At 49.4% G+C, this 57,671-nt stretch carries 50 protein-coding genes (1 of these 50 running past the window's edge); 7 read left to right on the forward strand and 43 right to left on the reverse strand.

Annotated elements, in window-relative coordinates:
* Positions 1 to 343: 343 nt before the first annotated feature.
* The 14 genes from VNQ80_RS04370 to VNQ80_RS04435 form a co-directional block, all read right to left on the reverse strand.
* Positions 344 to 1,261 carry a WD40 repeat domain-containing protein gene (locus VNQ80_RS04370; protein ID WP_325636236.1) on the reverse strand — a complete coding sequence of 306 codons (918 nt, stop codon included), beginning with the start codon at positions 1,259 to 1,261 and terminating at the stop codon, positions 344 to 346.
* A 13-nt stretch (positions 1,262 to 1,274) separates the two neighbouring features.
* Positions 1,275 to 1,925: a bifunctional phosphoribosyl-AMP cyclohydrolase/phosphoribosyl-ATP diphosphatase HisIE gene (gene hisIE, locus VNQ80_RS04375; RefSeq protein ID WP_325636237.1), complete on the reverse strand. Its 651-nt coding sequence runs from the start codon at positions 1,923 to 1,925 to the stop codon at positions 1,275 to 1,277.
* Complete coding sequence (gene hisF, locus VNQ80_RS04380) at positions 1,926 to 2,678, reverse strand: imidazole glycerol phosphate synthase subunit HisF (RefSeq protein ID WP_325636317.1); 753 nt, start codon at positions 2,676 to 2,678, stop codon at positions 1,926 to 1,928.
* Positions 2,679 to 2,683: 5 nt separating this feature from the next.
* Positions 2,684 to 3,433: a 1-(5-phosphoribosyl)-5-[(5-phosphoribosylamino)methylideneamino] imidazole-4-carboxamide isomerase gene (locus VNQ80_RS04385; RefSeq protein WP_325636238.1), complete on the reverse strand. Its 750-nt coding sequence runs from the start codon at positions 3,431 to 3,433 to the stop codon at positions 2,684 to 2,686.
* 24 nt (positions 3,434 to 3,457) lie between these two features.
* On the reverse strand, positions 3,458 to 4,048 hold the full coding sequence (hisH, locus tag VNQ80_RS04390) for an imidazole glycerol phosphate synthase subunit HisH (protein ID WP_325636239.1): 591 nt from the start codon (positions 4,046 to 4,048) through the stop codon (positions 3,458 to 3,460).
* Positions 4,045 to 5,184 carry a bifunctional histidinol-phosphatase/imidazoleglycerol-phosphate dehydratase HisB gene (gene hisB / locus VNQ80_RS04395; protein ID WP_325636240.1) on the reverse strand — a complete coding sequence of 380 codons (1,140 nt, stop codon included), beginning with the start codon at positions 5,182 to 5,184 and terminating at the stop codon, positions 4,045 to 4,047. The genes hisH and hisB overlap by 4 nt, the downstream gene beginning before the upstream one ends.
* 95 nt (positions 5,185 to 5,279) lie before the next feature.
* Complete coding sequence (hisC, locus tag VNQ80_RS04400; protein ID WP_325636241.1) at positions 5,280 to 6,344, reverse strand: histidinol-phosphate transaminase; 1,065 nt, start codon at positions 6,342 to 6,344, stop codon at positions 5,280 to 5,282.
* 8 nt (positions 6,345 to 6,352) lie between these two features.
* The gene (locus VNQ80_RS04405) at positions 6,353 to 7,264 is read right to left on the reverse strand and encodes a ribonuclease Z (RefSeq protein WP_325636242.1); all 912 of its coding nucleotides are present in this window, start codon (positions 7,262 to 7,264) and stop codon (positions 6,353 to 6,355) included.
* Positions 7,261 to 7,644, reverse strand: coding sequence for an STAS domain-containing protein (locus tag VNQ80_RS04410; RefSeq protein ID WP_325636243.1), 384 nt, complete (start codon positions 7,642 to 7,644; stop codon positions 7,261 to 7,263). Before VNQ80_RS04410 ends, VNQ80_RS04405 begins: the two co-directional genes overlap by 4 nt.
* A gap of 20 nt (positions 7,645 to 7,664) precedes the next feature.
* On the reverse strand, positions 7,665 to 8,615 hold the full coding sequence (locus VNQ80_RS04415) for a phosphoribosylaminoimidazolesuccinocarboxamide synthase (RefSeq protein WP_325636318.1): 951 nt from the start codon (positions 8,613 to 8,615) through the stop codon (positions 7,665 to 7,667).
* A gap of 73 nt (positions 8,616 to 8,688) precedes the next feature.
* Positions 8,689 to 9,654, reverse strand: coding sequence for a PhoH family protein (locus VNQ80_RS04420; RefSeq protein ID WP_325636244.1), 966 nt, complete (start codon positions 9,652 to 9,654; stop codon positions 8,689 to 8,691).
* Between the two features lie 152 nt (positions 9,655 to 9,806).
* Positions 9,807 to 11,633 carry an ABC transporter ATP-binding protein gene (locus VNQ80_RS04425; protein ID WP_325636245.1) on the reverse strand — a complete coding sequence of 609 codons (1,827 nt, stop codon included), beginning with the start codon at positions 11,631 to 11,633 and terminating at the stop codon, positions 9,807 to 9,809.
* Positions 11,634 to 11,688: 55 nt separating this feature from the next.
* Positions 11,689 to 12,231 carry a hypothetical protein gene (locus VNQ80_RS04430; RefSeq protein WP_325636246.1) on the reverse strand — a complete coding sequence of 181 codons (543 nt, stop codon included), beginning with the start codon at positions 12,229 to 12,231 and terminating at the stop codon, positions 11,689 to 11,691.
* 40 nt (positions 12,232 to 12,271) lie between these two features.
* Complete coding sequence (locus VNQ80_RS04435; protein ID WP_325636247.1) at positions 12,272 to 13,051, reverse strand: SAM-dependent chlorinase/fluorinase; 780 nt, start codon at positions 13,049 to 13,051, stop codon at positions 12,272 to 12,274.
* A gap of 216 nt (positions 13,052 to 13,267) precedes the next feature.
* Here VNQ80_RS04435 and VNQ80_RS04440 point away from each other — a divergent pair, with 216 nt between their 5' ends.
* Both VNQ80_RS04440 and VNQ80_RS04445 read left to right on the forward strand, forming a co-directional pair.
* Positions 13,268 to 14,200, forward strand: coding sequence for an NAD(P)-dependent oxidoreductase (locus tag VNQ80_RS04440; RefSeq protein ID WP_325636248.1), 933 nt, complete (start codon positions 13,268 to 13,270; stop codon positions 14,198 to 14,200).
* Positions 14,201 to 14,241: 41 nt separating this feature from the next.
* Positions 14,242 to 14,766, forward strand: coding sequence for an acyl-CoA thioesterase (locus tag VNQ80_RS04445; protein ID WP_325636249.1), 525 nt, complete (start codon positions 14,242 to 14,244; stop codon positions 14,764 to 14,766).
* Positions 14,767 to 14,893: 127 nt separating this feature from the next.
* On the opposite strand, the gene VNQ80_RS04450 is transcribed toward VNQ80_RS04445, so the two are convergent.
* The 16 genes from VNQ80_RS04450 to VNQ80_RS04525 all read right to left on the reverse strand — a co-directional run bounded on the left by VNQ80_RS04450 (position 14,894) and on the right by VNQ80_RS04525 (position 32,428).
* Positions 14,894 to 15,106, reverse strand: a complete 213-nt coding sequence (locus VNQ80_RS04450) for a hypothetical protein (protein ID WP_325636250.1) — start codon at positions 15,104 to 15,106, stop codon at positions 14,894 to 14,896.
* Positions 15,107 to 15,189: 83 nt separating this feature from the next.
* Positions 15,190 to 16,191: a DUF1080 domain-containing protein gene (locus tag VNQ80_RS04455; protein WP_325636251.1), complete on the reverse strand. Its 1,002-nt coding sequence runs from the start codon at positions 16,189 to 16,191 to the stop codon at positions 15,190 to 15,192.
* A 25-nt stretch (positions 16,192 to 16,216) separates the two neighbouring features.
* A complete protein-coding gene (locus VNQ80_RS04460; protein WP_325636252.1) occupies positions 16,217 to 16,636 on the reverse strand; it encodes an EVE domain-containing protein in 420 nt (139 codons plus the stop codon).
* A gap of 70 nt (positions 16,637 to 16,706) precedes the next feature.
* Positions 16,707 to 17,057, reverse strand: a complete 351-nt coding sequence (gldC, locus tag VNQ80_RS04465; protein ID WP_325636253.1) for a gliding motility protein GldC — start codon at positions 17,055 to 17,057, stop codon at positions 16,707 to 16,709.
* A 49-nt stretch (positions 17,058 to 17,106) separates the two neighbouring features.
* On the reverse strand, positions 17,107 to 17,355 hold the full coding sequence (locus tag VNQ80_RS04470; RefSeq protein ID WP_325636254.1) for a hypothetical protein: 249 nt from the start codon (positions 17,353 to 17,355) through the stop codon (positions 17,107 to 17,109).
* On the reverse strand, positions 17,352 to 18,683 hold the full coding sequence (locus tag VNQ80_RS04475) for a DEAD/DEAH box helicase (protein WP_325636255.1): 1,332 nt from the start codon (positions 18,681 to 18,683) through the stop codon (positions 17,352 to 17,354). Before VNQ80_RS04475 ends, VNQ80_RS04470 begins: the two co-directional genes overlap by 4 nt.
* 46 nt (positions 18,684 to 18,729) lie before the next feature.
* Positions 18,730 to 19,614 (reverse strand): glycerophosphodiester phosphodiesterase family protein, encoded by an 885-nt coding sequence (locus VNQ80_RS04480; RefSeq protein WP_325636256.1) that lies wholly within the window; start codon positions 19,612 to 19,614, stop codon positions 18,730 to 18,732.
* 4 nt (positions 19,615 to 19,618) lie between these two features.
* A complete protein-coding gene (locus tag VNQ80_RS04485; protein ID WP_325636257.1) occupies positions 19,619 to 20,215 on the reverse strand; it encodes a histidine phosphatase family protein in 597 nt (198 codons plus the stop codon).
* 1 nt (position 20,216) lies between these two features.
* Positions 20,217 to 21,650, reverse strand: coding sequence for an FGGY-family carbohydrate kinase (locus tag VNQ80_RS04490; RefSeq protein ID WP_325636258.1), 1,434 nt, complete (start codon positions 21,648 to 21,650; stop codon positions 20,217 to 20,219).
* A 2-nt stretch (positions 21,651 to 21,652) separates the two neighbouring features.
* A complete protein-coding gene (locus VNQ80_RS04495; protein WP_325636259.1) occupies positions 21,653 to 23,104 on the reverse strand; it encodes an FGGY-family carbohydrate kinase in 1,452 nt (483 codons plus the stop codon).
* Positions 23,097 to 24,026, reverse strand: coding sequence for a glycerophosphodiester phosphodiesterase family protein (locus VNQ80_RS04500; protein ID WP_325636260.1), 930 nt, complete (start codon positions 24,024 to 24,026; stop codon positions 23,097 to 23,099). The genes VNQ80_RS04495 and VNQ80_RS04500 overlap by 8 nt, the downstream gene beginning before the upstream one ends.
* A gap of 230 nt (positions 24,027 to 24,256) precedes the next feature.
* On the reverse strand, positions 24,257 to 25,270 hold the full coding sequence (locus tag VNQ80_RS04505; protein ID WP_325636261.1) for a 2-hydroxyacid dehydrogenase: 1,014 nt from the start codon (positions 25,268 to 25,270) through the stop codon (positions 24,257 to 24,259).
* A gap of 41 nt (positions 25,271 to 25,311) precedes the next feature.
* Complete coding sequence (locus VNQ80_RS04510) at positions 25,312 to 26,580, reverse strand: MFS transporter (protein ID WP_325636262.1); 1,269 nt, start codon at positions 26,578 to 26,580, stop codon at positions 25,312 to 25,314.
* 260 nt (positions 26,581 to 26,840) lie between these two features.
* Complete coding sequence (locus tag VNQ80_RS04515; RefSeq protein WP_325636263.1) at positions 26,841 to 28,628, reverse strand: RagB/SusD family nutrient uptake outer membrane protein; 1,788 nt, start codon at positions 28,626 to 28,628, stop codon at positions 26,841 to 26,843.
* Between the two features lie 20 nt (positions 28,629 to 28,648).
* Positions 28,649 to 32,038, reverse strand: a complete 3,390-nt coding sequence (locus VNQ80_RS04520; protein ID WP_325636264.1) for a TonB-dependent receptor — start codon at positions 32,036 to 32,038, stop codon at positions 28,649 to 28,651.
* A gap of 264 nt (positions 32,039 to 32,302) precedes the next feature.
* Entirely contained in the window at positions 32,303 to 32,428 is a 126-nt protein-coding gene (locus tag VNQ80_RS04525) for a hypothetical protein (protein WP_325636265.1), read from the reverse strand.
* A 224-nt stretch (positions 32,429 to 32,652) separates the two neighbouring features.
* On the opposite strand from VNQ80_RS04525, the gene VNQ80_RS04530 reads away from it, so the two are divergent.
* Positions 32,653 to 33,420: a DeoR/GlpR family DNA-binding transcription regulator gene (locus VNQ80_RS04530; protein WP_325636266.1), complete on the forward strand. Its 768-nt coding sequence runs from the start codon at positions 32,653 to 32,655 to the stop codon at positions 33,418 to 33,420.
* A gap of 27 nt (positions 33,421 to 33,447) precedes the next feature.
* Here VNQ80_RS04530 and VNQ80_RS04535 read toward each other — a convergent pair whose 3' ends face one another.
* On the reverse strand, positions 33,448 to 33,798 hold the full coding sequence (locus VNQ80_RS04535; protein WP_325636267.1) for a hypothetical protein: 351 nt from the start codon (positions 33,796 to 33,798) through the stop codon (positions 33,448 to 33,450).
* 96 nt (positions 33,799 to 33,894) lie between these two features.
* On the opposite strand from VNQ80_RS04535, the gene VNQ80_RS04540 reads away from it, so the two are divergent.
* Both VNQ80_RS04540 and VNQ80_RS04545 read left to right on the forward strand, forming a co-directional pair.
* A complete protein-coding gene (locus tag VNQ80_RS04540; RefSeq protein ID WP_325636268.1) occupies positions 33,895 to 35,058 on the forward strand; it encodes a glycosyltransferase family 4 protein in 1,164 nt (387 codons plus the stop codon).
* The gene (locus tag VNQ80_RS04545; RefSeq protein ID WP_325636269.1) at positions 35,058 to 36,476 is read left to right on the forward strand and encodes an arylsulfatase; all 1,419 of its coding nucleotides are present in this window, start codon (positions 35,058 to 35,060) and stop codon (positions 36,474 to 36,476) included. Before VNQ80_RS04540 ends, VNQ80_RS04545 begins: the two co-directional genes overlap by 1 nt.
* A gap of 92 nt (positions 36,477 to 36,568) precedes the next feature.
* Here VNQ80_RS04545 and VNQ80_RS04550 read toward each other — a convergent pair whose 3' ends face one another.
* The 12 genes from VNQ80_RS04550 to VNQ80_RS04605 form a co-directional block, all read right to left on the reverse strand.
* Positions 36,569 to 36,952: a VOC family protein gene (locus tag VNQ80_RS04550; RefSeq protein ID WP_325636270.1), complete on the reverse strand. Its 384-nt coding sequence runs from the start codon at positions 36,950 to 36,952 to the stop codon at positions 36,569 to 36,571.
* 12 nt (positions 36,953 to 36,964) lie between these two features.
* The gene (locus VNQ80_RS04555; RefSeq protein ID WP_325636271.1) at positions 36,965 to 37,270 is read right to left on the reverse strand and encodes a hypothetical protein; all 306 of its coding nucleotides are present in this window, start codon (positions 37,268 to 37,270) and stop codon (positions 36,965 to 36,967) included.
* Between the two features lie 219 nt (positions 37,271 to 37,489).
* Positions 37,490 to 38,671, reverse strand: coding sequence for a glycoside hydrolase family 99-like domain-containing protein (locus VNQ80_RS04560; RefSeq protein ID WP_325636272.1), 1,182 nt, complete (start codon positions 38,669 to 38,671; stop codon positions 37,490 to 37,492).
* Between the two features lie 45 nt (positions 38,672 to 38,716).
* Positions 38,717 to 40,192, reverse strand: coding sequence for a glycosyl hydrolase family 28 protein (locus VNQ80_RS04565; protein ID WP_325636273.1), 1,476 nt, complete (start codon positions 40,190 to 40,192; stop codon positions 38,717 to 38,719).
* A gap of 11 nt (positions 40,193 to 40,203) precedes the next feature.
* The gene (locus VNQ80_RS04570) at positions 40,204 to 42,009 is read right to left on the reverse strand and encodes a LamG domain-containing protein (RefSeq protein WP_325636274.1); all 1,806 of its coding nucleotides are present in this window, start codon (positions 42,007 to 42,009) and stop codon (positions 40,204 to 40,206) included.
* A gap of 11 nt (positions 42,010 to 42,020) precedes the next feature.
* Complete coding sequence (locus VNQ80_RS04575) at positions 42,021 to 43,817, reverse strand: RagB/SusD family nutrient uptake outer membrane protein (protein ID WP_325636275.1); 1,797 nt, start codon at positions 43,815 to 43,817, stop codon at positions 42,021 to 42,023.
* Between the two features lie 19 nt (positions 43,818 to 43,836).
* Complete coding sequence (locus VNQ80_RS04580) at positions 43,837 to 47,157, reverse strand: SusC/RagA family TonB-linked outer membrane protein (RefSeq protein ID WP_325636276.1); 3,321 nt, start codon at positions 47,155 to 47,157, stop codon at positions 43,837 to 43,839.
* A gap of 284 nt (positions 47,158 to 47,441) precedes the next feature.
* Positions 47,442 to 48,560: a FecR family protein gene (locus VNQ80_RS04585; protein WP_325636277.1), complete on the reverse strand. Its 1,119-nt coding sequence runs from the start codon at positions 48,558 to 48,560 to the stop codon at positions 47,442 to 47,444.
* 80 nt (positions 48,561 to 48,640) lie between these two features.
* Positions 48,641 to 49,213 carry an RNA polymerase sigma factor gene (locus VNQ80_RS04590; protein WP_325636278.1) on the reverse strand — a complete coding sequence of 191 codons (573 nt, stop codon included), beginning with the start codon at positions 49,211 to 49,213 and terminating at the stop codon, positions 48,641 to 48,643.
* Between the two features lie 63 nt (positions 49,214 to 49,276).
* Entirely contained in the window at positions 49,277 to 50,683 is a 1,407-nt protein-coding gene (locus VNQ80_RS04595) for a sulfatase (RefSeq protein ID WP_325636279.1), read from the reverse strand.
* 117 nt (positions 50,684 to 50,800) lie between these two features.
* Positions 50,801 to 51,778 (reverse strand): sugar phosphate isomerase/epimerase, encoded by a 978-nt coding sequence (locus VNQ80_RS04600; protein WP_325636280.1) that lies wholly within the window; start codon positions 51,776 to 51,778, stop codon positions 50,801 to 50,803.
* Between the two features lie 17 nt (positions 51,779 to 51,795).
* Entirely contained in the window at positions 51,796 to 53,097 is a 1,302-nt protein-coding gene (locus VNQ80_RS04605) for a Gfo/Idh/MocA family oxidoreductase (protein ID WP_325636281.1), read from the reverse strand.
* Between the two features lie 270 nt (positions 53,098 to 53,367).
* Between VNQ80_RS04605 and VNQ80_RS04610 the strand changes: the two genes are divergently transcribed.
* The gene (locus VNQ80_RS04610) at positions 53,368 to 54,573 is read left to right on the forward strand and encodes a PQQ-binding-like beta-propeller repeat protein (RefSeq protein WP_325636282.1); all 1,206 of its coding nucleotides are present in this window, start codon (positions 53,368 to 53,370) and stop codon (positions 54,571 to 54,573) included.
* A gap of 416 nt (positions 54,574 to 54,989) precedes the next feature.
* Positions 54,990 to 57,671: the 5' end (the start) of an alpha-2-macroglobulin family protein gene (locus VNQ80_RS04615; protein WP_325636283.1), read on the forward strand. 3,363 nt of this gene lie beyond the right edge of the window; only the first 2,682 of its 6,045 coding nucleotides appear in the window; its start codon is at positions 54,990 to 54,992; its stop codon lies off the right edge, out of view.

Consider the following 57,671-nt stretch of genomic DNA (forward strand, 5'->3'; position numbering starts at 1 on the left):
TGAAGTCAACCCCTTCCAGTGGCTCAAACACACCCTGGAAAACATCATGGCAATCAACCATAAAAACTTAAAGGACCTCTATCCGCAGAACTATAAAAAAATGGTTCAGGAATCAAATATGTAGTTCATAGGGCGGATACGGCGCATCTCCTCCCTTCTACTTCGTAAAAACCTATCACCAACTTCTCTTTTTTCAGGGAGATTATAGGGACTTCCTAGGGATTTCCTAGGGACTTTATAGGGGGAAACCCCAAGAAAGCACCTATTACCTATGTATAAACTTAGTGTTACTGCGAGAGTTGGTCATGCGTTGGGGATAACTTGGAAAGAGGCTGGGATTAACTTACAACGTGACATCCCACACCATGGCACGCTTATCGTCGCTCACGGAAACCAATTGATTCTTAAAGGGATTCCATACGATATCATTGATGGATAGGAAATGGCTATCGAAGCCTTTTTCGAAACTGATTGCGCGCAAAAGCCTGAAGTCTCCCGCTGCCCAGATTTTGATGCTCTTATCGCGGCTGGCAGTGGCAAAAACAGGCAACGTGGGGTGGTAGGCAATGGCATACACCGTAAACAGGTGTGGCGTAAAGTCTTTCACCAACCCAAAACCACCCACGTCGAGCACGTGGAGTTGCGCGTCGCGTCCGCCAGTGAGCAAGTATCGGCCATCTGGCGAGAAAGAAAGGGATGTAACCGGCCGGGTATGTGCCGTCAGTTCTTCCACAAATGTGTGGTCTACCGCATTATAAAGCTTGACATGCCCCTCTTTCGTGCCGAATACCACCCACCGTTCATCGTTGCTGATGGCAATGGTGCGTACCGTTTGGTCGGATACCTTAAAGTGGTACAAAAGGTCAAATGTGCCCGTATTCCAAATCGATACGGTGCCGTCTTCGGAAGAGACTACTAGCTCAGGCTTACTGCTGAACGATTTGATGGCAAAAACCGGGCGCTGATGGTGCTCAAGGCGGGTAACCAGCCGCTGGGTTTGCGTGTCTACGACGTGTACCTTCCCATCTCTGGTGCCGATGGCGAGTAACGTTGAATTCGCAATAAGATGCAGGGCATATACCGAAAATTGGACGGGGTATAAGATCCGCTCGAAGGCCATGGTCTCCACGTTCCATTGCACAACGCCCTTGTCATTCCCGGCGGTGAATACGGTTACTGGATCGGAACCGTTCTCAACGGCAAATATCGGGTTCTGATGCCCCGATAAGGTACCCGCTTTTTCGATTTGAAGACTGTACATATTTTCATCACTCCTATCGATGCCTGCTCTCCAAATTCTTTGCAATCACCTCAAGTGGTATATTTTTCTCCCGTAACAGCACGAGTAAATGGAACACCAGATCAGAAGCTTCATTCACGAAATCGACTTCCTCCTCGGCGAGGGCTGCAATAACCGTTTCCACGGCCTCCTCACCTACTTTCTGGGCAATTTTGTTCACCCCGCGCTCGCGCAACCTGTTTACATATGAATCGGCCGTAGGAAATTCGTAACGGTTATCGATGATTCGTAGGAGCTCGAAGATGAAATTATGGTTGTATGGGGTATTGAAACAACTCCTGCTCCCCGTATGGCAGGTTGGGCCTTTGGGTTGGGCCTTAATCAAAATCGTGTCTTTATCGCAATCGATATGAGTGCTCACCACCTCCAAGAAATTGCCGCTCTCCTCGCCTTTAGTCCACAGCCTGTTTTTACTTCTGGAAAAGAAGGTAACACGCCCGTCTTGCTGTGTTTTCTGCCACGCTTCTTCATTCATGTAGCCCAACATCAGTACTTCCAGGGTTTGTACATCCTGTATGATAGCGGGAATCAAGCCATCACTCTTTTCGAAGTCTATTTGTTCGTTCATTTGTTTTTCTGCTCTTTGCGTTTCTGCCGTTTGCTCTTCGCCTTTCTGCCAGGGCAACTACCGAACGGCAATCCCGTGCTGCCTCAATTCATCTTTCAGCGCTGGAATCAATATTTCACCGTAATGGAATACCGACGCTGCTAGCGCGGCATCCACGTTTGCTTGCTGGAACACGTCGACAAAATGTTGTTTGTTACCTGCCCCACCAGAAGCAATGAGCGGAATGGACAGTTCATCGTTGATTACTTTTAAAAAACTACAGTCGAACCCATTCTTCGTACCATCGTGGTCCATCGATGTCAACAAAATCTCTCCGGCCCCACGGCGCTCCGCCTCCTTTATCCATGCTTCCGTTTCGATGTCTGTCTTCAGCCTACCGCCATTGAGGTGTACATAGTTTTTCCCATCTACGTTTCGGGTATCCACCGCTACCACGACGAACTGCTTGCCGAACGCCGCCGCTAGTTGGTCGATCAATGCCGGATTCCGAACAGCTGCAGAGTTGATTGATATCTTATCGGCCCCCGCGTGCAGCAACACGTCGGCATCGGCCAGTTCATTGATCCCGCCACCGATAGTAAAGGGAATATTGATTTGCCGTGCTACGGCTTTTACCAATTCTACCGTCGTTTTGCGCCGCTCATGGGTGGCCGTAATATCCAAGAACACCAGTTCGTCTGCTCGCTGGCGCGAATATTGCCAGGCCAACTCGACGGGGTCGCCGGCATCGCGTAAATCAACAAAATTAACCCCTTTAACCGTACGGCCATCTTTGACGTCCAAGCAGGGTATAATACGTTTTGCTAACATGCTACCTAAAAGCGAATAAGCGATTTCAGGTTCCATGCTTTTATTTCCTCGATGGTAATGTGGTTTTCATAAATGGCCTTACCGATCACGCAGGCTTCCACATGGATGGCATCGAGGTCTTTCACGTCGTCCATCGAACTGATGCCCCCCGAGGCGATGAGCTTGATGATGGGCGAGTGGTCCATCAACTTTCTGTAAAGCTCCACTCCTGCACCGCCCAACTTACCGTCTTTATTGATGTCTGTGCATAGGAAACGGAAAAAACCAAGTGACAGGCACCGGTCGATATAATCCAGCAGCTTCACCGGCGAACTTTCCATCCAACCGGAGTATTTGATCACTTCATCCAACACATCAATCGCGATGACCACGTGGTCGGCATATTTATACTTACCACGGTTAAGGTTGCTCAGTTCATCCAGAAACGCCGGGTTAGTGATAGCTTGCGTGCCTACCACCACCCGGTGGATACCCGCGTCAACGAGTTCCTGTACTTTCTCGATACTCCGGACACCACCACCGTATTGTACCTTCATATCCGTCTTACGGACGATATCAAACAGGTACGTTTGATTGGTGAAGTCGCCTTTTGCACCGTTGAGATCAATAATGTGCACGAATTCGGTGCCATTTGATTGGTACCGCTCAATCATTTCTTCGAGACTCACTTCATAGATGGTCGCGTCGTCATAATTGCCCTCGCGCAAGCGGACCACTTTCTTGTCTAAAACATCTATTGCCGGAATGATATACATAATTCTCTTTTGGGGGTTGATTTACTATAATCTTGAAAAATTCAATAACAACCGCTCGCCTGCTTCACCTGACTTCTCAGGGTGGAATTGCACGCCGAAGAAATTCCGATTCTGCAGTGCGGCAGAAAACGTTAGCCCATATTGGGTATAAGCGGCGGTAAAAGTAGCATTATATTCAATAAAATAAGCGTGTACAAAATAAAAATACGCATCTTTTCCCACATTGTCGAATAATGGGCAATCGTTTTCCGGGAACACCCGATTCCAACCCATGTGGGGCACTTTCCCTGGAATGCGGCTTTCGAAATGTAACGTTTTCAACGGCACCACATTCAACAGCGAACTATCGCCTTCTTCAGAGTATTGCGTGAGTAACTGCATGCCCACGCATATACCCAATACGGGTTTGGTAAGCTGACCAACATATTTCGCTAACCCAGAAGCCTCCAGTTTGCGCATAGCAGCACCGGCATGCCCTACGCCGGGAATGATAATCCGGTCGTAGTTATCCAGTTCATCGGCCTGATTGACCATCCCATAGGGGATATCCAACCGGTCTAACGCCGCCTTCAACGAAAAGATGTTACCCGCGCCATAATTGATGATCCCTGTCATAAAACCCCCTTCGTGCTCGGCAATTCCATGTGTTCTGCATCCCGCCGCACCGCTTTTTTTATCGATTTGGCAAATGCTTTGAAAATCGCCTCTATTTTATGGTGTTCGTTTTCACCTTCGGCCTTGATATTCAGGTTACATTTCGCCGCATCCGAAAAGGACTTAAAGAAATGGAAGAACATTTCCGTAGGCATATCCCCTATTTTCTCACGTTTGAACTCGGCATCCCACACCATCCAGCTCCGCCCGCCGAAATCGATGGCTACCTGCGCCAAGCAATCATCCATTGGCAGGGTAAACGCATACCGCTCGATGCCGCGTTTATCACCCAGGGTTTTAGCCATAAGCTCACCCAATGCAATCCCTGTATCTTCGATGGTGTGATGCTCATCGATGTGCAGATCGCCTTTTGCCGTTATGGTCAAATCAATATTGCCGTGCCGGGCGAGCTGGTCGAGCATGTGATCAAAAAAAGGCAACCCCGTAGCAATGGCTGACTTACCCTTGCCATCGAGGTTCAACTTGATGAAAATATCGGTTTCGTTGGTCTTCCGGTGGTGTTCGCCCGTACGTTCGCCCAACTTCAAAAACTCGTAGATTGCTTGCCAGTCGGAGGTTTCCAGCGCCACCACAGACTCATCAATTTGATGTGCCTCAGCGGCACCCAGTGTATCGTCGTTCCGTAGCCAGATGGCCTGTGCGCCAAGGTTCTGTGCCAGTTTGACATCATTTATACGATCGCCGATGACAAATGAATGGGCGAGGTCGTAATTCGCCGTATCAAAATAGGAAGTCAGCAGTGCGGTCCCCGGTTTGCGCGTGGGCGCATTTTCATGCGGAAATGTACGGTCGATGTGTTCGGCGGCAAAAGTTACTCCCTCGCCTGCAAAGGTATCGACAATAAAGCGATGCACGGGCCAGAAGTTCTCCTCAGGGTGTGAATCGGTACCCAAACCGTCTTGGTTTGATACCAGAATCAATTCGAAATCGAGCTCCCGCGCAATACGTGGCAAATATTGCAACGCCCCCGGATAGAATTTCAACTTGGCAAAGGAGTCTATTTGCTCGTCTTCCGGTTCGATGATCAGTGTACCATCCCGGTCTATGAATAATGCTCGTTTAATTGTGTTTGACATTTCTATTTCTTATCGCCAAAATCTTATCGTACGGATGTTCTGCGGTAATAGCCCGCTAAATTCATAAAAATTTACGAGCTCTCGGCAATACCGTCTCAATTTGCAGGTCGGAAGCGCCCCAACGCCGCTAATAGCAACGTGTTTTCCGCTGGTGTACCCACCGTAAGCCGTAAGCAACCCGCACATAGTTCCACCTTAGATCGATCGCGCACAATGATACTTTCGCCGACCAAGTATTCGTACAATGCTCGCGGATCGCTGGTTTTAACCAGTATAAAATTGGCATCGGAAGGATATACGTGCGTTACAAACTCAAACGACCGTAAATTTTTCGAAAGCTTTTCGCGCTCAGCGACGGTGGTTTTTATCCAATCGTTTACCTGATCAACACGGTCCAATGCGGCCAATGCCAGTTCTTGTGTAACTTGGTTAATGTTGTACGGTGGCTTAATCTTATTGAATACTTCGATGATTTCCTCGCTGGCAAAGGCCATGCCCAGCCGCAGTGCGGCCAGCCCCCACGCCTTCGAAAGAGTTTGCAACACCACCAGGTTGCTGTATTCCGTCAATTCCTGGATGAATGTCTTCTGCCGGGAATAATTGATATATGCTTCATCGATGACCACCAGCCCGTTGAAGTTGGCCAAAACTGTTTCAACATCTTCCCGGTGCAACGAATTGCCCGTGGGGTTATTTGGCGAACAAAGAAAGATGATCCGGGTGTTCGCGTCAATCGCCTCAGCAATGCCCTCTAGATTGAGTTGAAAATCAGTAGTAAGATTTACCCGCTTGGTCGCTACATCGTTGATGTTGGCCGACACTTCGTACATACCGTACGTGGGCGGCGTAAGGACGACGTTGTCGATACCCGGACGGCAAAACGCGCGGAAAAGAATATCAATCGCCTCATCGCTCCCGTTGCCCAGAAACATATTGCGGGCCGGCACTCCCTTAATGGTGCTCAGCTTCAATTTCAGTTGATGCTGCAGGGGGTCCGGATAGCGGTTTAAATGGCGATCGAGCGGCGACCCGAACGCGTTTTCGTTTGCGTCCAGCAATACGGATGCTTCGCCTTTAAATTCATCGCGCGCCGAGGAGTATGGCGTCAGTTGCCGTATATTTTCACGTAGTAATCTAGTCAGATCAAATGTCGTTGTCATCTATGAAATTAAATAGGATACCAATTCCCTTCCAATGCTAACAGGGCGGCCGGAAATACCGATCTGCTCTCCTGTAGCAATGGCTTCAAATCTTTATATCTTGCCGAATAATGCCCGATAAGTAGCTTCCTCGCGCCCACTTCGACAGCAATCTCTGCTGCCTGTAATGCGGTGGTGTGATATGTGGCCACCGCCCGATCGAGCATCTCGTGTAGAAATGTCGCTTCATGGTATAGCATGTCGACCTGCTGGATGTACGGGAGGTAACTCGACGTCCTTACGGTATCTGAACAATAGGCGTACCTCCGCGGCGGGTTTGGTGCAATGGTCAAATCTTGCCAACGGTGTATTGTCCCGTCGGGAGCGCTATAATCCTGTCCCCTCTTTATTGATGGCAGTTGGGTGGCGGGTATTCCAATAGCCGCAACTTTATCCCGATCAATTGCCGGGAGGCGCCTTTTTTCATCGAAGCGGAAACCCGTACAGGCTATGCGGTGGCTCAACGGAAACGAACTCACCCGCACGTTCTCATTTTCAAACACTACACTTTCTGTTTTATCCTGTGTAGTGTGTACATACAGCGGATACCGCAGTTCGGTCTGCGAATACAAAAAATGCAGGTCGATGATTTCTTCCAAACCCGGTGGCCCATACACATGCAATTCATCCTTACGCCCAACGAGATGCATGGAAGAAATAAGTCCGATTAAGCCTAGGTAATGGTCACCATGCAAATGGCTGATGAAGATATGTTTAATACGATTGCCCTTAACGCCGTATTTGATCAATTGCACTTGAGTGCCCTCTCCACAATCCACCAAATAAAGTTGTTCGTTAACATTGATGAGCTGTGCAGTAGGATGGCGACCATAGATGGGCGTTGCGGAGCTACTTCCTAATATCAATACATCAAACCTCATCCCTCTTCGGCGGCACCCCGTAGGTCCCGTTCCAGCTCCTTCGAAAATATCATATCTTCGGCTTCGGCCGTATTTGGCGCGACGGTAAAGACACCATCCAGCTTACAAACGGAAATCAAGTTCTTAATCCGCTGGTTTGCACACGCCAATATAAATACACCGCCTGCCGTTTTACACATACGATGTGCCAAAAGTCCTGTACGTAATCCCGATGAGTCAGCATCTTTAACATGCGACAAATCAAGCACAATATTGCTCTGCCCACCAGAATTCCGTAACACAAACTCAGCCTTTATTTTGGGTGCCGAGTCACCATCCAACATCTCCACATGAGGCTGGACAATGACGTATTTTTCGTGTTTGTCAATAGTGAATTTCATTATTTCTTACTATCATCCTTTTAATCAACCAGTTCCTTAAGCGCTGTTTCTGTATTATTCGCTATCCGACCCAACAACTCCCCGCGCTCAGGATAGGTAAACTGCTCACCAGTGATGTGTTCGAAGAGCTCGATATACCTTTCAGAAATCGAAGATACGATTTCATCTGTCATTTCCGGCACCTGCTGGTTTTCTTTTCCTTGAAAACCATTTTCGATTAGCCATTTCCGCACAAATTCTTTCGAAAGCTGTCGTTGTGGCTTGCCTTCCCGTTGCAGTTGTTCAAAACCATCTGCATAAAAATAACGCGATGAGTCCGGAGTATGTATTTCGTCGATTAAGTGTATCGCTCCATCCCGTTTACCGAATTCGTATTTTGTGTCTGCTAAAATCAGACCTCGTGCAGCTGCCAGCGCTGTACCGCGCGCATAAAGTGCCTTGGTATAAGCTTCCATCTGGAGGTAATCGGCGGTAGAGACAATACCTTGTGCAAGGATATCGGCTCGGGAAATATCTTCGTCGTGCCCTTGGGCCGCTTTGGTGGTCGGCGTGATGATTGGTTGAGGTAATTGGTCATTTTCACGGAGCCCATCGGGTAGCCGTTCGCCACAAATCTCACGTTTGCCTGCCTGATATTCACGCCAGGCATGGCCAACCAGATAACCACGAATAACCATCTCCACCTTGAACGGCTGGCATTGGTAACCGATGGTTACACAGGGGTCGGGCACACTGATTACCCAATTGGGTACAATGTCTTCGGTTGCTTTCAAGAACTTAGCCGCAATTTGGTTGAGCACCTGACCTTTATAAGGGATAGCCCGGGGTAATACCACATCAAAAGCCGATATCCGATCGGTGGCGACCATGACCAGGTATTTCTTCCCAATCGTATACACATCGCGGACCTTGCCCCTATAAAAGGCCTGCTGCCCTTCAAAATGGAAATTTGTTTCTTTTACGGTATTTATCATGAGTTGGAAGTTTGATGATTTGAGAATTAGTCGTCACATCGGCAAATCATCGAATCGGTACATCAGCAAATCAAATGTCGCCATAAGCAGCCAGTATCCGCTTGACCAATTTATGTCGTACCACGTCGCCACCGCTGAGATGAATAATATCGATCCCCTCAATGTCCTCCAGAAGCCGTAATGCCGTGGGCAGGCCGGATTGCTGTTTTTTGGGAAGATCAATCTGCGTAACATCACCGGTAACAATGAACTTCGCTGTGGGTCCCATCCGCGTAAGGAACATTTTCATCTGCATGTCGGTCGTATTCTGGGCTTCATCCAATATGACAAAACAATTGTCCAATGTACGGCCCCGCATAAACGCCAGTGGCGCTACCTCAATGGTTCGGTTTTCGAGAAACACTTTTAGCTTTTCGGCGGGAATCATATCGTCCAGCGCGTCGTAGAGTGGCCGAAGATACGGATCTACTTTTTCTTTCAGGTCGCCGGGCAGGAATCCGAGGTTCTCGCCAGCTTCTACAGCCGGTCTGGTGAGGATGATACGCCGCACCTCCTTATTGCGCAAAGCCCGTACAGCCAGTGCCACCGCTGTATAAGTTTTTCCGGTGCCAGCCGGTCCTATCGCGAACAAGATATCGTTTTGGAGAATACTCTCCACCATCCGCCGTTGGTTTGCCGTCCGGGCCTTTACAACGATGCCGTTGGGACCAAAGACAATGGGTTCACTGCCAGCACCCGAAGCTACTTTTTCACCATTTTTCCTATTCACGGCCCCAATCTCTCGGGGAGATCCTAAGATTGACTCCACATCGTTTGAGGTCAAGTTGTTATACCGCTCAATATGGGAAACGACCTTATCGAACTGGGTTTTAAACGATGCGATTTCCTGCTCATCACCCAATACCTTCACTTCATTGCCCCGCGCTACAATCTTTAACTTGGGAAACTGCTTTTTGAACACTTCAAAGTGTTCGTTCTGTGCACCCCACAACATGGCGGGATTTACATACTCTAACGTGATATTTAACTCGTTCAAATTTGTTTGTCAGCTATTTACCTTTATACGCCACTTCAATCCGCTGTTGCCGACATTCGCAGGTCATACAGCATTCAAACATAGATAAATTCCTTTTTATATGCAATATCTACCGCAATACAAAACCTTTAGGAGCAATCTTTCACAAGATGCTATTTGGCGGCAAGCTGCAGCTGGTATAAATGGTGGTACAGGCCTTCTCCTTTTCCCATAAGCGAATCGTGCGTACCTGAAGCAACCACTTTTCCTGCTTCGACAACCACAATTTGGTCAGCTTCACGAATAGTGGACAATCGATGGGCGATGATAATGGAGGTACGGCCCTTCATTAATTCCTCTAGCGCTTGCTGTACCTGACGTTCCGATTCGGAGTCGAGTGACGATGTGGCCTCATCGAGGATAAGAATTGCCGGATCTTTAAGCAAGGCACGCGCTATAGCAACGCGCTGGCGTTGACCACCTGACAATTTCACCCCACGCTCGCCCACCATGGTATCGTATCCTTTGGGGAAATCCATGATAAAATCGTGGGCATTGGCGCGCTGTGCGGCCGTGATAATCTCTTCTGCTTCGGCATCAAGCCTTCCATACGCGATATTCTCGCGGATAGTGCCACCAAACAACAGCACATCTTGTGGTACGATAGCCACCTGGCTACGGATATCCGTAAGGGGATAGTCATCTGCTGCCCGGCCATCGAACAAAATCCGCCCGCTATCGGGTTTATAGAATTGCAGCACCAAGGCTGCAATCGTGGATTTACCCGTCCCACTTGGACCTACAATGGCGAGTTTTTCTCCCGCCTGCACATCAAACGACACACTTTTCAGCACGGTGATTTCGCGGCGTGACGGATAAGCAAACGTAACGTTTTCAAACGCAATGGTACCCTCAATGGGGTTCTCGATGGTCTTTTCAGCTTGTAGCAACCCTGCATCCTCCTGTTGCTCGTCGAGGATTTCGATGACGCGCTCACTAGCACCGATCGCCTTTTGTATGTTGGCGTACAATTCGGGGAAGCTGCCCATTGATCCTGCGACAAATATGGAATAGAGAATGTAGGTAGTGAGGTCGCCCACGGAGATATCACCGGCCGACACCAAGGCCGATCCGTACCAGATTACCGCTACAACGGCACCGAAAAGACAGAAAATAATAAACGACGCAAATATACCGCGATAAGTAGCGCCCTTTACGGCTATTTTAACAACGGCTTGAAGCGACTTCGAATAGCGCGACGCTTCATAAGCTTCGTTGACAAAAGCTTTGACATTGTTGATGCCTTGCAGTGTTTCCTGCACCACCGTGTTCGACTCGGCCAGCTTATCTTGCGCCTGGCGCGATAATTTGCGGATGAACCGGCCGAATACGACGGCGACAACTACCAAAATGGGCAGTATGCTTAGGTTGAGCAGTGTTAGCTTCCCCGACACTACGAATAACAACGATACGCCACCGGTGAGTAGGATAATCTGCCGAATGATTTCGGCAAATGTCGTCGTCATCGTGTCTTGTATTTGCGATAAATCAGCGGATAGCCGGCTATTAAGCTCACCGACCCTCCGATTGGAGAAGAAGTCTAGGGGCAGGGTAATCAGGTTATGATAGGAATCTCTTCGGATATCCGCCAAGGATTTTTCCGCAACCTCTACAAAAAGACGAATCCGGAAAAAAGATACCAACGACTGGACAAATAGGATGACAAAAGAGATGGCCCCAATCGTGCGGATATCAGCAGGTAACCAATAGTAGCTCTGCTTATCCTGCGCAGCATCAATCATCGCCCCTAAAAGTGCGGGAAAGGTTAGTGCCGTGAGGCTGGAAAGAAAAAGGAAAACCATACCGACGATGAATTTACCCCGATAAGGCTTTAAATATGTCAACAGCTTACCTGCCTTTTTAAGCGTTGTTTTTGTTAGCTTCGGTTTGGGCAGGTCCTCCGATGGCGTATTCCCACTATTGAGCCGTTGTCTTGCCATGTACTATAATTAAAAATTATAGGGGCAAAAGTATAGACAATAATATGGACGGGTATCATGTTTTCGTCAATTTTTGGCGACGGATAACCAAGAATACACCAGCACCCATACCGACTAACGCAAAAAGAACCAGCAAGCCCTCATTGCGTTGATTAGATCTTTCGAGCTTATCGATATCAGCGGTTAAGCGTTCCTGTTCGCGCTGTAACTTGCTGATCGTTTTGATGTATCCATTAATGCGTCCATCAAATTCATCCGCCTGTTGGGCTACCTGCTCCTTTTCAAAATCTTTATAGTCTAGCAGCATCTTGGTCTCGCGGAAAATGTTATTATCTGTCAGTACAATCTGCTTCAAGATGTCAATAGACGCCTGCATATCTTTCTTGGTTTTTAGTCCGAAAATCCCTGTACGCTTCTTAAGGCTTTCGTCAAATTGGCCGAAGCGCGCGCTACGCTGTTGCAGCAATTCATTCACTTTTTGGCGCTGGGCTTCGTAACCGGCCGTGTCTGGGGCAGGTGGCTGGGCAGAAACGGCGGCTAGGCCAGGTAGCACCGTACCAAGCAGCCACGTCATGATGACAAGATAAGACAATCGCATGGGAAGTTATAGTCAAAAAACGGACCAAGATTATGGTAGATTACTTCCCAAATTCAAGACGGATAATGTCGCCTTTATTGAGCCCCAGCAGGCCGCTCGCATTCCCTTTATTAATGGCGATCTCCAAATGGTCGCTGATTCCAAACAGACAAAGCTTTTCACCTTCAGGCACATCGTTATAATGCCAACTCATGTGGTCAATGGTTTCATTGCGCCTGAAATATAGGGTGAAGTTGCGGCTGCGCTGTACCTTATTGAACAGCTCTTTGCTGATGTTGCTGATGACATTGCCAAAGGAATCGATAAAAACCACACTGCCCCTCAGGCTATCTTTTTCAACGACAGGCTGTACCAACGTCCGGTCAACCACGTTGTCTACGGGATCGCCGATGTCGGCAAGCTTTCCCCCTTTTGCGAGGATACACGCTGCCTTGGCAAAAATATCGGTGAGCGGAAAATGCAGGTACTTCAAGTCCTGGATAATGTTTAACTCTACGGCTTCCTCAGGTGGACCGTCCAATATCAGTGAGAAAATACCATTATCGGCACCAACGAAATAATGGCCCTTGTATAACAGGGCAAGGTAACGAGTGTCTTGGTTAAATACCGAATCAATTCCGATTAGGTGAACGGTCTCCGTGGGAAAATACGGATAGGCATTTTTCAGCACAAAAGCAGCGTACTGGATGTCGAAAGGCGGAATATCATGCGATATATCGATGAGTTGCACTGCCGGAAACTGGCTGATAACGCTCCCTTTGAGTGCAGCTTGGTAAAAATCCTTATGTCCTAAATCTGTTGTTAAGGTAATGATACCCATACCCGCGTTTCTTGAATCGTTGCAAACTTAGATAAAGTTGCTATTATATCCAATTTATGCAACCGCCGTCATTTGATGCATCGTATCACAGGGGATTTGCAATTGGCCGCTGTAGACAAATCTTATCGCTGCGGTTGGACTCACAAACCAAAAGTATCCTTATCTTTGGCCAGGTTGGCTAGAAGGCAAACCATACTTCATTCAAACGTTTATTTGATGACTTCCACCCAATTAGCAAAAAAAATCTTAGTAACAGGAAGCAACGGCCTGCTTGGTCAAAAACTAACAGATTTGGCACTTGCCGATGATGGTATAGCACTGGTGGCTACCTCCCGTGGTGAGAACCGCCATCCGATCAAAGACGGTTATACCTATATCGACCTTGATATCCTCGAGAGCGACCGGTTACGGGCCGTTATTGCCGAGCATCGCCCGCAGACCATCATCAATACGGCAGCCATGACCAATGTCGATGCTTGCGAGCACGACCCGGATGGGTGCCAGAAGCTGAATATCGATGCGGTAGCAACGCTGATCGCTCTGTGCGAGGAATTCGGCATCCACCTGATCCATCTGTCCACCGATTTCATCTTTGACGGAAAGGATGGCCCTTATGCCGAACACGCCGAGCCCAACCCACTGAGCCGCTACGGCCAAAGCAAGCTCGATGCCGAATACCTTATCCAAGGGTCGCGCTGTAAATGGGCTATCTTACGCACCATATTGGTATATGGTGTGGTTGCCGACATGAGCCGTAGCAACATTGTACTCTGGGCAAAGGGAGCGTTGGAAAAAGGACAACCACTCAAGGTGGTCAACGACCAATGGCGTATGCCCACACTGGCAGAGGACTTGGCGCAGGCTTGTGTCCTCGCCGCAATAGCAGAGGCCGAAGGCGTTTTCCACATTTCAGGTAAAGATATGTTCGCCATCCACGAACTGGTAGCTGCGGTGGCCGACTTCTGGAGGCTCGACAAGTCGCTTATCCAGCAGGTGAGCTCGGCTACCCTGAGCCAGTCGGCACCCCGCCCAGCACGCACGGGTTTCGTACTGGATAAAGCGCACCACGTATTGGGGTATACTCCCCACAGCTTTACCGACGGCCTGGCCATCGTTGACCAGCAACTGGCGCAATTAGCACGCGAATGACACAAACAAAAAAATAATCGCACAGACAAAATTATCTTCGAATGAATGAAAAATTTGCCCGCGAGTCGCATACCATCATGAACGAATTGGTGCTACCCAATGACACCAACACACTCAACAACCTCATGGGTGGACGCTTGCTCCATTGGATGGATATTGCGGCAGCCATTTCCGCCCAAAAGCATTGCAACCGTATTGTCGTTACCGCCTCGGTAGATAACGTATCGTTCAGACATCCCATCAAATTGGGCGACGTGATCAGTATCGAAGCCCAGGTGACCCGAGCTTTTAATACGTCTGTTGAAGTCCGCCTGGTCGTATGGGCTCAGAACATCCCTTCGGGTACGCGGGTAAAATCGAATGAAGCGTTCTACACATTTGTCGCCATCGATCAGCACAACGAAAAAGTGACGGTACCGCGACTGGTCCCAGAGACCGACGAGGAACAAAAGCTTTACAATGAAGCCCTCCAACGGAGGGAACTCCGGTTAGTATTGGGTGGTAAGCTCAAACCGAAAGATGCCAAAGAACTCCAAAACCTGTTTAAAGAGGTCGTGAAAGCCTAAAGCAATGTGCGTTTGCTGTGTACCCTTCGGTAAAGTGCCGTCTTTTGGCGTTTTTACCGAGGTATACAGGGATAGGGCACGGATGAGGGATAAAGGAAGGTGGGCTGGAGCACGGGGTTGGCTTTAGTTACCGCCGCCGCGGGATAATTAGTAGTACAATCCCAGCTACCAGAATCACACCACCAACATAGGGTGGCCAATTGACCTGCTCTTTTTTGTCGGCCGTGATTTCCAACGAGCCGATGTCCACCACTTTTTCTTTTTTCGTAAATGAAAAACCGGTCCACACCAGCATGATCACCCCTACGATGACCAAAATGATTCCAATTGTCTTTGCCATACGATTTATATTTAATCATCCAACAAAGCCAACTGGAAAATGTTTGAACGGGGTCCTATTTTCTTGACAGACGACTTCGTGGGCTACTTTGCCGGTATTACGGTAATCTTTCGGAATTCTACCCCAGTATGGTCTCCTTGCAAATAAATCGGGCCCGGCTCACCTTCGTGGCTGTCAAGGGCACCTCCGGTAATGCCGGGGATTTCCTGATTGCTGATAATGGTTTTTCCGTTGGCGACAACCGTAATCATACGTCCGCGAAGGGTAATTTCGTATTTATTCCATTCATTCGGGCCCAAGGTTGCCATTTCACTAGGCGATAAGAAACCGTATATCCCGCCAAAATACAAGGAACCAGGGTGCCTGTCCTTCGGGGAGTCCTCAATCTGGACCTCATACCGTCCCCGCAAATAAATACCGGAATTAGCCCCCTCTTTATAACGGAATTCGGCAATAAGTTTGAAATCTTCAAACCGCTGCTCGCTAATCAGATTGGCACCGGTTTCTTTGTTGATCAGTATACCGTCTTCAACCACCCATTGGCTGTTTTCTCCCGAAGTCTTCCACCCGGTTAAATCTTGGCCGTTGAAGAGATCGATGGGTTCACCCCATTGCGGTTCGCCCGTCCTGACCAAGTATGGGGCCTTGACTCCCGTAAAATCGAATGTATTCCCCTTGTTGGTGGTAATGGTACCTTTAATACCGTCACCAGCCAATTGCCCCTCAACGGTAAAAAAGCCACTTCCGCCTTCCCACTGTGGCGGGATCTGGAATGAAAATACGCCCTCTTGCAGTGTGATGTGTGAAACCGGGCGGCTACTGCCCGCATCGGCTACGAAGGCACCTACCAATACATCAAAACCAGACAACTTGACTTCCAACCACGAGGGTACTTCTTTGCCGTCCTTATTGACGGTAAGGTCCCAACGCCCAATCAATCCTTCAGCTTCTTCGGGCACAACCTGCGTAGCCGCGTTGTGTATCTCTTCTTCCTGTTTCTGCATGGTGGTTTCATTATTGCATGAAATTATCCCCGCCGTCAACAAACACATTAACGGGCCATATACTGCATATTTCTTCATCATCGATAAGGTTAAAAATTCCAAGGGACTAATCTACAAAATTTCCGGTACCCAACGCGACGATGCGGTCAAATTCCTCGCGCTTGAGCGGCATGACCGACAACCGGCCTTGGCGCACCAGCGCAACATCTGCTAGCTGTGGGTCTGCTTTGATTGTTTCGAGTGTAACCGGCTTTTTCAACGTTTCCACCGGTGCCAAATCCACCACCACCCAGCGTTCGTCCGTTGTAGTGGGATCTTGGTATGCTTCCGTTACCACTTTCGCTATTCCTACCACTTCTTTACCCTCATTACTGTGATAGAACAGCACCAAGTCTCCCTTTTTCATGGCCTGTAAATTATTGCGGGCTTGGTAATTACGAACGCCATCCCAAAATGTCTGCTTATCGGCGAGGAATTGTTGCCAGCTGTATTTGAATGGCTCCGACTTTACTAAAAAGTAGTTCATTCGATTTGTGATTTACGATTTGTGATTTACGATTTTAGATTTATTTACTTACCGGCAAGCAATTTTGTGATTACGACTGTTTTTGGGGGACTTCCATTTTTTCGGCGAAATGATCGCAGTAATCCCTCAGGTCGCCAATCACGGCTTTGGCTATTGGATCGTCTCCCGAAGCACGGATAAAGGTATCACCGAGAGTTTGAAGCGTTTCGTAAAAGAAACGCTTCATTTCATCCAGCGGCATGTCTTTCGTCCATAGGTCGATACGCATCGAATTTTTATAATGGTGATCCCACAGGGCCAGGAACAACGCTTTTGCAGGCAGGGCTTCCTTACTCTCGCCATCCGACGATTCCCACATGATGTCATCCGGCACGTTATTCTCATCCAGCGTTACTGTTAGTTTTATTTCTGCTTTCTTCATATTTACCAAAATTGAACATTGACGGTATCCGTATCATACGCATAGTCACCTACCATAACTTCAACACCCACATGACGAGCCCTACAAACACCACAAAAAGACCTTCGGCAATCCATACCCGCTTCAGGTTCCGGAGCATGAGACGGAAAACTTGGTCTGCCGCAACCAATACCAGCAAAAGTAACAAAAACCACCCAATTGTTCCCATCCCGACCGCGTTGTCCATCACTTGCCATAACAATCCGGCCAAGACCAGTGCGGACACAATATTCAATGGAGTGACCCGCAATCGCTTCATCGCCGCCGTTTACTTTGCGTGAGGTTACCTTTACCACCGCCCTTTCTTTCTCGCTGGCGTTTGTCATTACGCTGATTGCTCGCCTTCTTCTCGTGGAAAGCCCCTTGGAACTCCGGATCCTCTTTTCGTTTCTGGGCATCGATCTCACGCGCGATTGCCTGCCGTTCCTCAAACCCTGTCTTTTCAATAAACACGCCTTCAGGAATAGTAGATACCGGTATTTGCTGACGGATCAATTGCTCGATTTTATGGATATAATATTCCTCCGCCGGATTACAGAAGGTAATAGCATCACCTGTTTGGTTTGCGCGGCCGGTACGGCCGATGCGGTGCACATAATCTTCGATTACAATAGGTACATCAAAATTAATAACGTGGCTCACGTTACTGACATCCAGCCCGCGAGCCGCGACGTCCGTTGCCACCAAAATCCGTACACTCCCCTCTTTAAAGGCATTGATGGAATTTATTCGCGTGTTCTGCCCTTTGTTCGCATGGATTACGCGCACGTTATCCGCGCCGTACTTGCGCTCCAAAAAGTGAAACACATTATCGGCAACCGCTTTTGTTTTACAGAAAACGATCAGGCGGTGCACAGCTTCGTCGTCTTTAAGAAGGTGCTGGAGCAGGTTGATCTTCGTCTTCAGGTTGGGCACATCATAGCGCGTTTGGCTCACCGTCTGTGCAGGTGTGGCCTGCTCGGTAACCTCTACGACGGTAGGAAATGCCAAGAAATCTCCCGCTATTTTATGCACTAAGTCGCTCATGGTTGCCGAAAAAAGCAAATTTTGTCGTTTTCGTGGCACCACTTCCAATATTCGGTGCAGTTTTCCGATGAATCCCATATCCATCATCTTATCTGCTTCATCCATGACGAGCACCTTGAGGGATTTGGTGACGAGGTGGCCGGCGAGATACAGGTCTAGGAACCGCCCCGGTGTAGCCACCACGACATCGGCACCATTTTCCAACTCATTGATCTGGGTTTTCGGGCCGAGTCCACCATAGAGCACTACGGTCCGTAGATCTGTATATTTAGCAAAAAGCTGGATGTGCGCCTCGATTTGCATGGCCAACTCGCGGGTTGGCGAGAGGATAAGCACTCTGGGATCATCCCCTTGTGCATACTTCAACTTCATCAACAGTGGCAGCACGAAAGCCGCGGTCTTGCCGGTACCAGTTTGGGCTACCCCCATCACGTCTTGGCCTGCCAAAATCGGCGGGATTGCCTTTTGTTGAATTGGGGTAGGGTCAGTATAACCCGCCTCCTCAATGGCATTCAGGATCTGCCTGTTGAATTTGAAATCGGCAAAGGTTTTCCGCTCCATTTGGCAAAGATACGAAAAGCGGCTACAATCGCTGCTAAGCCCGCCATCAATTCTCCAACGCCTTTCCCACCTCAATCGGCAAGTCAGATTCCAAGATGGATGCGCCATCAGCAAAAATAGCGCGGTAAGCTTCGGCGCGCTCTTCGTGGGTTGGCAGCTTATCGTAGGTCGGCGCAGCAGAGATCATGCACATCACACCCTGGGCATTGAGAAGCTCGTACATCTCCCGGTTTTCGGGCTTGATATCCGGACCGATATAGGCAATCATCCGGTTGAATGGAATGCCTGCCGTGCGGTAGGCTTCAAATACTTCGGGTGTCTTGATGTGTGCGGAGAGCATCTGATCACCATTCTGGTCCAAGTAGAACCGGGCTTGTTCGGGCGAGTGTACAGTAACCATCACAAACGAATAGGCGTTATGTTTCCGGATGATTTCGGCCGAAAGTTCTATCGGCAAGTCTTTCTGGTCTAGATTCAGGACCGTCTTTCCCCGTGCCCATTCAATTACTTCATCCAACGTGGGTATTCCGTAGGAGGTTACATTCCCGTCGCGATCTTTCAACCGCAGTTGTTGTACTTCGGCCCATGTATAATCGGCCAGCTTGCCTGTTCCGTTGGTCGTCCGGTCGAGGGTTGCATCGTGCATTAGCACGACCACACTGTCTTTGGTTAACCGTGGGTCAATTTCAAAAAAGGCAGGGGTGTGCTGCAAGACAGCCTCCATTCCCTCAATGCTGTTTTCTGCCAGTCCCTGCTCTACGGTACCACGGTGGCCGCTGACAATAGCGGCACCCTCGTGATAAGCAAAAAATCGATGGAGCTCAGCAGGTGTTTTAAAATCCAAATAATGGGAGTTGGCGGGGTTATCCGCGCAAGCACCTGTTGCTAATACAAATAAAGCGGTAACCGATACTGCATAACAAAATTTCATATCATCAATCATTTAATTTTAGCAAAGCGAAGGGTTCATCACCTCCGAAGCGGATTAAGGTTATAGCGGAATTTTCTTGTACGAGGCGCCGGTAATTACGCAACGGCATGCCGAGTTTATAAGCAAGGTACAGACGGTTCACGCCATTGTGGGCAACCACCACGATGGTCTGACCGTCATGGCGGCGCTGCATTTCGGCAAAGAAATCATCAACCCGCTCTACCACCTGCAAGGCCGTATCGCCAGTGCCGCCAGCGGCGGCCGTAGCTGGGTCATTGTTCCAAGCTTCCCAAAGCGTAGGGTCATCAGCGACGAATTCAGCCCTTGTTTTCCCTTCCCATGCACCGAAGTCCAGCTCAATTAGCCGTGTCTCCCGAACAACTGGTAGCCGGTTACCGCATGCAATTTCGGCAGTTCGGTATGCGCGTGCTAAGGGTGAGGCATATACCGCATCGATTTTTATCCCCTGCAGCGCACTGGCCACCCGATGTGCTTGTGCAAGTCCGTTCTCGGTCAGTTCAGCATCGGTACGTCCGCAGTAGCGATTGCCATCTGCATTGTAAGTTGTTTCTCCATGACGGAGTAAGTACACATGCAACATATCAACAATATCCCTTCTTTTTCATTTCGGCCACAAAGCGGCCATAATCTATCTCATACCTATTTACCAGTGTCTGTTCGGGAAAAACCTCCTGTTCGATAGCCGTCATGGCTTGTGTGGCTTCAACCAGCGAGTTGAATCGGGTTTTCGATGCCGCAACGACAGCTGCGCCCACGGCGCCGTTCGCGTCGCGACACTTGTATATGGGACACGCCAATACGTTGGCCCGAATACGGAGCCACGTGTCGCTATTGCTTCCTCCACCCGCCGTATAAACCGCGGCTACACGCTCGCCCGAAAGCTGCTCGATGAGTTCATATGCCATTCGCTCGATAAAAGCCACGCCTTCCATACATGCCGCAAAGCGCTGCGTGGGTGAAATACCTGTGGGTACAAACCCATTGGCCTTGGGCGCAATAAAAGGAAACCGTTCACCGGTCTGTTTAAGCGGCCAAGCCAGCAAGCCCGTCGGAATGAGGCTTGCCGCAGCTTCATTCAACTGTTGTAAGTCCGTGTCGAAGTCGGTTGTCACCCAATCCGCCCCTGTATTGCTCGCTCCCCCGGGCATCCAATACCCATCGGGATGGCGATGGCTATATAACCGCCCCTCCGGATCATTAACCGTTTGCTCGGTTACCCCTTTTATCACCAGGGTGGTTCCAATAGTCGTATTCCATTCACCCGGCCTTACGGCACCTGATGCCACTTGTGATGCACAACCATCGGTCATGCCCACGACGACTTGTGCTTGGGGCATTCCCCACCGCACAGCCAAGGCTTCACACAAACCGCTAACGGGCGTACCGGACGGAACCACCTGCTGTAACCAATTGCGTGGCAACGGTAGCTCGTCCGTGAGGTAACCTGGCCATTGGAGCTGGGTTAAATCATATCCTGACTTCAACGCGTTGGTATAATCCGTTACATCAAATCGACCGCAAAACATACCGGTGATGTAGTCCGAAGCATGTACCCACTTGTGGATTTGGATCACCTTTTCAGGATATGTTTCAACAAACCACACCATCTTCGATAGGCCGCTAGACGCGTTGAATCCGGTGTAACCAGCTGATACGTAGCGTTCGGCTAATGTTTTGACCCGACGCCCCACTTCTGCTGAGCGCGGATCGCTGTACATAATAGCCGGATGTAATGGCCGATTCTCGCGGTCCAGAGGAATAACGGTACCCGAGGTTGAATCCACGCCGATGGCGGCCACGTAACACGTGCCGGCCTTCGCCTGCAACGTCGCATGTAATTCGTCCATCACTTCAAGTGTACTATGCCACCAGTCGTCTGGCCACTGCTCCATCCGCGAATCGGGAGTGAGGGTAAACTTGCGCGACGCCTCTCCCAGTACTTCCCCGGTGTCAGTCACCAGTGACGCACGCACACCTTGCGTTCCAACATCGATACCGACAAAACACTGTTGCATCCCTATTTAATTTGGCTGAACGTGTGCCGCGTGCGCTTCCACTCAGCGTACAATTCCAAAAACCGGTCACGGTTTCGCGGGGTTACCTCATCCAGCACCTCCGTTACGACCCCTTGCTGGCCAGTAGCTTCCGCACAGATGAATGCACCGCCTAACACCGATGACTGCCTATAGGTATTGCAAATCCGTACGTTCTTATTCGTGAGGTTGGCGATGAACTGGCGAAGTTTATTGCTCTGCACACCGCCGCCGCATGCCCAAATGTAATCCCGGTTGTGTGCGGAGACATTATCAAGCACCTTGTAATTCTCATAGATGCTACATGCGATATCCCACAGAATGGCAAACACGAACCCGCCGCGGGTTAGCTGGTGCGATACGGGGGCATTGAAAATAAAACCACCCTTGGTGAGCGGGGTGTCTTCGTTTGCCACTAACGAGCCTAGCGAGGCTACGCATTGTGAATACGACGTTTCATCGAGTTCCTGCTCAATGACTTCATAATCTTCATTGGGATAAAAGATTTCCTTGAGGCGTTGGTAGTTCAGTCCCGTGACGCCGGCATTCGCTTCCAGCATGAAACGATCTGCATCTGTATGCCGCCCGGTCCATGTCCGTTGCCGTTCATCAGTGATATAAGTATCAACGATTTTGATAATCGGTGTCGTCGTGCCGGAAACAATGACCACATCATCCTGCTTCGGTTTGGTGCCATACACCGCCAATTGGGTATCTGCACCGCCAACTACTACCATGGCATCCGCATCGATATTCAATTCGTGCGCCACACCGGCCCGGATATTGCCCAGTACCTCAGCCGATGATTTTAGTGGGGGCAGCATAGCAGTCGGAAGGTCAAAGACGCCACAGAGTTCTTCGGACCAGGCTTTGGCACGCACGTCATACAACAGCGTCTCCGAGGCTTGGGAATGTTCATAGGCCAAAACACCCGAAAACTGGAACTGCACCCAATCACTAATGCTGGTAAACGCTTTGGCACGGCTCCATAGTGCTGGTTTGCGCTCGCGCAAACCGACCAACTTCAGTGCGGAGAACAATGCTGTGGGATATCGACCTGTCAGCGTGTACATCCGGTTCTTATCGTTGATCAGGTATTCCCATTCCCGGCCGCGGTTGTCGTGGTTGGACATGCCTATTAATGGCGTACCCGCCTCATCCAACACGACAACGCCTTCGCGCTGACTGGTCGCGGTTATTGCTATAATCTGAACCGGACCTGCTTCGGCAAGGGCATGTACCGTTAACGCTTTAATCTGCTCCCACAACTGGTTCGGACGGAATGCGATAGCATCTGGATAATCGTCGTCTTTTTGGTAGTGTACATTCTCGCGCCGGAGGGCCAATAGCTCCCCTGTTGTTGAGACAATGGCCGCCCGCACGTTGCCCGTGCCTATGTCGACAATTAAATAGGCCTGTTGTGTCATGTCATTCATATTCCGTTATTAATGGCGTTTGTTCTTTAGTGGCTGCTAGGGATGCCATCGGGAAATCTGAAATCACCCGGTGTACGCCAAGCGCTGAGATTCTTTTGATCTCGTTATAGTCGTTGCAGTTACCGATGATGAGTTCGGTCCTGATCTCCTTGCACGCCGCCACCAATGCGGCATCGATGTAAGCCGCGTTGATGGAGTAAAAATCTGGCGTAAAGCCAAGCCAAGCCAAATTGCTTTCCAGCGATGTTCCGGCCTTCGCAAGGAAGGCCAATTTCACGTCTGGAAATCGCCGGCGGAGTATTTGCAATGTCCGTGGATCAAAAGACTGTACGATTATCCGGTTGCGGATACCTTTTGCATCCACTACCTGCATCATCATGCGCACAAATTCTGCAGGCCCAGGATGGTTAATCCCGTCCGTTTTCGGATTCAGCTTGGTTTCTATAAAGTAGCGCGGCGCTTCCAGGCCATGCGCTGTGGCATACCGCTCGACCGAGTCGACCAACTCGCTCAACAACGGAATATATGCGGGGTACCGTTCTTGTTCGGGGAAATCAGGATTCGGTCTCTTGCCCACGTCATACGATCGGATATCAGCGTAATCCATTTGGTAGAGCACATGCTTCTCCTCCTTCACCATCGAACTCCCATCTGCTTTCTCGGTGATTTTTGGATTCATCACCGCATCATGACTCACAATTACATTTTTATCCCTGCTAATGGCCAGATCAAGCTCCAAGACAGCTCCGTAATGCAGCGCTTTCTCCATTGCTTGGATTGTATTTTCCGGATGCAGACCCCGGAACCCCCGGTGTGCGTAGACTTCCATCGATGGCTGGCCGATTACCATTTGGCCGCATGCTAGGCACAACACCATCGCAAACATCAAGCTCCGTAACAAAGTAATAGTTGTTAATTTCATCTAATTATTTTCATCTATCTAAATTTGTTTATTCATCGCTTTTTTTGTTTCTAAAGGCATTCATGCTGCCATCGGCGGTTTTAATGGTGATGAAGCTATCATGATTTTTCATTTGTGTTTGACTTCAACGGCATTCAAGATGGCTGAAGCCGTTTAGTCATTCCGCTGTGTGATTTTGAAAATCATGATGGTTTCCTTTTATTTTATTGGCTGATGAGAGCTCGGTTTCACTAAGATCCTTCCTTCAAAGTAACCGTTAAGTCATCTCGATTAACGAATTGTTTAATATCTTTTTTATCTCGCTTAAAATAATCCTTCAACACGCTATTCATGATAGCTACGTGATGGTCCTCCACCTCATGCGTAGCGCCGGCGATGTGGGGTGTTGCCAGCACATTCGAATGCTTGATTAGTCGGTAGTCTTTTTCATCAGGCGGCTCGTGGTTAAACACGTCCAATATCGCTCCGCGGATCTTACCGTTTTCCACCACATCCAGTAAGGCATCCCGATCGACAACAACCGCTCGCGCCGTATTGACAAATATCGCATCCGGTTTCATCAACGACAAGAGGTCGGCACCAATCATGCCTTTCGTCTCGTTCGTTACCGGCAAATGTATCGCTACGATATCGCTTGAGCGGAAAAGTTCTTCCAGCGATTGTTTCTTATACAATGGGTTGTCTGCCGTATAGAACGGGTCGAAATACGTGATTTCGCAGGGGAATATTTTCAATATCTGCGCAATAGTTTGGGCCACCGCGCCGAAACCGACCATGCCTACTTGCTTACCTGACAGCTCGTTACCCTTGAATTGCAGGTATGCCGTATGTGCACCGTTGCCCCATTTACCAGCTTCCAACCATTCGATACTCTGCTTTGTTCTCCGCAAAAAGGAAATGATATTGGCGATAAACAACTCGGCCACAGCTTGGGCATTCCGTGCCGGCGTGTTGAAAACAGGTATGCCTTTTTGGGTAGCCACATCTACTGCCACATTGGAAGGCGTACCGCGGCATACACCGATGAATTTTAAGTCTGAATGGGCGTGAATCACCGCCGCTGTCACCTCATCATGCTCTGTAATCAATGCATCGGCTTGTGATTCATGTAATAAATCGATGAGCTCATCGGGCCGATACCCCCTTCCATGTGCTTTCCAAGGCTTGTAAACAACCTCTCCAAATAGTTGCGCCAATTCTTCCCTGCCTTTCTCGTGATAAGGCGCCGTAACCAATATCCTCATAAAAAATGTAATGTTAATTATAAATTCTTCCTTTGTTAGCGTCAGGTACGCCCAATGATCCTTTGCGTCTCTTCTGTATTCTCCGACTTGGGTAATGTGATAAACTTCGTGAGCAATGCGCTCAGGAAATACAAACCCGCCAACACCCAAATCACCCCTTCATCGCCAATAATTCCGATCAATACGCCCACGATGGCGGGGCCTACAAAAACCGGAAGGCCAGCGCCAAGGTTTAGGATCGCCATGGCCGCACCTTTATCTTTCTTAACCAGCGAGGGTACCAATGCCGATAGCGGCACATAGCCCGCCAGCAGTCCGCCCCAAAGCACACCGCAAAACAGGACGGCCCAATAATCGCCACCGAACCAAACGGGCGAGTAGAAAAACAGTAGGGTGGTGATGCCGCATCCCACCCCGCCGAACCACATGATGGTGTTCCGCCAGCCCATCCGGTCGCCAACAAACCCAAAGATGAGATTAAATGCAATGTTGCTGGTAAAAATAGTTCCCCATATCTGTAGCCATTCGACCGTACTAAAGCCATGCGTAGCCATGTAGATCGGCAGGAATACCGGAAAGGCAAATTGCGCGGTGGTATTGATTACCCTTACAATCCCACCGATAGCCACTTTTGGTTCTTCTTTGACGATGGTCAGGCCCTTTATCAACTCCTTGGTTTTCGAACCTGCATCCCCAGATGGAATGAACTTATCTTTATTCATCACAAGCGCAAAGAAAGCCCCCACCAATACCCAGAAAATGGAACTCCATAGGGTATTTTGATAACCGAGCGTATTAATGGCCCAACTCGAATAATAAGCCCCGAACACATTCAGTCCGCCGGTGAACACGAACCAGAACCACCCCACAGCCCTGCCCAATTTGCTTTGAGGCGTACGGTAGGTGATCCAAACTAAAAACGAATAAGCAAACAGCGGGTAGGCAAACCCGCGAATAGCATAAGTAATTAACATCACGGGATAATCTAGGTTCTGCATACCAAGGCCCACGAACCCTACCGTCCCAATAATGTATAGCAACAGACCAAGGAGCATGGCTTTCCGCGGACCATACCCCTCGGCGAGTACACCGGAAAACCACGATGAAATGGCGATGGTAACTCCATATACGGTGAACAATAAGGCAGACTGCTGCATGGAAAGCCCATGCTCAATTAAGTAAGGGCTTAACCAACCTTGCTCCACGCCATCACCCATCATGAAGATGATGATACCGAGGTAACCCCAAGCGAGGGGTTTGGGGAGGCCTGATCGGGAAAAAAAATCGGGTTTCGCTTGCTGTGTATTCATAAACATCTTAATTGGTTATTGTCATTAGTAAAGCAAATATAATATTATTAAATATTAATAATGTTAATATTTAATTTTATTTAACAAAATAAGTATTAAATCCCCAAATGGTACACAAGCGGTCCGACACACTTCACTTCTTCACCATCTCTGGCCAATAGGCAATGCCTAGCTTGCCTTCTTCATGCGAGCGTTCGCGTTAAAAAATCGTTAGCGCCCGGTCCTTTCTAGGCCGGGCGCTAACGATCACTTTAGTTAAATTAAAAATTGAGTCCATCAACCCAGTCTGGATTTTGGTCGAGATTCGGATTAAGGGAACGCTCGTTGATGGGGATCGGATAGAGATAATCTCTTTTTTCGTTGAATCCTGCCAAAGCGATATTACTATGGAAAAACACATTGCCTTTGGTACCTTCGGTGAGGATGATGCCGCCATTGTTGACCGGCGTACCAATCTCATACATTTCGACGCCCACCTGGTCGGCAGGTTTGTTGCCTTGGGTGTAGAGAATGAGGTCGGTTGTTCCGTCGCCTGTCAGGTCGTACTCGCCAGCGCCGGGGAAGTAAATACCCACTAGCGGCTGGTCGATGCAGTACCCGGCTTTCCACCGTACCAGGTCGTCAAACCGGAAACCTTCCTGAACGAGTTCGATGGCCCGTTCGCGGCGCACTTCGAGGAGGGCACCGATGTTGGCGGCGGTTATGTTGGTGTATCCGGCTTCGGTCGACAGGAGGTATGGGTCGGGGTTGGCGTTGGCTGCGGCCACATCCAGGTTGGGCATGCCCACCCGGTCGCGCAGCAGTTTAATCGAAATGTCGATGTCGGCCTGCGTCAGTGTCCCCAACTCGGCCTTGGCTTCGGCGTAGTTGAGCAGCACTTCGGCGTAACGGAAAATCGGCAGGTCGTTGTACGAGTAGCCCACCCGCACGTCATACCCTTTGGTGACGTCTTGCAGGAACTTGATGGGGTGGTAGCCGTTGACTGATATCGCGAATTTATTGGGGAAAGGCCTGTTGTCCGATAACGTGAATTTAGGGTTGCGGATGCTTTGCGTCAAGCGCGGGTCGCGGTCCTGCACCTCGTCGATGAAGGTCATGGTTTCCCAGCCGGGCTGATCGGTGAAGCGGGAGCCATCTTCCATCAGGTAGGTGTTTACAAACTTCTTGGTGTACGAAGGGCGTCCTTGGGCCGCCGACATGGTAAACGACGACGCGTCGTGGTTCACCCGCGGGCTGTTGCTATAGTCGTACGCCAAGATGAACTCGCCGGCATCGGCATCGTCTTGGCTAAAGAGGGTGAAATAGGCGTTTTCAACGCCGCCGGCGGTGTAAAGCCGGTATTGGTTCCCCTCGATCACAGCCTTCGCCGCTTCGGCGGCCAGTTCGAGGTATTTATTAGCGTCTTCGCCGCCGTGGTATTTGCGGAAGGTACCTTCATAGAGGCAGAAACGTGATTTGAGGGCCAGGGCGGTCCACTTGTTGACCCGGAAAACACTCACTTCTTCGGGCAGGTTAGCGATGGCATAGTCGATATCCGCAATCATGTTGGTCATCACCAGCTCCCGTGGGTCACGTGGTTTATACAATGCCTCGTCCGACGTTCCCAACTCGGTGTCGTACCAGGGCACATCGCCAAACCGCTTGACTTTCTCGAAGTAAAACATCGCGCGGAAGAAGCGTGCCACCCCCGAGTATTTGAGTACGGCAGCCTCATCTTCGCATTGGTCAACGCGGGCGAGCAGCGTATTGATTCGCCGCAGGTGGACCCAATCCCATCCGCCGCCCGAGTTCGGAACGGTACGGCGGTTGCCGCCGATGAGAATTTCGGAGAGGGTCATCTGCACGAGGTGATCGTTCTGCTCGCGGTCGACGTTGGCCACGTTCAACATGCTGTACAGTGGGTTGGTGAAAAACTCGAGGTCTTGCGCGGTTCTAAAGTAGCCGCTCTCCGGAATCTGGCTGAGTGGCTGTCTGTCGAGGTAGTCCTCGCAGCCCGAGAAGACGGCGATAAGAGTGGCGAGCGACAGTATGTTAACTATTTTGTTCATTTTTAGCGTGTTTTCTATTGTTAAAAAGTGATATCCAAACCGAACATGAACGTCTTCGCCCAAGGGTAATATCCCTGATCGGTTTGCCCTTGGTCAGACAGCTGTTTGTTTCGGTACACATAAGCCGTTTCGGGGTCGACATACTCCGTGTTCTTTTTGAGTGGCGACCAATACGCGAGATTTTCGCCCGAGAAGTAGAGCCTAACCTGATCAATACCAACCTTCTTGGAGAACGTAACCGGCAGCGTATAACCTGCCGTTAGGTTCTTGAAACGCAAATACGCGATATTCTGGAGGTAGCGGTCGTTGGTTTTGGCCAGGTAGCCGCCGGTTGCCAGATAAGCTCTCGCGCGAGGGAAGTAGGCATCGGGATTATCTTCAGACCACACCTTATCGATAAAGTTGTAGGGCATGAACGACCCGTAGGAGGCGGAGTAGTGGCCCCAGAAGTCGCGCGTATTACCATGGAAGTAAACATGGTGCGTACCGACACCCTGAAAAAATGCCGACACGTCGAAACCCATCCAACGAGCACTCATGTTGAAGCCGTAAGAGAGCGAAGGGAGTGAGTTGCCCAGTTTTACAAGGTCGCCCGAATCGTCGACCGTATTGGCGCCGATGCCCCAGATGCCGTCGCCGTTCGTGTCGAGGAACTTAAGGTCCCCCGCCATCCAGCCACCCGTGAGCCGCGACGATTGCAGGCTCAAGTTTACCTCCTCGGCATATTGTTTGGCCTCTTCGTCGGTTTTGAAGAAGCCATCCGTCCGGTAGCCCCAGATTTCGCCCCATTCTTCGCCCACATAATGGGCCTTGGCGAATGACCGTTCGGGGTTGTCGTATTTGGTGACCACCGTTTTGTAATCGCTGAGGTTAACACCGAGGCCATACGTGAAAGGCTTGCCTGCCAAACTAAACTGATCCCGCCAGTTGAAGGCGATTTCATAACCTTTGGTCCGCAGATCGGCAGCGTTCATCTCGGGCGGGTTTGCGCCGTAAACGGCCGGTAGGGCGACACCTGCCGTGAGCATATCCCTGGTGTCGCGGATATAGACGTCGGCCGTCATGTTCAACCGGTTGTGGAGCATGCCGAGGTCGAGCCCCACGTCCCATTGCTCGGCCGTTTCCCAAGAAAGGTCGTCGGCCAAGGGATCACCTAGCGACGCTTGTTTAGAAGGCGTGGAGCCGCCGAAGAGGTTGTTCAAGTTGCTGATCGTGACCAGTCGGATGTAGGCATAATAACTTGACACGTTCTGGTTGCCCAGGCTGCCGAAAGAGCCCCGAAGCTTGAGGTTGTCGATCAGTCGGCCTGCACCGCCGTTTTTGAAGAACGGTTCTTCTGAGATTCTCCAGCCTGCGGATGCCGACGGGAAGAACCCCCAACGGCTCTCCGACGCAAAACGTGAGGTGCCGTCATATCGACCGCTGAATTCAATGAGGTAACGCCCCTTGTAGTCGTAGTTGGCACGGCCGAAGATACCCATCAGTGCATATTCGCTCTGGCCGCCGCCAACACTGGTGATGACGGCGCCGTTGTCATCGGTGCCCACCAAGTTGAGGTCATTGATATCCCTCACAACCAGGTTTTCGCCCACTGCCCGAAGGCCTTTGGTGTGGCGCGTTTCGTAGTTGAAACCGGCCACGCCCGAAACGTTATGGTCGCTGCCAAAGGTGTCGTCGTAGTTGGCAAACGCGTTGAACGCCTTGTATTTGTTGGTGCTCGCAGTTTCTGTCAGCCGGTTGATACCCGCACCAGTGGTATATGACTCCATTGGGCCATCGGGGAAGACACGGTAGTCCAGGCTGTTACCGCGGGCCGTGGTGCGGTCTTGGTAGAACCGGTAGGTGAAGTCGCCCGTAACGGTCAATGTTTTGTGTGGCTTCAACACCAAACGCGTGGTGGTTGCGAAGTCGTTGTCGGAATTGATTGTAGGGTGTTCGCCATTGATCAGCATGATTTGCCGACCGTTCCCTACCTTGTAGGTGTTAATCAAGCCATCGGTATCGTAGATGCCCGACCCGTCGGGGTTGAAGAACGGAAAGTTGGCGAGGGCGTGGTTGGCGGCATTGTGGATAACATCGTCGATACCGTTCTGGTTATTGTATTTGGAGTCGAACAGTGAGATGTTGCTCGACAGGGTAGCCCACTTATTGATGTTGAAATCAACTTTCGAACGCATGTTGTAGCGGTTGAGCACGTCAGGGTGATGCCGTTGCATACCCTGTTCGCGGAGATAGGCCCCCGACACAAAGTATTTAACATCGTCCGTGCCTCCGCTCAGCGAGACGCTGTGCTGCTGGTTGGGGCGTTTTTCGCGAAACAGCCCGTCCCACCAGTCTTGGTTGGCGTAGTAGATCCACCGTCTTTTGCCATCGCGCACATCTTCAACGACCCACGGCCGATCGGGATGTTCGGTTTTGTCGTTTACGCGGGCCAGCAGCTCTTCCATATCCTTTTCGGTGTACTGGATGTATTTATTGCCTGAGTCTGCCTGCCAGAATTTGTTGACCATGAATACCGACCAGTAGCCGCGGTTTTCATAGTCGGTCGAGGCAGTAGGCGCTTCCCAGCCCATGCGCGAACTGTAACGGACGACGGCCTTGCCGTCGGAGGCCCCCCCGCTCTTGGTGGTCACCAAGATGACACCGAATGCCGCGCGTGCGCCATAGATGGCTGCGGCCGACGCATCCTTGATGATAGAGATCGACTCGACATCTCTTGGGTTAACACGGTTCAGGTCGCCCTCGGCACCATCAATCAGCACCAACGGTTCGGTTTCATTGATCGACGTAATACCCCGGATATTGATGTCGGGCGTCGATCCGGGCTTGCCCGCACTGGTGGTGACATTAAGACCCGGTGCAGCTCCCTGTAACATGCCGGTAACGGTAGGGGTGACGCGGTCTTCGAGTTCCGCGCCGGTTACGACCGAGACCGCACCAGTTAGGTTGACGCGCTTTTGGGTGCCATAACCCACCACTATCGCTTCATCAAGTGCAACGACGTCTTCCTGTAGGTAAATAGTCAGATTGGTTTGAGAAGCCGAGACAGGCTCCGTTTTGGTAATGTAGCCCATGAGCCGGACGTTCAATGCGTTGGTTCCCTGCGGGATGGAGAGGGTGAACCGCCCATCGTCATCGGTGGTCGCACCTTTAGATAAACCCTCTGCGATAACGCTGGCCCCAGCAATCGGCTGCTCTTGGATGTCGAGTACCCGTCCGGTCACGACCCGTTCTTGGGCAGACGGTGGGGCGATCATTTCGCCAACCGGTTTTGGTAAGTCGTGGCTATTGCGGGCGTGGGCATTCCCGCTATTCAATAGGAAGACCAGCGTAGCCACGACTATCAGGAATCGCTTGCCCAAACATGCCTTACATACATATGTAAGGTTTAAATGTAGTTTGTTCTTCATTAGCTTAAAATGATTTGATTGCTTTTACAGTTTTATTCATTACGTACTTGATTTTTGCGGGCAAAATTAGCCTATTGGTAGGTCCTATACCTTCCGTTAAGGTTACGCTTATGTTATGTTTTGATCAAGGCAGCGCCTTATCCTTAGCATATCTTTCTATCCAAATACAAGTCCGCGTTCTTTCCTAATGGACTTTATCTTCACTTTCTTGTATAGGTGCCTGAATCGAGTATGTTAAATGAGCTAGTTTATAAGAATAGTTAATTAGCCGGCAATGACGCCGTGTTGCTTCTGACCAATACTGCTGAATACAGCGCCCATCCAAAACTCATTCCTGTTGTAACTCAGCCGAGTAATGGAGATAAGATTTTTTCTAAGATGAACTTTCATAGCTACCATTCCTAAGGGTTTATAATATTACAAATGTAACAAAATAAAATATTTAAAAACAAAATAAAATTAAAAATAATATAAAAATAAAGTTTAATTAATATATTAAGAGCTACCTAAAACCGGTAAAAAAGATAAATAGGTGTATTTTATTTCCATATATTCATAAAATCACCTAACATTGTATGAGAAGAGACTCAGCTTTAAATTAAATATAAATTAACATGAAGAACATTACGAAGCGGCACCAGTTCATTTTGGAACGACTCAAGAAAAAGGGGCAAATCACCATCCCCGAGCTGATCGAACAAACAAAAGTATCTGGCGTCACGATCCGTAAAGACCTCAAATTTTTGGAAGACAAAGGGCTGATTTTCATTACCCGCGGGGGCGCCTCACTCACCAACCCGTACACGATCGACCGCCCTATTTTAGAAAAGGCAACCATCAATGCCGAGCAGAAGAAAAAAATTGCCCGGGCAGCCGTTGAACTTATCGGGCAAAACGATGCCATCATCATCGGTTCTGGCACAACCGCCTTCGAATTAGCGCACCAACTGCACCCGACTAAGCCGCTCACGGTGATTACACCGGCCATTAAGGTGACGATGGAACTCTGCAACCGCCCCAATATTGAGGTACTGCAATTGGGCGGCATCATCCGCACCAACTCATCTTCCGTAGCGGGGTCTTACGCAGAGTATATGCTCGACCGGGTATCTTGCGGAGTACTATTCATCGGCGTGGACGGAATAGACCTCGATTTTGGGTTTTCCATTAGCAACCTTACCGAAGCCAACATCAACCAGAAAATGATTAATGCTTCCCAGGTAGTGGTAGTATTGGCAGACAGCTCTAAATTCGGCAAGCGCGGCATTGGCAAAATATGCGAGTTGGAGCAAGTTCAGTACATCATCACAGATACCGGAGTGCCTGAAACTGTTATGGCGGAACTAGAAGAGCGGGGGTTGAAAGTGATTGTTGCTAAGTAAACTCATTAATGGTCGGATGAAGCGGAATCAATCCTTCCTACGTACCAGCAACACATGGTCATCATCCAAAAGCAAGTATCCATATTCATAGCAAAATCGGTACTGCGCACCTTCGGCTGTTTCGTTCATATCGGTGATGTAATTGAAATTGAACCCCTCGGTCAATAATGTTTGCCATTTCACTTTCCCGCCGCCTTCGGGGCTAAGCGTCTCCAATATCTTTCGGTTCCGTTTAAGGATGTTATTTACCTTACGAAGGTAGCCGCTTTCTCCGCTGTTACGCCGGTTGTTGTAGTTGGCGCGGCAAGCGTCGTCACAAAATTTCTTGTCGGCACGCCCCACTAGTGGCTCACCGCAGTCCTTGCATTTTCTTTCCATAGGTACCGGTTCTGTTTGATAACTAGCTGATGGTGCCCTAAAGATAGGATTTTTTTTGTAAATACATTTCGTAGCTTTGCCATTCACACCGCATCCATGCGCATACTTGTGATCCATAATTTCTATCAACATCCCGGCGGCGAGGATGTGGTTTTCGAGCAGGAGAAAGCGTTGCTCGGCACGACCGAAGCGGTTTTTTCGCTAACGTTTCAAAACGAAAAAGGTTGGCGAGGTGCTTGGCAGACCCTATGGTCCCCATGGAATATATGGGCCGCAAAACGTGTGAAACAAGCTATAAAACGCCACCAGCCGGATGTTGTACACATCCATAACCTGCATTACGCCATTGGCCCCATCGCCATACGCACAGCTAAGCGCATGGAAGTGCCGGTAATCATCACACTGCACAATTATCGGTTGCTATGCCCTTCTGCAACGTTATTCTACCGTAGCAAAGTGTTCAACGCCAGCCTCCAAGCCGGTTTCCCATGGGAAGCGGTGCGAAAGGGAGTGCATAACCAATCGGTAATAAAAACCGGTTGGCTTGCCGTAACCAACTGGCTCCATCGAAGAATAGGTACATGGCGCATGGTGGACCGATACATTACCTTGACGGATTTCGCTAAACAACTGTTCGTCAATTCCTCGTTTGGGATAGCCGCTGAAAAATTCGTGATCAAGCCGAATTTTGTGGCAGACGGCTTGGATACCATGATTATCCCACGCGGACAACATTTTTTGTTTGTTGGCCGTCTCACCCAAGAAAAGGGCATAGACGTATTGCTGAAGGCTTTTTCAGGCACAGATTACTCATTGCGGATTGCAGGTGATGGTCCACTGAAAGACCGGGTAATAGAAACAACCCGGATATCACCGAACATCACCTATCTTGGTAGCCTCGGCCGCTCGGCTATCAGCCAACAACTCGCCGAATGCTCCGCGTTGCTATTTCCCTCCATTTGGTATGAAGGATTGCCCATGACGTTGATTGAAGCATTCGCAGCCGGCACCCCTGTCATTGCCAGCGATCTCGGCGCCATGCAAAGCCTCGTAAACGAAGGGATAACCGGGTGGCGGTTCGCCCCCAACGACGCAGCAGCATTACGCAGAAGAGTTACCGAATGGTTACGTACGGATGATGAATACAAAGCCCAGATCGGCCGCCAAGCACGGGAAGAATACCAGCGGCATTACACGGCAGAACAGAATAAAAAACAATTGCTAACCTGTTATCATGCAATGAAAGGAGCCGCACTATAATGACCCGTAACACCCTATTTTTGCTATTGCTAGGCTTATTACCACTGGTACCATATGCCCAAAAACGTCCCAACATTGTGTTCATTCTAGCCGACGACCTCGGCTATGGGGACCTCGGCGTATACGGCCAGCAACATATCACCACGCCACATATCGATCAACTCGCGGCCGAAGGGATGCGTTTCACCCAGTTTTACGCGGGCACCACCGTGTGCGCACCTTCGCGATCAGCACTCCTCACCGGCCAGCATACCGGACACACCTACATTCGCGGCAATAAGGAAATACAGCCCGAGGGGCAAGAGCCCTTGGCCGACTCCGTACAGACGTTTGCCCAACTGCTGCAGCGGGCGGGTTACGTTACGGGAGCCTTCGGAAAGTGGGGACTCGGCATGGTGGGCACCAGCGGCGAGCCCAACCGCAAAGGCTTTGACGAATTTTTCGGGTACAATTGTCAGCGCCAATCGCATCGATATTACCCTACCCACCTGTGGCACAACAGTGAAAAAGTAATATTGGCTGGCAATGACCTGTCGCAAAAAGCGCATTACGCTCCTGCCATTATCCAACAAAAAGCACTGGCTTTCATCGAAGAGAAAAAAGACACCTCATTCTTCCTATTCATCCCCACGGTACTGCCTCATGCAGAATTACAGGGGCCGGCAGACGAACACTATAAACAATACGAATACGCTTTTGAAGAGATACCCCACCGGGGCAATGACTACGGGCCGGAAGCCACGATAGCCGGCTATGCCTCCATAGCCAAACCCCGGGCAACATTCGCCGCCATGGTGAGCCGTTTGGATGCATACGTAGGGCAGGTGATGGCCAAGCTCGACGAATTGGGACTGGCTGATAACACGATCGTACTATTCAGCAGTGACAATGGTGCCCATAAAGAAGGTGGGGCTGACCCAGCCTTTTTCAACAGCTCGGGAGGACTCCGGGGGTTGAAACGTGACCTCTATGAAGGCGGTATCCGTACGCCACTCATCGTATGCTGGCCAAACTACATTGCCGCGGGGAGCGTCTCTGATCATATCGGGGCGTTTTGGGATATCATGCCTACGTTTGTTGAACTTACAGGTGCGCCCAGCCCCCGTTACAGTGATGGCATTTCATTCTTACCTACCCTCCTCGGACAGGGCCACCAACCTCAGCACACCTACCTTTACTGGGAGTTTCACGAGGGCGGCGGAAGGCAGGCGGTCCGTATGGGCAAATGGAAAGGCGTACGGCTTAACGCCAAAGAGACACCCGATGCACCGGTAGCCCTATATAATCTACAGGTAGATCCCGCAGAAACAACCGACGTAGCCGTTGAGCATCCAGCGATTGCGATGCGACTGAGGCAAATGATGGAGGAAGCCCATCAGGAGAGTGCGGTATTTCCGCTTTTCCCCGACCTGAAATAGTTGTGTTGTCACCTGCCTTTAGACAACGATTGAAAAGTAATAACAGACACCGCTAGCAAAACGATAACTGCGGTGTCCGTTTTGGTCATCGGTCAACTAAGCGGCAATTCACCGGACTGGAAAAATGCGAGCGGATGACCATCCGGATCGATAAATTCCGAACTCCAACCACCCGGAGCTTCGGTTACCGGCGTCACGATTTCCACCCCTTGTCCAGCCAGCTTTTCCAATACGGATTTCATGTATCCTTCCGCGAGCTCGAAGACTACAATCGGCGATTTCCCGATTTCCACTTCCCCTTCAAAAAACAGCAATTCGATACCCGTGCCTAGCTTTCCCAACAACCAATCGCCCTCATCGCCGCCCGGCTGGCGTTCGATTTCGATGCCTAGAACGTCGCGGTAGAAGCGCTCCGTACGGTTAATGTCGCTTACATTGAACAGTACGGCGATTCCCTTTTTCAAATTTACTCCCATGTTGAAATATGATTAAAATATACCTATCGTAGGAGGACTATCCTCCTTTTCGTCGGAGTTGTTGCCGTGGCGCGCCGTTTTGTGAGCATAAAAAGAACGAATGGTAAATAAATGTCCGTCGGGATCATGGCTGCCGATTGTTACGCGGGTATCGTATCGGCGCAGATTCGCCAACGCATGGAACGAGCGGATGAGTGAGCGGCGAAGTACCCCGCTCATGAATTCGTTCTTCCCTCTTCCTCCTACGGGCTTCAGTACGGGCGATAAATGCCGCGCGGTTCCGGAGAAAGCCTCTTCCCCACGCCATGAAATGTGCATCCAAAAAATCTTTGCCGGTTATCACGGCCTCGAGAAGCAGGTCTTGTACCAAATCATCCACTTCTTCCGGTCGACGGGAATATTGCCTGGCAATCCGATACATTTCATCAATGGGCGGCACATTCATCGCTTACAACTTGTTGGCAATAAATATCGGATTTTTATTCGTATTGGATTACAGGTATCTTCTTCTTCACAGTAATATTAGCCTTTACGACATTATTGATTTATTTTTCCGAAGACATCCCGGATGGCCTCTAAATAGGCCATGCCATTTACCTTATCTGGCTCTAGGTAACTCCCTTCGGTCCATTCGTTCCAGCAATTCACCGTTATAATCTTATCGCCCGCTAAACGTTGATCTGCAAATTTTTTCATGGTTACCAGCGATTTTTTGAATGCCTCCGGTGTATTCCCGACCATGACCGGCATATAAGGGTAACCTAGATTCTCAAAAGCGGTAGCTTGGTGAGTTCTCGGCGATGCGTCCCAACCCATTGTCATATTTGGGTAATAGGGTATTTTATACTCTTTCACAGCCTCCTCAGCATATTTGAAGTATTCCGTACTGACGGAGTCGTAAGATGTAGCTGGAAATTGATTGAGCCCCACGTGATGTATCCACACGTAGGATGTAAACGAATTAAAGCCCAATTCTTCTACCAAAGCGGCAGGATTGCTGACCACCTCTTCACTGGGCAATACGGTACGTCCCCATACTACCGCATTCATGTTGATGTCGTGAAAACCTGCTTTTCGTGCCTTTTCCCGAAATGCATCAATGCCTTTCCGGGTATCGGCCACACTGCCAAAAATCTCAATAAAGCGGGTCAAATCATAAATCGAAAAATAAGGTGCACCATTAATCTGCCAGTAAGACGGGTGCGAAAAGTATTTTTCAATGATAAAGTCCGTCATCTTATCCCAAGTTTCTTTCGTGATTTTACCTGGATAAAGCATCTCGCGGTCCTCCCGCGAGTCGAAAGGGTGAATATCTTCCCAATCATGGTTGGCCCACATGAGTGCAAATTTTAGCAGATCATTGTTTTTCGCCATCATAAAACCTTCTTCCAATGCCCGCTCCAAAAACTGACCGTCATCGTAGTAATACCAGTCAAAAATAAAGGCATCTATTCCATGCGTATGTGCAGCGTCGATTTTCTGTGCCATAGCAACCGGATCAGCTTCATCCGTATATCCCCAAAGCGGTTCTATGGGCTGCCGATGGCTTTCAAACCTCGGTTTGGCATTCTTCACGAGCTCCCATTCGGTCCATCCTGCCCCATGTATCTTTTCGTTGCGAGCATCGACATGATAGTTGGGAAAATAATATGCCGCCACCGTATACGGCCGCTCCTGTTCATGGAGCGTGCCGGAGCAAGACATTATTACACTACTCATACCTAGGGCAACTAAATAAATAGTTTTCTTCATCATCTACTAAATTTAAATCATTTGCATGGATTCAATAAAAGGGTTGGTTGTGATTCGAGCCGCCACCAGCGTATTCAGTGGCTCGCCATTGAATTTCCAACGGTGGATTTGTACATCACGTATCATAGCATGGTCATTTGCCCCTTGAAACACCGAAGCCGGCATATCCGCACCGGGTTGCCGGCTAATCGAAATATCAGCTACGGTTAACCCGTCTAATGTCCCGAATCGTTCTTCCTGTGAATAGTCCGTTTTAGTAATGCGGGCCTCTAGCAGATACGGAACATAGCTCCCTTTGCCTTCATCGGCATACACTTCCTGGGGTTGGGTCTGGAGTTTCGGCTGGTAATGCACCTCATCCATTTCTATACGGATGTTTTCAAACCGGATATCGCGGATAGCAGCGCCATCACCATGCAGGATATCCATCGCTGCATAGGACGTACGTATGATATCGCAGTTGTGAAACCGAATCTTTTCTATGGCGGGGGCTACGGTCTCCGCTCCGATTTCAAAAGCCTTTCCCCAGTCACACCAAACAACACAGTTTTCAAAACGCACATCATCTACGGAAAGATGCTGATAGGCACCCTTCTTTCCTTTCACTACCAGTCCATCGTCAAATGATCGGACAAAGCAGTTGGAAACCACGACCCGCTGGCTGTTGCAAACATCAATACCATCAGCATTGTAGCGCCACAAGCCGATCAGTTTTACACCATCGATATGAATATCCGAACAGCCGAACAAGCTGAGACACCAGGTGTCGGGATCCCGTAGAATGACCCCACTCACCTTGCAATCTGAACACCCCTCCAACCGGATAGCTCCTACGCCTTTACCACGTTCCAGCTTGCTTACGTCGATGATTCCACGACCGGAGATGGAGACCCCATGGGCGTTGATGGCATGGAAACAACCATGGACCATAGCCCCCCGTTCGAGATATACAGAATCACCACTACTCAGCTCCTTTTTCCCGATTTCATGTACACCGGGCCCGAAGTAATAGGTACATGCTTTGCGTTGTGCAAGAGGTATTGTGACCGGCGGTTGCGCAAATAAATGTATGGCATGATGGTAGCCGTTTATTTCTACAACCAAATCCATTGGGTGTGGCACTGTAAATCGGATTTTCCGGCCTTTAATCTCGGGATTAATCCCCGCAGCGAGGGGCCGGACGACTACCTTGTGTATAGGGACAGCAGAAGTTAAACTCACCGTTGCTTCAGTCTCCATGTCCCAAGTAGCAAATGTGGCCAATTCTGTCTGATCAAGTGGGCGCTGGTAGCCTGGCCAAACTTGGTTGAAGGGAACAGCCGACACCCTGCATGCTTGCAAAGGCACCGGCTTACCACTAACGGTAAGCCGGTGGTTCGCCGGTGGCAATTTAGCGTATGACGTCCGATATAGTGCAGTCCCGGCAGCCAATAAAGCGAGCTGCCTGAGCATTTCTTTCCGTGTATAGTACTTGTTGTTGCTATTCATCTATTATTCTTTTAGCGCGATTCAAATGCGTAGAGCTCGCCGATTCGATCTGCATCCAATGCTTTATTGTATATGCGTATCTCGTCTACCATTCCTTTCACGTAAGGGTCACCTTCGGCCGGTGCAATACGATATCCTACACGCATAGGGTTGAGGGAAGGCGCAACTGAGCCACTAATATCTGTGTCGCCAATCCCCGTCAACTCTCCATCGACATAGATTCGAACACGCGTGCCGTCATAGCTACCAACGAGATGATGCCAAGTAGCCGGGCTCAACTGCTTATCCCACCAAAAAACAGAACTTCCAGCTGCATACCATCCACCATTTGTAGTGTTTACTACGAAATGCCCCCTGCCCTCGTGCTCGCCGTGGACAACAAACTGGAAAACGGATTCGACGCCAAGAAGAAAAATGTCCCTATCGGTGGGGATCTCCTCCATGTTTATCCAAAAGGAAACCGTCAACTCGTCCATACCGGTAAGCGAACCTTCAACATTGCTGATTTCCAAGTAGTCGTCTACGCCATCAAGCTTCAAGCCGTCGTTTTGTCGCCCACTTGCAAAAGTGGCGCCGTTGTGTGTTATACCCCGGTTGGGACCAGACCAATCAAAAGCCGAGTTGTTGAGATCCCAATAACCGATTGGTCCATCGGAGAGGTCGATCGTCCATCTCCTTATAGACATATTGGCTGGGTCTGAAGTCTTGTTACCACAGTACACAAAAAACCGCTGGCCAACGGTGGCATTTTCTTCGCCTTCTTCATCAACAATGGTGGCGTACTGCCATCCTGAATTCTCCGGATAAGCAGTTGTCGCTTCGTTAGCGAGCACCTTGTACAGCCGCCAGGTGATACCGTCTGCAGACTGCCACAACCTGACGTAGGTTTCCTCACCAAACCAATTCATCGACGTCATCACAAGATAAAACATTCCATCATACGTGCTGTATGCCGCATTGGTATGGCAAATACCTGGTACATTACCACCATGCGTGGCCACAATCGGCGACCGGTTGCCACCCAAGCCTGCTTCGGAGAACTCTCCGTTATAATACTTCATCCACGGACTGGTGTTACCAGCCCTCGCAGCGGTAATGACGTCAGCAACCGGTGCCCTGGCCACATTGGTGGTCCCGTGTTCGTTGTAGTAACAATAAAAGTAATCATCTTTCACGAAATAAGGTGCGCCTTGAAGAAATCCGCCCTCAAGATCCGGATCATCATAGGGGGAAATGATTTCGCCCAAGTATCGGAATGTATCACCGTTATCTGTCGAATAGGCAAGTGATATTCGCCCTTTGTTGCCACTACCACCAGCACTCACAAATTCCATGTGCAGAAAAGCGATTAGTCCGCCGAACGAATCGTGGCACAAGCTCATGATCCACGGTTTGCCATTGATGTCATCGTTGTTAACAAAGAGTTCGGATCGATTTTTATTAAACACCGGTGTGGCCAACGGGTTATCCGTTGGTCCGCTGGTTTTCTGATGGTATTCGCCCCAGGCATCCGAATGCATCCAATACCGTGTACCGTCTTTTACCCAACTGCTTAACGGGGCATCGATAAAGTCGGCCCCCGTGGCTAGCACCTGTGCAGCAGTTGCAACGTTGTCGGGTATACCTACTGTATAAAAATAGCTTCCATCCCACCCTGGACCGGGTTCGGGATTCGCTGGTTCCTCCGGGTCCGGCTCTTCCGGCACCGGTCTTTCAGCCAACGGTTCAATGATCGGCTTTTCCTTGCAACCCTGCGATAAGGCAAACAACATGCATGAACAGGTGATAAGCAAATGAAAATAGGTTCTCGTATTCATGTCTTTAAACGTTAATAACCGGGGTTAGGGATTAAGCTCTCATTCTGTCCGATTCGGCCGGGTGTAATCGGGAAGTAATAATTCTCTGGTCTGAATCTTGGCGGCGAAACTGAGCCATCAATGTCACTAATGACCTCTATACGGTATTTTCTTGTATTATAATCCAAGATATAACGTAAGCCCGAAAACCCCCTTGTCAAATCAGTCACCGCTGTTCGCCATCGCCTGAGATCCCAATATCGGTGTCCTTCGTATGCAAGTTCGACCTTCCGCTCATGCTTGATCTTCGCTAGGTCTATGGAAGTATGTTGAGCCACCCCTGCACGTTGCCTGATCTCGTTAATCGTCAGTCTAGCGGCCTCGCTATTACCCAATGCATAAGCCGCTTCCGCAAAATTAAGCAGTACTTCCCCATACCGGAAAATAATCCAGTCGGTACCTGATGTGCCCCGCTCACCGAGGTTATTTTTACTTTCATCCAAGTATTTCATCACACCGAATCCGGTGCCAAAACTACCATCTACCTGTTGATTACCCTTGGCCAGCACACCCTCGTAAGATCCATCCGCAAGTAGCGTCCCATCCGGCGTGATCAAACCGTTGTGCCAATCCAATCGGGTTCCTTTCCATGCCGTATTTAACGTATAAATCGTAGCAAAAAAACGAGGTTCTCGATCCTGCCAGAGTGCTTCGGCTGTCCACAGTCCTTGTTGTATAGCCGTCCGGTCGAGTGTTCCCTGCGTGCCGTCGATTTTTTCAAATTCCTCTGCCATCTCCAGGTAGGGAGCATCGACGTTTCCAGCCCCCCACGCATTTGGTGCCGGTGTCTGGAAAAAGTCATAGGACCAGCCGTTGCCTCCCCGGTCACGATCGGTAAATGTGTGTGGGCGCACGAATATTACCTCGGAATTATTCTTTTTGAGAAACAGATTACGGAAGTTGGTCACTTTATCCACATCTTCATCGTAAAGAGAAAATTTGTTATCGGTAATAATTTTGTTTGCTGCTTCGTATGCCTGCTGGAAATAACCTTGCGCCATTTCCTTCGGTATACCCAGCAGTCCATCGAGCTGTACCTGTCCGTATTCCGAAATACTTGCCGCATACAGGGCTGCCCTACTTTTCAACGCCAGTGCAGCATACATGGAAGGCCGTCCGTAATGATCGCCAGTTGCCTGACTAGGCAGATCAGTCACAATAGCGTCCATTTCGCTCAATATGAAATCATAAATTGCCTTTTCGCTTTCCCGCCTCGGATACAACTCCTCATGCGGATCGTCTAGTCGTTGGGCTTTAGTAATCAAAGGTACGCCCCCATATCGCTTCACCATGGCAAAGTAATTGAATGCCCTGATAAACCTAGCTTCTGCCACACGCTGCTTACGAAAGGTTTCGTCTACAGATGCGGTAGCCATTTTTTCGATAAATTCATTGGTTATCCGAATAACTTGGTAAGATTCCTCCCACCATTCCAATAGCCCGCCATTGACAGTAAGTCCGCCCATTTTAAAATAATAACCCAACGGCCCGGCCACCGATGTCCAGTTGGTTCGTCCCTCATCGCTGATGTGGTTTATGGCGAATGGTGCTGCCCAGCCTGCACCGGTATCCCATTCGTTTCCTCCGGTTTCGTTGAGGAAAATGTACGTTCGGGCATATGCCTCCGTTAAGTATGCATCGATAAGCACTTGATCGCCCCATACCTGCGCATCCGATATAACGTTCAATGGAACCTTGTCAAGTACACCTTTCTGACAACCGAACAGTGTATACGCGATTGCCAAACATGTTAATAAATATTTTTTCATGATTCAATATCCTATATAGTTAAAAAGATGCTGATAACCCGAAACTGAGTGTACGCTGCTGGGGATAATAAGCAGTGCCATGGCCAGATGGCATTTCGGGGTCTATACCGTAAGCTTTCAATCGGTCAAATGTCAGCAGATTGGTGCCTGCGAAATAAACGCGAAGGTTGGTAAGACCAGCTGTATTTAACCATGCTTCTGGCAACGTATACCCTACAGAAAGCACCTTCAATCTCAGATATCCCGCCTCTTTCAGATAATAATCTGAAAAAAGATAGTTGGATGCAGCTCCCCCAATCCGGGGTACGAGCGCATTAGGGTCGTTGTTCTCAGGTGTCCAGCGCATATCGTATAAAGCGGCCGGAACCAATAACCCAACGCCATCTAGCTTCACAAAGCTATGGTAACCCATAGCGCCTTGAAACAAGAAATAGGCATCCAGATTTTTGTACTTCAACGTGCTTCTCAAGCCTACCATCCATTTCGGCATGCTACCTTTACCGATATCAGCCTGATCCTTGTAATCTAATTTGCCGTCACCATTCAGGTCTTTGTAACGGATATCTCCGGGTCTCAATGTTGAATTATCCGAATTGTCCTGATCGAAAGGGAGTTCATCGATCTGCGAATATTGGGTAAATAGTCCGTCAGATACATATCCGATTTGACGGTCTACCCATTGGCCGGACACTTTGAAGAGTGCTAATTGCACTTCGTCGGTGTACTCGGGCTCTTCATAGTGTCCCCATTTTGACCTCGCCCACGAAACATTGCCGGATATATCCCAACTGAAATCTCCGCGGGCGCCCGTATTCCCTAATTCCAATTCAAAACCTCTGCTGTTCTGGCTGTTGAGGTTTTCAGGAGGCATGCTAGCTCCAAATGTGGAGGGCAGAGAGGTCAAGCGGGTTGCCGGTATACCTTCGCGGTTTCGGTAAAAACCCTCCACAGACCCGTACAGCTGTCGCTGCCATAATGAAAAGTCAATCCCTACATTGGAAATCGTCAGTTCTTCCCACGTAAGCGTCGGGTTAGCCAGTCCTCTTGACCTTAACCCCTGTTGGGCTCCGCTACCAAGAACGTACGTCTGACCATATCGGTAACCGGAAAGATATTGGAAATTACCCACACCATCATTACCCGAGGTTCCATAACTACCCCGCAATTTCAACTCGTCTATAGCCCGCATTCCAGCTAAAAATGCCTCCTTATCAACCCGCCATCCCAAGGAAACACTGGGGAAATAACCCCACCGGCTTGCTGCTGGAAACTTAGCAGAGGCATCTGCACGTAATGTTGTTTCAATCAGATAAGTATCCTTGTAGCTATAATTGACCCTTCCTATCACGCCTTTGCGCCCCATCTCGCTAGCAGAACCATCGTTAGACATGGCATCAGTGCTACCGGCAAAAAGCTGATCAATGGCAGGCGTAAGAAAATCGAAACGCGAACCGATTAGGTAGTCGCTGTAGTAATCGATAACTTCATATAACAGCAATGCAGACACGTCATGCCTATCGTCAAATTTACGGTTATAGTTCAACGAGAATTGTCCAGTAATCGTCCTATTCTGATTTTTACTGGTACTTAATGAAGCCTTTTCTCCCAACGCACCAGCCAATGTATAAATATCGCTACCCGGATCATAGGTATAAAATTTGACCGGTCTCACAAAGTTCTTGGTAGAGCCATATGTATGTGCATAGTTAGCAAATGCCTTTGCGCTTAACCCCCGCACCCCTTTAAATACATAATTTAGTGTCAAAGAACCCCTCAGATTCTGTTCGTCGGTGTCATTGTATCCGTAAATATCTCTGTTGGTCGTTACATGTGCTCCCCCTGTACCCCCGCCGGCGGCAAAAGGAATTTTTGCCGGATCGGGCAGGGACGCCGGATAGATTGGTAACGTATTCCAGTAATCCTCCCAAGCGGCTTCTCCAGCATTTTGGGGGCGGGAGGCATATCGCTTAAAATTCATCGTACTGGTAACATCCAATTGGATGGTAAAGTTATCCTGGATTTTCGCGTCTACATTGGACTGGAAATTATAGCGCGAATAACCCCCGCCATTTTTCTTCCACATGGTTTCCTGATCGAGGTATCCCAAAAAGCCATAATACCTTACCCGGTCCGTCCCACCGCGAACCGCAATGTTATGATGGTGTTGCGGAGCAAAGTTCCGAATCAACACGTTATACCAATCTGTATTGGGATATAGCGGGTCATCACCTCGATAGTAGCTTTCAATTTGTTCCGTTGTAAACGGGACTTGGCTTGGTGGTTGGCCGGAATTAAGCCAGGCTTCCGAACGAAGTTCGGCATATTGGCCCGAGCTAGCAGGCTTCAGCATCCGCGTAACCCCCTGTAGGGTGTAAGTAGAATTGAGTGAGAAAACAGGTGCTCCCTGATTGCCACGTTTTGTAGTCACCAATATTACGCCATTTCCAGCCCTTGATCCATAAATCGACGCGGAAGCATCCTTGAGGATGGAAATACTCTCTATGCTGTTTGGATCTAGCGAATTGAAATCGGCTTCAACCCCGTCAACAATTACCAGGGCACTCCCAAATCCACGTATCTGTATATTTGCACCATCTGCACCCGGAAGTCCCTGTTGTTGGAAAGAAATCAAGCCTGGTAAGCGACCAGCGAGCGTAGTGGATGTACTGGCTACCGGAGCAATACTTAATTCATCCCCTTTGACTGTAGAAACCGAACCTGTGACAGTTTCTCTCCGTTGTACGCCGTAACCAACAACCACGACTTCGTCCAGATCACTAACCGTAGCTTCCATCAACACATCAATGGTAGATAGATCGCCTACTGACCGCTCAACAGGACTAAAACCAACGATCGAAAACACTAAGATGCGCCCGCTTTCAGGAATACTAATACGATAACCCCCATACGCATCAGAAGTAACCGCTACAGGGGTTCCCTTAACGGATATGGTTACTCCTTCCAGCGGATTTCCGTGGTTATCTGACACATTACCTATGATTGTACGCTGTTGAGGCATGGTAATGGGTTTATTTGCGACAGGCGATGAACGTCGTTTTGTTATCGTCACAATCCCATCTTCCAACGACCAATCCAATCCTCGATCGGTCAGAATCATATCCATCGCATCCGCAAACTCCACCTGCCTCAGCTGCGCATCAATACGGATATCTGGGAGATGTTTGCCATGGAATAAAAATGAATATCCTTGTTGTTTCTGAAATTCCCGCATCACCTCTCCGAGAGGGGTGTTTTTTACGTTAAGCGTAATCTTTTGTGCGTTAGCCTCTGCGAGGGCGTTGAACGCTAAACCCAAGGTCAAGAAAATCGCTAATTTCATAATCAGTAATAATCGGTAACTGAAAGGCCAAGAAAAGCCCCTTACACATCGTGTAAAAACCATATATTTGTCGTGTTTGAATGGTTAATAATTTGGTTTCGGCCCGGTGTCCAAACGAAGGCCGCTAATCAATCCAGGCAACAAGAACGGGTGATGCTGTTGGTATCATCCGTTTTTTTGCGGATATTCCATGATGCTGTTTTATCGTTATGTCTGCATAGCAACCACCTCCTATGGATTTTAAACTGGTATCACATTTAGTTAATTTTCATTCCACATTGCTGCTACTTATTTTCGCTAACCAGCAGTTGTTTCTTCGAGCCATTCTGTCTGATCTCAAAATTAAGCCCGCTTTTAGCAAACGAATTTAAAACTGCGCTTAAAGGCTTGGCCCGGTCAACCATGCCGAAAACGAAAGTTGCCGGCATATTCCCTTCGTACGATACTTCGAGATCATACCAACGGGCTACCTGTTCGATAGCCACCCGGGGTGGCACATTGTCAAAATAGAAAAAGCCATCCTTCCACGCCGTGTAAGGTACTACGTCTACCTGAGCTATGTTCATCGTTGAGCCGGAAATGACCGCTTGCTCTCCTGGCTTTAATAGATTTGAGATTTGAGATTCGAGGTTTGAAATCTTTACCTTCCCTTCTACCAACGTGGTTTTGGTTTCGTTTTCGGCTGGATAAGCCGAAATATTGAACTCCGTGCCGAGTACCTCAACCGTTTGACCGCTGCTATTTACCTTAAAAGGCCTACTTTTATCTTTCACCACAGCAAAATAGGCCTCACCGGAAACCCTAACCACCCGTTCTGCGTCGTCAAACCGGCTGGGGTATGTCAATGTAGAAGCCGCATTTAACCAAACATTTGTTCCATCTGAAAGTGTAATTTGATAGATGCCCCCTTTGGGTGTGGTAAGCATAAGTGTTTCGGAAGGTTTAAGTAACAATGTATCCCCACTGTTGTAAGTAATATTGTCTTCCGCTATGACAATGCCGGTTTGTGTTTCGCTCAAATCAATCACCCGCCCATCAGCGAGGCTAAGTGTAGCACGATGGCCGCCGGGAAGGATTTCTTCGGCCGCGAGTATTGGGTCAGTAGGTAACTTCTCCCTATTGTCCAGAAAGAATGCCCACGTGCCCACTACCGCTAAAATAATAGCCGCAGCTGCATAGGGAAGCCATTTCCGGAAACGGATGGTGTTTTTCCGCTGTATGTGTATTTGTATTCCTTTGTCAATTCGATTACGAAGGGTTGTTTGTTCCTCCGAGGTCAACACCTCTTCACGGCCCTCGATGTTGTCAAACGCATCATAGTACGTGTCCATGAAGTGCCGTTCCGCATCAGTAGCAGAACCACGCAGGATTTTCTTCGCTAGTTTATGGAATGTATTTTCCATACGTATTGTATCCGTTTAAAATGGTCTTTACGGATATTGTCTAGAAATCCCGGGAAACTCCCAAAAAAAATTCAACTTTTTTAATTCAAGAATACCAGACCCATAATCACGGTCTTTATTAGCAGTGCCCGAAGGCTATTGCTTGCGGTATTAAGCTGGTTCTGAACGGTCTTTTGCGACACTTGAAGCTCCTCTGCAATTTCCTTGGTGTTTCGCCCTTCGAAGTAATGCATTTCAAAAATCCGGCGTCGTTTACGGGGAAGTGTTTCCAGCCACGCCGTCAAAAGGCGTCGCGTTTCCTGTTCACCGAAAGGCCCATCGGCCGTAAATGGTGAAACCAGCATTTGTTCAAAAGGCTCTACAAACGCAGGCAGAGCTTTACCTTTGGCAAGCAACGTGTATATTTTATAGCGTACGGCCGTATGTAGGTAGGGCTCCAGCCGTTGAATCGATTTATTTCCCCGATGCTCCCATAAGTCAATGAATACATCCTGTACAACATCACTGCACTGCTCCCGGTTGGCTAAGCGCCGGTAGGCAGTTTGGTATAGCGCATGCCAATAACGCTCGTAAATACAGCTAAAGGCTCCCTGATGCCCCTCTTTAAGTAGTGGTACCAAATCCTCATCCGTATACTCCGCGTAGTTATCCAATTGATGTAGTTAGTTTAGCAAAGGTAGCGGATTGGGCGAAGAAAGCAAAGCCGCCGAATACCCCTATTCACGAGCTTGTGCTTTCAAATCGGCAAAAGAACGTTGGAATGCTGCGATTAAATCCGCGTAAGCGTCGTTTGTTGCCTGATTGTGAACCTCCCAACGATTTTCGGTCAGATCGAAGAATTCCTCATATTGATGTTCGGGATACCATATATATTTATAATCCAACGAAACAACAGCCTCAGACACGGGAATGTGAGGTGAGCCATAAAAACGGTGCTCATAATAAAACCGTTCCCGAGTAGGTATCCCATGGTTAATGGTTTCAGTAAGGTCTATACCCTGCATGTCTATTGGCGTGTTATCTTGGCCGACGCCTGCCAATGAAAGGATGGTCGGTGCGATATCGATATTAAGTGCAATTTGGTCAATGACACGGCCGGGGTCTACTGCGGACTTCCGAGGGTCATAGATGATCAGCGGCACACGAATGGACTCTTCGTGAGCGAACCATTTACCTTCCAATCCATGCTCGCCCAGGTAAAACCCATTGTCACCCATAAAGATGATAATGGTATTATCGTCAAGCCCGTGGTTTTTTAAATGCATCATCAGTTTCCCCACTTCCGCATCTACGCCCGAAATCAGACGGTAGTAATCTTTTACCGATTCCTGATAGGTTTCAGGGCTTGAAAAAAAAGTTTGCCACCGGTATCGTGCAATACTTTCGGGTGCTTTGAAAAATGGAGGCAGGCTGTCCCAGTATGCAGGTTTTGCCGACTCAGGTACCGGAACCGTCGTGTTATTATACCAGTTGGCAAACTCCTCCTGCACCACATATTCCGGAGGCCGCCCGTCCAATTCATGCGGTGCTTTAAAACTCACCGAAAGACAAAAAGGTTGCGTAGACGTATCTTGCGAAACCAAAAATTTGACAATATCACGGCCAATGCTGTCCGTATGGTGTACCGGTTTTCCATTTTCATCGTAAAAGATGTAGGGTGGCTGTCCTTTTTCCGTGCACGACCAGAAATCGAACTGTTCCGCCGGCGGATTTTCGCCCACTCCAAATTTCCCGATAAACCCCACACGATACCCATTACGTTTTAATACCATTGGATAAGTCATCTTAAATGCTTCCGGCGAAAAATCCGTACCAAAATCATCAATGCTGTGCTTAGCCATATGCTGACCGGTAAGGATACTTGCCCGACTTACCGCGCAGATCGATGTGGTGACGTACGCGTTGCGGAATAAGTACCCCCGCTGAGCCAGTTCGTCGAGATTGGGCGTTCGGATAACCGGGTTGCCCAGGCTTCCAAGCGCATCCCAGCGATGGTCGTCGGTAAGGAGGAAAATAATATTAGGCCGTTTATCCACCTCGTTGCGGCGGTGGTTTGCACGACTGATTCCGCTCAACAGTACTACGGCGAACAACAGGAATTTCAATATGTCCCGCGGGTTCATTTTTTTATTTTATTCGTTACTTATTCCTAAACCCAGTCGGCGCTCGTTAAGCATTACCTTTTTCCATTCAGTAAAATAGCAGGGATGGAGGCAGATATGTAGCGGACAAGCCATCGATTACGCTCCGAGCGCTTTACGTGCAAATTCCACACATTTAGCGACTTCTTTGACAGCATCCGAGCCTTCAGGTACAGGATACTCCAGTTCAATCGTTGCCGGAAACTTATACTTACGCTCGGACATCAACTGCAGCGCTTCCACAATTGGGGTATCGCCTTCGCCCCAAGGTAGGTTTGCGCCACCGTTAGCCTTTGATTTCCGGTCTTTTGTGTGCATGCTCACGATGTGCTCATGCTTGGCTTTGATAAACTGGATAGCGTCGAAGCCCGCCGCCACGTAGTGCCCCATATCGAAGTTCATCGCATTATAAGGCGATTGTGCAATAGCACCGTCCCACATATCAAATGTCTGCTGCGTATGCCCGTGATAGCCTACATACACCTTGTTCCGTGCTGCGATGGTGCCCAGTCGCTGTGTATGTGTCGGATCCTTCGGAAACTCCACATTCGCCTGGTTGGCTCCCAACGCCTTTGCGGCACGGAAAGCGTAGTCGATCTCCGCATCCGTATTATTTGGCCCCAGGGCACTGGGTTTATAACCGTAGATGCGCACGCCGGCTTTCTTGTACATTTTACGGAGCTGCTCGAAACGGGTCATGGGCACGTTCGCCCGCCATTCGGCCAATGCTTGGGAATGTGCGGCTCGCGCGACTTTATCGGCCTCGTCATCGCCGGTCCTCGCAGGGGCGTCCGGTGCTCCCGCAAATGCCTCGGCCGCCGGCCCCATCAGTTCAACGGCGCTCACATTCGCCTCCACGCAGTACCGGAGCAACTCTTCGGTACCGCTTGGCATGCTGCGGAACGAATACGTGATTACGCCTACCTGCACCCCTTTGAATACGGAATTCGGTTTGCGTAGGTTGGGGATATAGGCTGGCATGCCAAAGGCAGGGGCCGCAACCACCGTACCCACCAATACGGACGCCGAAGCCAGAAACTGCCTACGGGAAAACGATTTTTCTTTTGTTGATTCCATTGTTAATAGTCAAATGCTTAAAAATCCATATAATCCCAACCATTGCGGTATGGCCGCCCTTTGAGCATATTCGCATAGACATCGTCAAACACTTCCTTCTTCGGGTTCCACTTCAGTGGCCGTTGCAGCTCATAAGCGATGTTGACGGCGTTGCAAACCGATGCGGTACGGTGTCCGATTTCCACATCGGCCACGGGCTTGCTCCGTTTCTTGATGGCATCGATCCAATCCTGGTAGTGGTTGTCGGAATGATAGACCTTTTTATCGCCGGGCTTCAGCGGCTGCTGGGCCAATCCAGCAGGTTCGGTATCAAGGAAACTTCGCGACACTTCGATTTTGCCTTCTGTACCGATAAACTGGATGGCGTTGGGGCGTCCCCATGCTTTGTGGTTCACCCGTACGCCGTTGGCATACGTAAAATACAAGCCCTCCTCCGCGGCGGACTGGGCAGGTGGCACGAACGATACCGGACCGGAATGGTCCATATCCAACGCCCACTGCACGATATCGAACATGTGTGCCCCCCAGTCGGTGATCAGTCCACCGCCGAAACCCCGGTAGCCACGCCACCATGCCCATTTATCATCCTCAATGGGCGGCGAGAGGGTGGGATGGTAACCTCGATAGAGCGACGGGCCGATCCACCTATCCCAATCCAAATAATCCGGTATGGGCATGGACGGCAGGTCGCACTGCTTCACCGGCTCGCCCACTGAGACGTTGATTTCCTTGACCGTGCCGATGTAGCCGTTCCGCACCAGGTCGGCCGCCTGTCGGAAGTTATATTGCGAACGCTGCATGCTACCGGTTTGTAGCACCCGTTTGTATTTCCTTACCGCATCCACCATGGCACGCCCCTCGTCGATGGTCAACGCCAGCGGCTTTTCACAATAGATATCCTTCCCGGCCTTTGCCGCGTCTATTACATTGAGCGCATGCCAATGGTCGGGCGTTGCAACGACTACGGCATCGATATCCGTACGGGCGAGTAGCTCCCGGTAGTCACCGTACGATTCCACGGCGTGGCTTGCTTTCGTCGCGTTGAGTGCCGTCGACTCGCCCACGAATTTAGCGAGCTTCTTACGGTCCACATCGCATGCTGCCACCACCATCGTTTCGGGCACCTTACCGATATTCCGCAACAGACCATGCACCTGTTTGCCCGTTCCGATGTAACCCAGGTTGATGCGGTCGCTCGGAGCGATAAATCCGTTTCCGCCCAATACATGGCGCGGCAAGACCATAAAGCCCGCGGCGGCGGCAGCACCTGTTTTCAGGAAATTCCGGCGCGTAAAACCGGCCATGTTTTTTTTATCCATAAATTTATAATTGTTACCTATCATCGCCTATCGACAAAATTATTGCCGCGACGTCTCTTCATGTCTAATTTGGAGGCTAACAAAACGTTAGTATGCAAACTTAGATAAAGTTGCGTCGAAATACAATCGTTTTCCTCCACCACCGAGAAAAAATTACAGCGAAAACAATAGACTGCTATTCGATATCATCAGATGGCCTTGCATTTTATACACAGTTTCTTGTAGCGTACAAAAATTTATAATATAATTGCATAGCTAATTTTAAGAAAAATGCCTGAACTATTTGAACGTAGCCGAATCCATTTAGGAGTTAAGTATCGCAGCAATGTAATTAAATTCAATCACCTGTCTTTTTTATGGTTGCTTGCCGCAGTGTCAGTTCTATCCTGCGCCAAGAACCCTATCGATAAAAAACCGGAGGAAATCGGAAACCCTACGGAGGCAAACCACTTGTTGTTTGTTGGAAATTATGACAACAACCTTTACGCGTTGGATAGCCGTACGGGTGCCCTTCGGTGGAAGTTCTCCACGAGCGAATCGATCCTAGGTAGTCCAACGGTGGCTAGTAATGTGGTATATTTTGGAAGTTACGACCACAAGGTGTACGCGGTCAATGCGGCGGACGGCAAGGAGAGGTGGTCGTTCCAAACTGGCGGGCCAGTGTATTCAACGCCTACAGTGTCAGACAACATCCTTTATTTCGGGAGTTCTGACAAAAAAGTGTACGCACTTAACGCGTCTAAAGGAACAAAAATATGGGAATTTGAAACCGACCATTATGTACAGACTAGCCCTACCATAGTTAATGGTATTTTATATATCGGAAGCGACGACAGCCATATCTACGCACTGGATGCAGTTTCGGGTACGTTTAAGTGGAAATTTGCTGCACGTCACCAAGCCCCCATCAGTACGACGCCCACAGTATCCGGTAACATGGTTTACGTAGGCAGCTACGATAAAACAATGTATGCGCTTGACGCGGCATCCGGTGAGCTAAAATGGAAGTTCGAGATTGATGATGTAACCTATGCAAGCTATACAAGCCCCAGAGTGGTGAATGGCGTGGTTTACGTTGGCAGTGATACGGGCAGGTTGTACGCGCTTGATACCCAAAGTGGGGCATTTATTTGGTTATTTGAGGGTTCGGGTTATAGTGGCCACGCAACCATACATCGAGGTGTTATATACATTGGGTCAGCCTACGATAAGTTATATGCGGTAGATGCCGGGACTGGCAAAGAAATTTGGTCTTATGACACAGGCGGTGATACGCGTTCTGGCCCAACGGTGGCAGATGAACTCATCTACGTGGGAGCGGGCAATCAACTAATGGCTATCGACATCAGTACACGCACAACTAAATGGGTTTTTGAGCCAATTCTCTCCCATGGTATCGGGTGGTTTCTGTCGTCGCCAACCGTGTTGATTGATGGCAAGGTATATTATCCGGGAATAAGCGGAAGCCACCCATAACAATGCAACTGCCCTGCCCATTGCACTAACTTCCATACTTAATACGGTTTCAATGGTATCAATACATGCTAAAAGCACCTGCAGGCCGTTCGACTCCGACTTCCCTGCAGCAGATTTCATTAGTCGCCGTGCGAATGATAAAGAACACAATCAATGCCATTGCTGCCAATGATAAAAACACGTTGCAATGGTACTGGGTTAACTAAAATCAGAGATGCCAGTAATAAAAGACTGGGCTAACTATCGCTACAGTTACGTGGTCTTTCTGAACAAAGGAAACCAAACAACAATTTTTTGTGGAATTTTATAGCGTGTAGCATCCCTGTACCACAATGCGTCATTACAACACGTTTTATTTATGGCGCGATTTAAGTAAGTTTGCATAAGGCAGGTATTAAGGCACAAAAAACAACACCATGATTCGTAGTATTCTTTCGCTTTTTTTGGCTATTTCCATCTCGTTCAGTATGGCACAGCAGCACTCCAAAGACGACCCCTTCCACCGAGAATGGATAAAAATCGATTCCCTTAGCTTTAACGGGTTGCCACAATCGGCAGCGAAAATAGCCCGTGAAATCAAAGCTACCGCAGAGCAGCAGGGTGACAAGGCCAATGCCATCAAGGCAACGCTATTTTTGATTGCTAAAGAGGCGTTTACGGAGGAAAATGAGCCGACATTTACCATTCAGCAAGCAGACTCCATGATCCAGGTTTCCGACGGACCGGAGAAAGCGCTATGGCAAAGCATCACCGCCGAGCTTTACTGGCAATACTATCAGCGTAACCGGTGGTCCATATTGGACCGTACCCCGCTAGCCAGCGAGCCGCCTGCCGATATCGCCACGTGGGACGCCGCAGCACTGATTGCCAAGGCCAGCGACCTGTACCATGCCTCTATTCTCGACGGCGAATTACTCAAAACCATTCCGGTAGCGCGTTATACTCCCCTACTTGTTGAAGGAAAAAACACACGCCAACTACGGCCTACGCTGTACGACTTTCTCGCATTCAGGGCTATTGATTTTTTCCAGAATGACGAAAAGGATGTCATCAGGCCAGCATATCAATTCCAGATCGGCGGTACGCTGTGGTTTGAGCCTGCCGCGCTGCTAGCAGAGGTAAAAGTGAACCCGGCTACGCCGGAAGCGCTGCACTTCCGCGCACTGCATACTTACCAGCAGCTGCTGGCCTTCCACCTGGATGACGATCAGCCCGACGCACTCGTAGACGCGGACCTGCAACGCCTGCAATTTGTACACCGATATGCTACCCATCCCGAGAAGGATAGCCTCTACCGCAACGCGCTGCAAACACTCGCCACACGCTACGCAGATAGTCCGGCAGGAGCAAATGCTGCCGTCACGCTGTTGCAATTTGATTATAACCATTCGCGCGGCAAAGACTCCATAGACCTCCAGCACATGTGCCGGCAGCTCGATGCGCTCATTGCCCGCTTTCCCAATTCGGAAGGTGCCCATAATGCCGAGCAACTTCGCTACATATTAATGAACAAATCGTTGACCGTACAGACGGAAGCCGTGTTGCTACCAGAGGAAAACAGCAAAATCCTGGTAGCTTATAGAAACCTAGCTAACGTGTACCTGCGGATTTATCCGTGGTCAAATGAGCCAACTAATCGGCGTAGGGAATTGAATAGTAGCGCGAAAGAAAAGCTATTGAAGAGTAAGCCGATTTCATCCTGGGAGGCTGCGCTGCCAGGTAGTGGAGACCGGTATGAGCACCGAACGGAAATCAAGATCGACCCGCTACCCGCCGGTCGCTACCTGCTTGTCGCATCGGCAACCGCCGACTTTTCATCGGATAGCACCATCTTAGCCGTAGTTCCCATACAGGTGTCTTCGCTGAGCCTCCTCACCAATAATTTCGAACACCAGCATACGTTGTTTGCATTGCACCGCAAATCGGGTATGCCCATCCGGGGGGCAAAAGTAACGTTCCTCGATGAGCTCTGGGATAACACCTTTAATTCCTATCGGTATGAGGTAGTGGGTGAAGCATCCACCGATGAGGATGGCAAAGCAACCATCCGCGTAGAAAAACGCCAACAGAATATCCGCCGCATCGTAATTTCAGCCTACGGCGATACGCTGCGCGCCGACGGCTATTTCGGTTCATATCGTGCAGAGGACAACCACGAAAAAAAGACAAACGAGCACACGTTCTTATTTACCGACCGCGCACTATACCGACCGGGACAGACCGTATATTTCAAGGGGATTGTCGTCGAAAATGCGGCCGATGGAATGACGAACCGTGTGTTGGCCGACCACACCTCAGAAGTGACCCTTTTTGACGCCAACAACCAGAAAGTAAGCACGATGGAGCTCACCACCAATACCTACGGCTCGTTCGCTGGAAAATTTACCGCACCCGCTAACGGGCTCACTGGCCAAATGCGCATCGGTACCGAGAACGGCAATGCCTACTTTGCCGTGGAAGAATATAAACGGCCAAAATTCGAGGTACTGTTTGATACGGTGAAAGCCAACATCGCCCTCAACGAAGAAATCAATATCAAGGGACATGCTGCGGCCTATGCCGGCAATAACATCGATGGCGCCGAGGTGAAATATCGCGTGGTCAGGCGGGCGCGGTTTCCCTATTTCTGGGCATTTTACCGTTGGGGTCAACCACAGTCGCACCAAATGGAGATTGCCAATGGCGCCGTACAAACACAACCCGACGGCACGTTTGAAGTGACGTTTACCACGATTCCCGATGAGCAGATCGACCCGCAGACATTACCAGTGTTCACCTACACGATATATGCCGATGTGACGGACATCAACGGCGAAACGCAAAGTGGCAACCAGCATGTACAGGCGGGATACCGCTCCTTGCAACTCACGGCCTCCATAGCCACGCAACTCAATGCTAGCCAGAAAAACCAGTTGACCATTACCACTCAAAACCTGAATGGCATCGCTACCCCAACCGATGTTGCGCTATCCGTTGCCCCGCTCAACTTTCCGGGCAAGCTGTACCGCGAGCGAATGTGGGAGAAGCCAGACCGATACACCATGAATGAACAGGAGTTCAGGCAGTTATTTCCGGATGATGAGTACGCCGACGAATCC

It is taken from the genome of Parapedobacter sp., assembly GCF_035556095.1.
Classification (GTDB): domain Bacteria; phylum Bacteroidota; class Bacteroidia; order Sphingobacteriales; family Sphingobacteriaceae; genus Parapedobacter.

Bases quoted from the DNA above. Each gene is read 5' to 3' on its own strand.
- VNQ80_RS04605 (WP_325636281.1), bottom strand. From the start codon at position 53,097: ATGGATAAAAAAAACATGGCCGGTTTTACGCGCCGGAATTTCCTGAAA.
- VNQ80_RS04560 (WP_325636272.1), bottom strand. From the start codon at position 38,671: ATGAGTAGTGTAATAATGTCTTGCTCCGGCACGCTCCATGAACAGGAG.
- VNQ80_RS04535 (WP_325636267.1), bottom strand. From the start codon at position 33,798: ATGGAAAGAAAATGCAAGGACTGCGGTGAGCCACTAGTGGGGCGTGCC.
- VNQ80_RS04515 (WP_325636263.1), bottom strand. From the start codon at position 28,628: ATGAACAAAATAGTTAACATACTGTCGCTCGCCACTCTTATCGCCGTC.
- VNQ80_RS04410 (WP_325636243.1), bottom strand. From the start codon at position 7,644: ATGAAATTCACTATTGACAAACACGAAAAATACGTCATTGTCCAGCCT.
- VNQ80_RS04580 (WP_325636276.1), bottom strand. From the start codon at position 47,157: ATGAAATTAGCGATTTTCTTGACCTTGGGTTTAGCGTTCAACGCCCTC.
- VNQ80_RS04450 (WP_325636250.1), bottom strand. From the start codon at position 15,106: ATGGCAAAGACAATTGGAATCATTTTGGTCATCGTAGGGGTGATCATG.
- hisB (WP_325636240.1), bottom strand. From the start codon at position 5,184: ATGTCAAACACAATTAAACGAGCATTATTCATAGACCGGGATGGTACA.
- VNQ80_RS04435 (WP_325636247.1), bottom strand. From the start codon at position 13,051: ATGGGTATCATTACCTTAACAACAGATTTAGGACATAAGGATTTTTAC.
- VNQ80_RS04570 (WP_325636274.1), bottom strand. From the start codon at position 42,009: ATGAATACGAGAACCTATTTTCATTTGCTTATCACCTGTTCATGCATG.
- hisF (WP_325636317.1), bottom strand. From the start codon at position 2,678: ATGTTAGCAAAACGTATTATACCCTGCTTGGACGTCAAAGATGGCCGT.
- VNQ80_RS04440 (WP_325636248.1), top strand. From the start codon at position 13,268: ATGACTTCCACCCAATTAGCAAAAAAAATCTTAGTAACAGGAAGCAAC.
- VNQ80_RS04455 (WP_325636251.1), bottom strand. From the start codon at position 16,191: ATGATGAAGAAATATGCAGTATATGGCCCGTTAATGTGTTTGTTGACG.
- VNQ80_RS04610 (WP_325636282.1), top strand. From the start codon at position 53,368: ATGCCTGAACTATTTGAACGTAGCCGAATCCATTTAGGAGTTAAGTAT.
- VNQ80_RS04520 (WP_325636264.1), bottom strand. From the start codon at position 32,038: ATGAAGAACAAACTACATTTAAACCTTACATATGTATGTAAGGCATGT.
- hisC (WP_325636241.1), bottom strand. From the start codon at position 6,344: ATGACAACGACATTTGATCTGACTAGATTACTACGTGAAAATATACGG.
- VNQ80_RS04470 (WP_325636254.1), bottom strand. From the start codon at position 17,355: ATGAAGCGATTGCGGGTCACTCCATTGAATATTGTGTCCGCACTGGTC.
- VNQ80_RS04490 (WP_325636258.1), bottom strand. From the start codon at position 21,650: ATGCAACAGTGTTTTGTCGGTATCGATGTTGGAACGCAAGGTGTGCGT.
- VNQ80_RS04460 (WP_325636252.1), bottom strand. From the start codon at position 16,636: ATGAACTACTTTTTAGTAAAGTCGGAGCCATTCAAATACAGCTGGCAA.
- gldC (WP_325636253.1), bottom strand. From the start codon at position 17,057: ATGAAGAAAGCAGAAATAAAACTAACAGTAACGCTGGATGAGAATAAC.
- VNQ80_RS04405 (WP_325636242.1), bottom strand. From the start codon at position 7,264: ATGAGGTTTGATGTATTGATATTAGGAAGTAGCTCCGCAACGCCCATC.
- VNQ80_RS04430 (WP_325636246.1), bottom strand. From the start codon at position 12,231: ATGCGATTGTCTTATCTTGTCATCATGACGTGGCTGCTTGGTACGGTG.
- VNQ80_RS04385 (WP_325636238.1), bottom strand. From the start codon at position 3,433: ATGTATATCATTCCGGCAATAGATGTTTTAGACAAGAAAGTGGTCCGC.
- VNQ80_RS04475 (WP_325636255.1), bottom strand. From the start codon at position 18,683: ATGGAGCGGAAAACCTTTGCCGATTTCAAATTCAACAGGCAGATCCTG.
- VNQ80_RS04525 (WP_325636265.1), bottom strand. From the start codon at position 32,428: ATGAAAGTTCATCTTAGAAAAAATCTTATCTCCATTACTCGGCTGAGT.
- VNQ80_RS04545 (WP_325636269.1), top strand. From the start codon at position 35,058: ATGACCCGTAACACCCTATTTTTGCTATTGCTAGGCTTATTACCACTG.
- VNQ80_RS04575 (WP_325636275.1), bottom strand. From the start codon at position 43,817: ATGAAAAAATATTTATTAACATGTTTGGCAATCGCGTATACACTGTTC.
- VNQ80_RS04500 (WP_325636260.1), bottom strand. From the start codon at position 24,026: ATGAAATTAACAACTATTACTTTGTTACGGAGCTTGATGTTTGCGATG.
- VNQ80_RS04495 (WP_325636259.1), bottom strand. From the start codon at position 23,104: ATGAATGACATGACACAACAGGCCTATTTAATTGTCGACATAGGCACG.
- VNQ80_RS04445 (WP_325636249.1), top strand. From the start codon at position 14,242: ATGAATGAAAAATTTGCCCGCGAGTCGCATACCATCATGAACGAATTG.
- VNQ80_RS04505 (WP_325636261.1), bottom strand. From the start codon at position 25,270: ATGAGGATATTGGTTACGGCGCCTTATCACGAGAAAGGCAGGGAAGAA.
- VNQ80_RS04480 (WP_325636256.1), bottom strand. From the start codon at position 19,614: ATGAAATTTTGTTATGCAGTATCGGTTACCGCTTTATTTGTATTAGCA.
- VNQ80_RS04595 (WP_325636279.1), bottom strand. From the start codon at position 50,683: ATGAACCCGCGGGACATATTGAAATTCCTGTTGTTCGCCGTAGTACTG.
- VNQ80_RS04550 (WP_325636270.1), bottom strand. From the start codon at position 36,952: ATGGGAGTAAATTTGAAAAAGGGAATCGCCGTACTGTTCAATGTAAGC.
- hisH (WP_325636239.1), bottom strand. From the start codon at position 4,048: ATGACAGGGATCATCAATTATGGCGCGGGTAACATCTTTTCGTTGAAG.
- VNQ80_RS04485 (WP_325636257.1), bottom strand. From the start codon at position 20,215: ATGTTGCATGTGTACTTACTCCGTCATGGAGAAACAACTTACAATGCA.
- VNQ80_RS04555 (WP_325636271.1), bottom strand. From the start codon at position 37,270: ATGCACATTTCATGGCGTGGGGAAGAGGCTTTCTCCGGAACCGCGCGG.
- VNQ80_RS04540 (WP_325636268.1), top strand. From the start codon at position 33,895: ATGCGCATACTTGTGATCCATAATTTCTATCAACATCCCGGCGGCGAG.
- VNQ80_RS04565 (WP_325636273.1), bottom strand. From the start codon at position 40,192: ATGAATAGCAACAACAAGTACTATACACGGAAAGAAATGCTCAGGCAG.
- VNQ80_RS04510 (WP_325636262.1), bottom strand. From the start codon at position 26,580: ATGAATACACAGCAAGCGAAACCCGATTTTTTTTCCCGATCAGGCCTC.
- VNQ80_RS04585 (WP_325636277.1), bottom strand. From the start codon at position 48,560: ATGGAAAATACATTCCATAAACTAGCGAAGAAAATCCTGCGTGGTTCT.
- VNQ80_RS04370 (WP_325636236.1), bottom strand. From the start codon at position 1,261: ATGTACAGTCTTCAAATCGAAAAAGCGGGTACCTTATCGGGGCATCAG.
- VNQ80_RS04530 (WP_325636266.1), top strand. From the start codon at position 32,653: ATGAAGAACATTACGAAGCGGCACCAGTTCATTTTGGAACGACTCAAG.
- VNQ80_RS04600 (WP_325636280.1), bottom strand. From the start codon at position 51,778: ATGGAATCAACAAAAGAAAAATCGTTTTCCCGTAGGCAGTTTCTGGCT.
- VNQ80_RS04425 (WP_325636245.1), bottom strand. From the start codon at position 11,633: ATGGCAAGACAACGGCTCAATAGTGGGAATACGCCATCGGAGGACCTG.